Origin of the sequence: Streptomyces sp. NBC_00250 (assembly GCF_036192275.1) — a bacterium.
Taxonomy (GTDB): domain Bacteria; phylum Actinomycetota; class Actinomycetes; order Streptomycetales; family Streptomycetaceae; genus Streptomyces.
Genome location: NZ_CP108088.1, coordinates 6,813,549 through 6,869,720, shown reverse-complemented (window position 1 = coordinate 6,869,720; position 56,172 = coordinate 6,813,549). Strand labels below are relative to the sequence as shown.

At 72.1% G+C, this 56,172-nt stretch carries 52 protein-coding genes (2 of these 52 running past the window's edge); 18 read left to right on the top strand and 34 right to left on the bottom strand.

Features of this window, described 5'->3' with window-relative positions; all coding sequences use genetic code 11:
• The 13 genes from OG259_RS31080 to uvrC all read right to left on the bottom strand — a co-directional run.
• Positions 1-284, bottom strand: partial view of a PH domain-containing protein gene (locus OG259_RS31080; protein ID WP_328945266.1) — the 5' portion only. The gene continues 217 nt to the left of window position 1, outside the view; the window shows 284 of its 501 coding nt (coding positions 1-284); the start codon lies at positions 282-284; the stop codon falls past the left edge of the window.
• Positions 285-288: 4 nt separating this feature from the next.
• On the bottom strand, positions 289-1,941 hold the full coding sequence (pgi, locus tag OG259_RS31075; RefSeq protein ID WP_328947229.1) for a glucose-6-phosphate isomerase: 1,653 nt from the start codon (positions 1,939-1,941) through the stop codon (positions 289-291).
• Between the two features lie 56 nt (positions 1,942-1,997).
• Complete coding sequence (locus tag OG259_RS31070; RefSeq protein WP_328945265.1) at positions 1,998-3,212, bottom strand: MFS transporter; 1,215 nt, start codon at positions 3,210-3,212, stop codon at positions 1,998-2,000.
• 163 nt (positions 3,213-3,375) lie between these two features.
• Positions 3,376-3,711, bottom strand: coding sequence for an RNA polymerase-binding protein RbpA (locus OG259_RS31065; protein WP_071891222.1), 336 nt, complete (start codon positions 3,709-3,711; stop codon positions 3,376-3,378).
• Between the two features lie 77 nt (positions 3,712-3,788).
• On the bottom strand, positions 3,789-4,019 hold the full coding sequence (secG, locus tag OG259_RS31060; RefSeq protein ID WP_017238647.1) for a preprotein translocase subunit SecG: 231 nt from the start codon (positions 4,017-4,019) through the stop codon (positions 3,789-3,791).
• 97 nt (positions 4,020-4,116) lie between these two features.
• On the bottom strand, positions 4,117-4,896 hold the full coding sequence (gene tpiA / locus OG259_RS31055) for a triose-phosphate isomerase (RefSeq protein WP_328945264.1): 780 nt from the start codon (positions 4,894-4,896) through the stop codon (positions 4,117-4,119).
• Between the two features lie 7 nt (positions 4,897-4,903).
• Positions 4,904-6,115: a phosphoglycerate kinase gene (locus tag OG259_RS31050; RefSeq protein ID WP_328945263.1), complete on the bottom strand. Its 1,212-nt coding sequence runs from the start codon at positions 6,113-6,115 to the stop codon at positions 4,904-4,906.
• 104 nt (positions 6,116-6,219) lie between these two features.
• Positions 6,220-7,230, bottom strand: a complete 1,011-nt coding sequence (gap, locus tag OG259_RS31045) for a type I glyceraldehyde-3-phosphate dehydrogenase (protein ID WP_266890588.1) — start codon at positions 7,228-7,230, stop codon at positions 6,220-6,222.
• 218 nt (positions 7,231-7,448) lie between these two features.
• On the bottom strand, positions 7,449-10,400 hold the full coding sequence (locus OG259_RS31040) for a M14 family metallopeptidase (protein WP_328945262.1): 2,952 nt from the start codon (positions 10,398-10,400) through the stop codon (positions 7,449-7,451).
• Positions 10,401-10,552: 152 nt separating this feature from the next.
• Positions 10,553-11,542: a DNA-binding protein WhiA gene (gene whiA, locus OG259_RS31035; RefSeq protein WP_073806627.1), complete on the bottom strand. Its 990-nt coding sequence runs from the start codon at positions 11,540-11,542 to the stop codon at positions 10,553-10,555.
• Positions 11,533-12,558 carry a gluconeogenesis factor YvcK family protein gene (locus OG259_RS31030; protein WP_328945261.1) on the bottom strand — a complete coding sequence of 342 codons (1,026 nt, stop codon included), beginning with the start codon at positions 12,556-12,558 and terminating at the stop codon, positions 11,533-11,535. The genes whiA and OG259_RS31030 overlap by 10 nt, the downstream gene beginning before the upstream one ends.
• Positions 12,555-13,553 carry an RNase adapter RapZ gene (gene rapZ / locus OG259_RS31025; protein ID WP_328945260.1) on the bottom strand — a complete coding sequence of 333 codons (999 nt, stop codon included), beginning with the start codon at positions 13,551-13,553 and terminating at the stop codon, positions 12,555-12,557. The genes OG259_RS31030 and rapZ overlap by 4 nt, the downstream gene beginning before the upstream one ends.
• Positions 13,550-15,526, bottom strand: a complete 1,977-nt coding sequence (gene uvrC / locus OG259_RS31020) for an excinuclease ABC subunit UvrC (protein WP_328945259.1) — start codon at positions 15,524-15,526, stop codon at positions 13,550-13,552. The genes rapZ and uvrC overlap by 4 nt, the downstream gene beginning before the upstream one ends.
• Between uvrC and OG259_RS31015 the strand changes: the two genes are divergently transcribed.
• Entirely contained in the window at positions 15,525-16,337 is an 813-nt protein-coding gene (locus tag OG259_RS31015; RefSeq protein WP_328945258.1) for an SDR family NAD(P)-dependent oxidoreductase, read from the top strand. The two genes, uvrC and OG259_RS31015, sit on opposite strands and share 2 nt — an antisense overlap.
• A 303-nt stretch (positions 16,338-16,640) precedes the next feature.
• Here the strand turns inward: OG259_RS31015 and OG259_RS31010 are convergent, their stop codons facing one another.
• Positions 16,641-17,441, bottom strand: coding sequence for a hypothetical protein (locus OG259_RS31010; protein WP_443052150.1), 801 nt, complete (start codon positions 17,439-17,441; stop codon positions 16,641-16,643).
• Between the two features lie 5 nt (positions 17,442-17,446).
• A complete protein-coding gene (locus tag OG259_RS31005) occupies positions 17,447-18,034 on the bottom strand; it encodes a papain-like cysteine protease family protein (RefSeq protein ID WP_328945256.1) in 588 nt (195 codons plus the stop codon).
• 244 nt (positions 18,035-18,278) lie between these two features.
• On the opposite strand from OG259_RS31005, the gene OG259_RS31000 reads away from it, so the two are divergent.
• Positions 18,279-19,208: a hypothetical protein gene (locus OG259_RS31000; protein WP_328945255.1), complete on the top strand. Its 930-nt coding sequence runs from the start codon at positions 18,279-18,281 to the stop codon at positions 19,206-19,208.
• A gap of 50 nt (positions 19,209-19,258) precedes the next feature.
• On the opposite strand, the gene OG259_RS30995 is transcribed toward OG259_RS31000, so the two are convergent.
• On the bottom strand, positions 19,259-19,696 hold the full coding sequence (locus OG259_RS30995; RefSeq protein WP_328945254.1) for a Rieske (2Fe-2S) protein: 438 nt from the start codon (positions 19,694-19,696) through the stop codon (positions 19,259-19,261).
• A 141-nt stretch (positions 19,697-19,837) separates the two neighbouring features.
• On the bottom strand, positions 19,838-22,882 hold the full coding sequence (uvrA, locus tag OG259_RS30990) for an excinuclease ABC subunit UvrA (RefSeq protein WP_328945253.1): 3,045 nt from the start codon (positions 22,880-22,882) through the stop codon (positions 19,838-19,840).
• 169 nt (positions 22,883-23,051) lie between these two features.
• Here uvrA and OG259_RS30985 point away from each other — a divergent pair, with 169 nt between their 5' ends.
• The 3 genes from OG259_RS30985 (at position 23,052) to OG259_RS30975 (ending at position 25,837) form a co-directional block, all read left to right on the top strand.
• Positions 23,052-23,735, top strand: a complete 684-nt coding sequence (locus tag OG259_RS30985; protein WP_328945252.1) for a maleylpyruvate isomerase family mycothiol-dependent enzyme — start codon at positions 23,052-23,054, stop codon at positions 23,733-23,735.
• A gap of 35 nt (positions 23,736-23,770) precedes the next feature.
• Positions 23,771-24,427 carry an MBL fold metallo-hydrolase gene (locus OG259_RS30980; RefSeq protein ID WP_328945251.1) on the top strand — a complete coding sequence of 219 codons (657 nt, stop codon included), beginning with the start codon at positions 23,771-23,773 and terminating at the stop codon, positions 24,425-24,427.
• A gap of 120 nt (positions 24,428-24,547) precedes the next feature.
• Positions 24,548-25,837 (top strand): MFS transporter, encoded by a 1,290-nt coding sequence (locus tag OG259_RS30975; protein ID WP_328945250.1) that lies wholly within the window; start codon positions 24,548-24,550, stop codon positions 25,835-25,837.
• An 87-nt stretch (positions 25,838-25,924) separates the two neighbouring features.
• On the opposite strand, the gene OG259_RS30970 is transcribed toward OG259_RS30975, so the two are convergent.
• The 5 genes from OG259_RS30970 to OG259_RS30950 form a co-directional block, all read right to left on the bottom strand.
• Positions 25,925-26,968, bottom strand: a complete 1,044-nt coding sequence (locus OG259_RS30970) for a TerC family protein (RefSeq protein WP_328945249.1) — start codon at positions 26,966-26,968, stop codon at positions 25,925-25,927.
• Between the two features lie 241 nt (positions 26,969-27,209).
• Complete coding sequence (locus OG259_RS30965) at positions 27,210-29,117, bottom strand: TerD family protein (protein WP_328945248.1); 1,908 nt, start codon at positions 29,115-29,117, stop codon at positions 27,210-27,212.
• Positions 29,118-29,251: 134 nt separating this feature from the next.
• Positions 29,252-29,830 (bottom strand): TerD family protein, encoded by a 579-nt coding sequence (locus tag OG259_RS30960; RefSeq protein WP_328945247.1) that lies wholly within the window; start codon positions 29,828-29,830, stop codon positions 29,252-29,254.
• 152 nt (positions 29,831-29,982) lie between these two features.
• Positions 29,983-32,112, bottom strand: a complete 2,130-nt coding sequence (uvrB, locus tag OG259_RS30955) for an excinuclease ABC subunit UvrB (protein ID WP_328945246.1) — start codon at positions 32,110-32,112, stop codon at positions 29,983-29,985.
• Positions 32,113-32,174: 62 nt separating this feature from the next.
• Positions 32,175-33,074 carry an MHYT domain-containing protein gene (locus tag OG259_RS30950; protein ID WP_328945245.1) on the bottom strand — a complete coding sequence of 300 codons (900 nt, stop codon included), beginning with the start codon at positions 33,072-33,074 and terminating at the stop codon, positions 32,175-32,177.
• 246 nt (positions 33,075-33,320) lie between these two features.
• Between OG259_RS30950 and OG259_RS30945 the strand changes: the two genes are divergently transcribed.
• Together OG259_RS30945 and OG259_RS30940 are read left to right on the top strand one after the other, a co-directional pair.
• Positions 33,321-33,896, top strand: coding sequence for a methylated-DNA--[protein]-cysteine S-methyltransferase (locus tag OG259_RS30945; RefSeq protein ID WP_328945244.1), 576 nt, complete (start codon positions 33,321-33,323; stop codon positions 33,894-33,896).
• Between the two features lie 36 nt (positions 33,897-33,932).
• Complete coding sequence (locus OG259_RS30940) at positions 33,933-35,225, top strand: MFS transporter (RefSeq protein ID WP_443052048.1); 1,293 nt, start codon at positions 33,933-33,935, stop codon at positions 35,223-35,225.
• 18 nt (positions 35,226-35,243) lie between these two features.
• Here the strand turns inward: OG259_RS30940 and OG259_RS30935 are convergent, their stop codons facing one another.
• From OG259_RS30935 to OG259_RS30920, 4 genes are all read right to left on the bottom strand, one after another.
• On the bottom strand, positions 35,244-36,239 hold the full coding sequence (locus OG259_RS30935; RefSeq protein ID WP_328945243.1) for a hypothetical protein: 996 nt from the start codon (positions 36,237-36,239) through the stop codon (positions 35,244-35,246).
• Positions 36,240-36,242: 3 nt separating this feature from the next.
• Positions 36,243-37,550 (bottom strand): MFS transporter, encoded by a 1,308-nt coding sequence (locus tag OG259_RS30930; protein ID WP_328945242.1) that lies wholly within the window; start codon positions 37,548-37,550, stop codon positions 36,243-36,245.
• Complete coding sequence (locus OG259_RS30925) at positions 37,550-38,890, bottom strand: discoidin domain-containing protein (protein WP_266890632.1); 1,341 nt, start codon at positions 38,888-38,890, stop codon at positions 37,550-37,552. The genes OG259_RS30930 and OG259_RS30925 overlap by 1 nt, the downstream gene beginning before the upstream one ends.
• A gap of 314 nt (positions 38,891-39,204) precedes the next feature.
• Complete coding sequence (locus OG259_RS30920; protein ID WP_328945241.1) at positions 39,205-39,561, bottom strand: cupin domain-containing protein; 357 nt, start codon at positions 39,559-39,561, stop codon at positions 39,205-39,207.
• Positions 39,562-39,856: 295 nt separating this feature from the next.
• Between OG259_RS30920 and OG259_RS30915 the strand changes: the two genes are divergently transcribed.
• Positions 39,857-40,831, top strand: a complete 975-nt coding sequence (locus OG259_RS30915; RefSeq protein ID WP_328945240.1) for a pseudouridine-5'-phosphate glycosidase — start codon at positions 39,857-39,859, stop codon at positions 40,829-40,831.
• The gene (locus OG259_RS30910) at positions 40,828-41,742 is read left to right on the top strand and encodes a carbohydrate kinase family protein (protein ID WP_328945239.1); all 915 of its coding nucleotides are present in this window, start codon (positions 40,828-40,830) and stop codon (positions 41,740-41,742) included. The genes OG259_RS30915 and OG259_RS30910 overlap by 4 nt, the downstream gene beginning before the upstream one ends.
• A 24-nt stretch (positions 41,743-41,766) precedes the next feature.
• Here OG259_RS30910 and OG259_RS30905 read toward each other — a convergent pair whose 3' ends face one another.
• Positions 41,767-42,402: a uridine kinase gene (locus OG259_RS30905; protein ID WP_328947227.1), complete on the bottom strand. Its 636-nt coding sequence runs from the start codon at positions 42,400-42,402 to the stop codon at positions 41,767-41,769.
• A 116-nt stretch (positions 42,403-42,518) separates the two neighbouring features.
• On the opposite strand from OG259_RS30905, the gene OG259_RS30900 reads away from it, so the two are divergent.
• Genes OG259_RS30900 through OG259_RS30890 form a run of 3 tightly spaced genes read left to right on the top strand, consistent with a single transcriptional unit; the run spans position 42,519 to position 44,127 of the window.
• On the top strand, positions 42,519-42,935 hold the full coding sequence (locus OG259_RS30900; protein ID WP_328945238.1) for a glyoxalase: 417 nt from the start codon (positions 42,519-42,521) through the stop codon (positions 42,933-42,935).
• A gap of 56 nt (positions 42,936-42,991) precedes the next feature.
• The gene (locus OG259_RS30895; RefSeq protein WP_328945237.1) at positions 42,992-43,744 is read left to right on the top strand and encodes an SDR family NAD(P)-dependent oxidoreductase; all 753 of its coding nucleotides are present in this window, start codon (positions 42,992-42,994) and stop codon (positions 43,742-43,744) included.
• A 26-nt stretch (positions 43,745-43,770) separates the two neighbouring features.
• Positions 43,771-44,127 (top strand): MerR family transcriptional regulator, encoded by a 357-nt coding sequence (locus OG259_RS30890; RefSeq protein WP_328947226.1) that lies wholly within the window; start codon positions 43,771-43,773, stop codon positions 44,125-44,127.
• Between the two features lie 79 nt (positions 44,128-44,206).
• Here the strand turns inward: OG259_RS30890 and OG259_RS30885 are convergent, their stop codons facing one another.
• Complete coding sequence (locus tag OG259_RS30885; RefSeq protein WP_328945236.1) at positions 44,207-44,848, bottom strand: winged helix-turn-helix transcriptional regulator; 642 nt, start codon at positions 44,846-44,848, stop codon at positions 44,207-44,209.
• Positions 44,849-44,939: 91 nt separating this feature from the next.
• Here OG259_RS30885 and OG259_RS30880 point away from each other — a divergent pair, with 91 nt between their 5' ends.
• The 3 genes from OG259_RS30880 (at position 44,940) to OG259_RS30870 (ending at position 47,417) form a co-directional block, all read left to right on the top strand.
• A complete protein-coding gene (locus OG259_RS30880; protein WP_328945235.1) occupies positions 44,940-46,151 on the top strand; it encodes a pyridoxal phosphate-dependent aminotransferase in 1,212 nt (403 codons plus the stop codon).
• Between the two features lie 103 nt (positions 46,152-46,254).
• Entirely contained in the window at positions 46,255-46,713 is a 459-nt protein-coding gene (locus tag OG259_RS30875) for a hypothetical protein (protein WP_328945234.1), read from the top strand.
• Positions 46,714-46,727: 14 nt separating this feature from the next.
• Positions 46,728-47,417, top strand: coding sequence for a DUF2293 domain-containing protein (locus OG259_RS30870; protein ID WP_328945233.1), 690 nt, complete (start codon positions 46,728-46,730; stop codon positions 47,415-47,417).
• A 47-nt stretch (positions 47,418-47,464) separates the two neighbouring features.
• Here the strand turns inward: OG259_RS30870 and OG259_RS30865 are convergent, their stop codons facing one another.
• From OG259_RS30865 to OG259_RS30855, 3 genes are all read right to left on the bottom strand, one after another.
• Positions 47,465-48,280: a chaplin gene (locus OG259_RS30865; RefSeq protein ID WP_328945232.1), complete on the bottom strand. Its 816-nt coding sequence runs from the start codon at positions 48,278-48,280 to the stop codon at positions 47,465-47,467.
• 124 nt (positions 48,281-48,404) lie between these two features.
• Positions 48,405-49,667, bottom strand: a complete 1,263-nt coding sequence (locus OG259_RS30860) for an SWIM zinc finger family protein (RefSeq protein ID WP_328947225.1) — start codon at positions 49,665-49,667, stop codon at positions 48,405-48,407.
• A gap of 2 nt (positions 49,668-49,669) precedes the next feature.
• Positions 49,670-52,531 (bottom strand): DEAD/DEAH box helicase, encoded by a 2,862-nt coding sequence (locus tag OG259_RS30855; RefSeq protein ID WP_328945231.1) that lies wholly within the window; start codon positions 52,529-52,531, stop codon positions 49,670-49,672.
• 208 nt (positions 52,532-52,739) lie between these two features.
• Between OG259_RS30855 and OG259_RS30850 the strand changes: the two genes are divergently transcribed.
• Together OG259_RS30850 and OG259_RS30845 are read left to right on the top strand one after the other, a co-directional pair.
• Complete coding sequence (locus tag OG259_RS30850) at positions 52,740-53,078, top strand: hypothetical protein (protein ID WP_328945230.1); 339 nt, start codon at positions 52,740-52,742, stop codon at positions 53,076-53,078.
• A gap of 76 nt (positions 53,079-53,154) precedes the next feature.
• A complete protein-coding gene (locus OG259_RS30845) occupies positions 53,155-53,424 on the top strand; it encodes a DUF6343 family protein (RefSeq protein WP_328945229.1) in 270 nt (89 codons plus the stop codon).
• 19 nt (positions 53,425-53,443) lie between these two features.
• Here the strand turns inward: OG259_RS30845 and OG259_RS30840 are convergent, their stop codons facing one another.
• The 3 genes from OG259_RS30840 to OG259_RS30830 form a co-directional block, all read right to left on the bottom strand.
• Positions 53,444-53,812 carry a tetratricopeptide repeat protein gene (locus OG259_RS30840; RefSeq protein WP_266890655.1) on the bottom strand — a complete coding sequence of 123 codons (369 nt, stop codon included), beginning with the start codon at positions 53,810-53,812 and terminating at the stop codon, positions 53,444-53,446.
• 155 nt (positions 53,813-53,967) lie between these two features.
• Positions 53,968-54,573, bottom strand: coding sequence for a dephospho-CoA kinase (gene coaE, locus OG259_RS30835; protein WP_328945228.1), 606 nt, complete (start codon positions 54,571-54,573; stop codon positions 53,968-53,970).
• A gap of 31 nt (positions 54,574-54,604) precedes the next feature.
• Entirely contained in the window at positions 54,605-55,543 is a 939-nt protein-coding gene (locus tag OG259_RS30830) for a PAC2 family protein (RefSeq protein ID WP_328945227.1), read from the bottom strand.
• A gap of 262 nt (positions 55,544-55,805) precedes the next feature.
• Here OG259_RS30830 and OG259_RS30825 point away from each other — a divergent pair, with 262 nt between their 5' ends.
• Positions 55,806-56,172, top strand: partial view of a right-handed parallel beta-helix repeat-containing protein gene (locus OG259_RS30825; RefSeq protein ID WP_328945226.1) — the start only. It continues 581 nt past the right edge of the window; 367 of the gene's 948 nt are visible here — the first part of the coding sequence; its start codon is at positions 55,806-55,808; its stop codon lies off the right edge, out of view.

Below are 56,172 nucleotides of genomic sequence, written 5' to 3'. Positions count from 1 at the left end.
AAGGCCCCGGTGCGGACGTAGACGGCGTCCTCGGTGACCTCCCAGCGGTGCACCCGGAACCACCAGGCGGGGAAGAACGCGGTGCAGGCGAGGCCCACGGCCGCCACGGCCGCGGCCGAGACCAGCAGCCAGAACCGGGCGGGTCCGATGAAGGCGCCGAGGACGCCGAGGACCGCCACCGGTACGGCGGTGGTGGCGAGGAGCCGGCTCCGCCACCAGGCGACGGCCCGCTCGTCCACGGCGTTCCTGGGCGGCCGCAGCCGCACCGCGTTCTCCCCCGTCATGGCTCTACCGTCCGCGCAGCGTGCGGTAGGCGGTCACGAGTCCGGCGGTGGAGCTGTCGAGGTGCTCGGCGCCCTCGCCCTCCGTCAGGACGGGCTCGATCCGCTTGGCGAGGACCTTGCCGAGTTCGACGCCCCACTGGTCGAAGGAGTCGATGTTCCAGATGGCGCCCTGGACGAAGACCTTGTGCTCGTACAGCGCGATGAGCTGGCCGAGGACGGACGGGGTCAGTTCGTCGGCGAGGATCGTCGTGGTGGGGTGGTTGCCCTGGAAGGTCTTGTGCGGGACGAGCTCCTCGGGGACGCCCTCCGCCCGTACCTCCTCGGGGGTCTTGCCGAAGGCCAGCGCCTGGGTCTGGGCGAAGAAGTTGGCCATGAGCAGGTCGTGCTGGGCGACGAGACCGGGCAGCAGGTCGTCGACCGGCCGGGCGAAGCCGATGAAGTCGGCCGGGATGACCTTGGTGCCCTGGTGGATCAACTGGTAGTACGCGTGCTGACCGTTGGTGCCCGGGGTGCCCCAGACGACGGGGCCGGTCTGCCAGTCGACCCGGTTGCCCTCGCGGTCCACCGACTTTCCGTTGGACTCCATGTCGAGCTGCTGGAGGTAGGCGGTGAACTTGGAGAGGTAGTGCGAGTACGGCAGGACGGCGTGCGACTGGGCGTCGAAGAAGGCGCCGTACCAGACACCGAGGAGGCCGAGCAGCAGCGGCGCGTTCTCCTCGGGCGGGGCGGTGCGGAAGTGCTCGTCGACGAGGTGGAAGCCGTCGAGCATCTCGCGGAAGCGCTCCGGCCCGATGGCGATCATCAGGGAGAGGCCGATGGCGGAGTCGTACGAGTAGCGGCCGCCGACCCAGTCCCAGAACTCGAACATGTTCGCGGTGTCGATACCGAACTCCTCGACCTTCTCGGCGTTGGTCGAGAGGGCGACGAAGTGCTTGGCGACGGCCGTCTGGTCGGCTCGCAGGCCGGTGAGGAGCCAGTTCCGCGCGGAGGTGGCGTTGGTGATCGTCTCGATGGTGGTGAAGGTCTTCGAGGCGACGATGAACAGCGTCTCGGCCGGGTCGAGGTCGCGGACGGCCTCGTGGAGGTCGGCGCCGTCGACGTTGGAGACGAAACGGAGCGTCAGGTCCCGCTGGGTGAAGGAGCGCAGGACCTCGTAGGCCATGGCGGGGCCGAGGTCGGAGCCGCCGATGCCGATGTTGACGATGTTCTTGATCGGCTTGCCGGTGTGCCCGGTCCACTCGCCCGCGCGGACCTTGTCGGCGAACGCGCCCATCTTGTCGAGGACGGCGTGCACGCCGGGGACGACGTTCTCCCCGTCGACCTCGATCACGGCCCCGCGGGGGGCGCGGAGCGCGGTGTGGAGGACCGCCCGGTCCTCGGTGGTGTTGATCTTCTCGCCGCGGAACATGGCGTCGCGCAGCTCGGCGACGCCGGTGACGGCGGCCAGTTCGCGCAGCAGGGTCAGCGTCTCGTCGGTGACGAGGTGCTTGGAGTAGTCCAGGTAGAGGTCGCCGACGCGCAGGGCGTAGCCGGTGCCACGCTCCCGGTCCGCGGCGAACAGGTCCCGCAGATGGGTCTCGCCCAGCTGCTCACGGTGCTTGCCGAGGGCCGCCCACTCGGGCAGCCGGTTGAGCCTGGTGCGGCCTTCGTTGTTCATCTCGGACATCGCCCACTTCTTCTCGTACTGCTTGTCTGCCCCGCTGCGTCTCCAACTTAATTGATCAGAGGGGCAAGCGACGCGACGGCGAGCGCGAACAGCGCCGCCGCGAGCAGGGCCGGTGTGAGCGGTCCCCAGCCGGCGGCCGCCGCGCCGCCGAGAAGGGCCCCGAGCGGGGCACCCGCGACGGCGAGGGTGCGGAAGGCCGCGGCGATGCGGCCGAGCATGCCTTCGGGGGCGCGCTCCTGCATGAGGGTCGTCTGCTGGACGTTCCACACCGTCCCCATGAAGCCGAACACCGCCATGGCCCCGATCGACACCCCGAGGACGGGCACCGTCCCCAGCAGGACGAGGCAGCCGGTCTGGACGGTCCCGGCGAGGACCACCGCCCGTATCCTTCCGGTCCGTTCGGCGATCCGGCGGGCGAGGAACCCGCCGGCGACACCGCCCGCCGCGAAGGCGGTGATGGTGGCCGCGTATCCCGTATCGCCCGCGTGGAGGCCGTCGGTGACCAGGACGACGAGGGTGGCGATGAGAGCGCCCATGCCGATGTTGCACAGGGTGGTGGCCGTGCAGAGCCGGCGCAGGAACCGGTCCCCGCGCAGCACGGCCAGCCCCGCGGCCATCTCCGCCCGGAGGGTGGATCCGGCGGGGCGGGGCGGCCGCTCGGGCGTCCCGGTCCGCAGGGAGGCGATGAGCAGCGCGGCCAGGACGTAGGTGACGGCGTCGGCGGCGTACGGTGCGGCGGGCCCGGCGAGGAGCAGGGCGGGCACCAGGGGCGCGGCGAGGAGTCCGCCCGCGAGCTGCTGACCGGTCATCAGGCGGGCGTTGGCCCCGGCCAGGGTCTCGGTGGGCACGAGGGCGGGGAGCAGCGCGGTGGCGGCGTTGTCGAAGAGGGTCTGCAGGGTCGTCAGGGCGAAGGCGAGGACGAGCAGCAGGGCGATGCCGGCGTGTCCCAGTGCGACGGCGACGGCGAACGCGGCCACGAGCGCGCCCCGTACGAGGTCGACGGCCCACATGGCCCGCCGCTGGTCGACGCGGTCGGCGACGGCCCCGCCGAGCAGCCCGAAGAGCAGCCAGGGCAGAAAGCCGCAGGCGGTGACGGAGGCGATGAGGAGGGGGTCGTCGGTGAGCGAGGCGGCGAGCAGGGGCATCGCGGCGGTGCGCAGCGAGTCACCGAACCGGGAGACGACGGCGGCGGTCCACAGCCTCCCGAAGCCACCCCGCCAGGCGGGTACGGCTTTGCCGCCCGCTGTCGCCGTCATCGCCATGGCGCACGCCCCCGTTCGGCCTCCGGATCCGAAGATCCCTTCTCGACCGACGTTAACGGGCACCACTGACAACGGGCCGGTGTGCGTGCGGAGATGACGAAGGGGCCTTGCCCGCGAACTCGGTTCGCGGGCAAGGCCCCTTCGTCATACCGTCACACCGTGCTCAGATCTCGCCGCGCAGCTTGGCCAGCGCCTCGGCGAGGATCGCCTCGCCGTCCGCGTCGCTGCGCCGCTCACGCACATAGGCGAGGTGGGTTTTGTACGGCTCCGTGCGCGGCGGGTCCGGCGGGTTGTCCCGGTCCTGACCGGCCGGGAAGCCGCACCGTGGGCAGTCCCAGGTCTCCGGGATCGCCGCGTCGCTGGCGAAGCTCGGCTGCGTCTCGTGCCCGTTCGAGCACCAGAAGGAGATGCGGGCGCGCGGCGCCGATTCGCCCCGCTCGGCCTCGCCCATCGGCCCCGCTCCGACCCGGCTTCCCCGGATCGCGTTGCCACTTGCCACGGTCGTAACTCCCTGCGTGATGGTGCTCGAAGATGCCCCAGTCTACGTAAGGCCCAACGCGCGTCCAGTGTTCGGAGTTACCCGTCCAACTTCATCAGCAGACCAAGTACCACAATGCAGGCGAACCAGAGCAGACCGACCACGACGGTGATCCGGTCCAGGTTGCGCTCGGCGACCGAGGACCCACCGACGGAAGACTGCATTCCGCCACCGAACATGTCGGAGAGGCCGCCACCCTTCCCCTTGTGCATCAGCACGAGCAGCATCAGCAGCCCGCTGAAGACGATGAGGGCGATCGAGAACCCCATAACCACGGCTGGACCAACTTCCTCGGACTTATACGGACGGGGGCCGGGCACCTGCCCGACCCCCGCAAGGGTACGACGTAACTCCGCTACCGCATACTCACTGGTCGCGGAAGCGGGCGATCTTGACGAACTCGTCGGCGTCCAGCGCCGCGCCGCCCACCAGGGCGCCGTCGACGTCCGGCTGCGCCATGATCGCGGCGACGTTGCCCGACTTGACCGAGCCTCCGTACTGGATGCGGACCTTGTCGGCCAGCTCCTGCGAGTACAGCTCCGCGAGGCGGCCGCGGATCGCCCCGCAGACCTCCTGCGCGTCCTCGGGGGTGGCGACCTCGCCGGTGCCGATGGCCCACACCGGCTCGTACGCGATCACGATGGTCTCGGCCTGCTCGGCCGGGACGTCCTTCAGGCCGCCGTCGAGCTGGGCGAGGGTGTACTCGACCTGGTTGCCGGCCTTGCGGACGTCGAGGCCCTCGCCGACGCAGAGGATCGGGGTCACGCCGTGCTTGAAGGCGGCCTTCACCTTGGCGTTGCAGACCTCGTCGTCCTCGGCGTGGTACTGGCGGCGCTCGGAGTGGCCGACGGCCACGTAGGCGCACTTGAACTTGGCCAGCATCGAGCCCGAGATCTCACCGGTGTAGGCACCGGAGTCGTGCGCCGAGAGGTCCTGGGCGCCGTACTTGATCTTCAGCTTGTCGCCGTCGACCAGGGTCTGGACGGACCGCAGGTCGGTGAAGGGGACCAGGACCGCGACCTCACAGGCGTCGTAGTCCTTGTCGGTCAGGGCGAAGGCGAGCTTCTGGACGTGGGCGATGGCCTCCAGGTGGTTGAGGTTCATCTTCCAGTTTCCCGCCATCAGCGGGGTGCGGGTGCTGCTCATGAAAGGGTCAGTCCTCCAGTGCGGCGAGGCCGGGAAGCGTCTTGCCCTCGAGGTACTCGAGGGAGGCGCCGCCGCCGGTCGAAATGTGGCCGAATGCCTTCTCGTCGAAGCCCAGGATCCGGACGGCGGCGGCGGAGTCGCCACCACCGACGACCGTGAAGGCCGGGGAGTCGACGAGCGCCTGGGCGACGGCCTTGGTGCCCTCGGCGTAGTCGGGGTGCTCGAAGACGCCCATCGGGCCGTTCCAGAAAACGGTTCCGGCGTCGGCGAGCTTCGAGGCGTAGAGCTTACGGGTCTCCGGACCGATGTCCAGGCCCTCCTCGTCCGCCGGGATGGCGTCCGCGGCGACCGTGGTCGGGTTGGCCGGAGCCTTGGTCTTCAGGTCCGGGAACTCGGACGAGACCAGGACGTCGACGGGGAGGACGAACTCCACGCCACGCTTCTCGGCGCGCTCCAGGTACTCCAGGACCGCCGGGATCTGGTCCTCCTGGAGCAGCGAGATGCCGACCTCGTGGCCCTGGGCCTTGAGGAAGGTGTACGCCATGCCGCCGCCGATGAGGATGCGGTCGGCCTTCTCCAGGAGGTGGTCGATCACGCCGAGCTTGTCGGAGACCTTGGCGCCGCCGAGCGCGACCACGTACGGCCGCTTGACGTCGTCGGTGAGCTTCTTCAGGACGCCGACCTCGGTGGCGATGAGGTAGCCCGCGGCGTGCGGCAGGCGCGCCGGGAGGTCGAAGACCGAGGCGTGCTTGCGGTGCACGGCGCCGAAGCCGTCGCCGACGTAGACGTCGGCGAGGGCGGCGAGCCGGTCCGCGAACGCGCCGCGCTCGGCGTCGTCCTTGGAGGTCTCGCCGGCGTTGAACCGCAGGTTCTCGATGACGGCGACCCCGCCGTCATCGAGGCCCGCGACGGTGGCGGTGGCGGACTCGCCGACCGTGTCCGTCGCGAAGGCCACCTCGGCGCCGAGGAGCTCGCCGAGGCGAGCGGCGGCCGGAGCGAGCGAGAACGCCGGGTCCGGGGCGCCCTTCGGGCGGCCCAGGTGCGAGGCGACCACGACGCGGGCACCCGCGTCGGCGAGCGCCTTGACCGTGGGGACGACGGCGCGGATGCGGCCGTCGTCGGTGATGGTGGTGCCGTCGAGCGGCACGTTGAGATCGGCGCGGACGAACACCCGCTTGCCGGAGACGCCTTCGGCGAGAAGCTCGTCGATCGTCTTCATCTGTCACAGACTCCTTGGTACGCGGTGGAGCACACAAACAGGGCTCGCACAGCGCGGCGTTGCGCTGCCCGAGCCCTGCTCACATCGAAAGCCTGCCCTGAAGTTTAGAGCTGGCCGCCGACGAAGACGGTGAGGTCGACGAGACGGTTGGAGTAGCCCCACTCGTTGTCGTACCAGCCCAGGATCTTCACCGTGTTGCCTTCCTGGACCATGGTCAGGGAAGCGTCGAAGGTGCAGGAAGCCGGGTCGCCCACGATGTCCGAGGACACGATCTGGTCCTCGGTGTAGTACAGGATGCCCTTGAGGTCGCCGTCGTCGGCGGCCTTCTTGAACGCCGCGTTGACCTCGTCCTTGGTGACCTCGCGGTCGAGGGTGACGACCAGGTCGGTGGCGGAACCGGTCGGGACCGGGACGCGCATGGCGATGCCGTCCAGCTTGCCCTTGAGCTGCGGGAGGACCAGCGCGGTGGCCTTGGCGGCACCCGTCGTGGTCGGGATGATGTTCTCCGCGGCGGCGCGGGCGCGGCGCAGGTCCTTGTGCGGGAAGTCCAGGATGCGCTGGTCGTTGGTGTACGCGTGGACCGTGGTCATCAGGCCCTTGACGATGCCGAAGTTCTCGTCGAGAACCTTCGCCATCGGCGCGACACAGTTGGTGGTGCAGGACGCGTTCGAGATGACGTTGTGCTGCGCCGGGTCGTACTTGTCCTGGTTGACACCCATCACGATGGTGATGTCCTCGTCGCTGGCCGGAGCCGAGATGAGGACCTTCTTGGCGCCACCGGCGATGTGCTTCTCGGCGTCGGCCTTCTTGGTGAAGATGCCGGTCGACTCGATGACGATGTCGACGCCCAGCTCGCCCCAGGGGATGTCGGCCGGGTTGCGCTCGGAGAGCACCTTGATGGTGCGGCCGTCGACGGTGATGGTGTCGGCGGTGTGGGTCACCTCGGCCTTGAGGCGGCCCAGGATGGTGTCGTACTTCAGCAGGTGTGCGGTGGTCGCGGTGTCACCCAGGTCGTTGACAGCCACGATCTCGATGTCGGCACCCTGCTCAAGGAGCGCGCGGAAGTAGTTCCGGCCGATGCGGCCAAAGCCGTTGATGCCTACGCGGATCGTCACGAACCGATCTCCTCGTTAGGTACGCCGGTGTGCTCGACGCCGGCGAGATTTTTGTTTTTTGGGATGTCCCCGACCGCTTACGACCCTACCCCCACAGGACCCCCGCAGTGACATCCAGCTCATCCGGACGAGCCCGGAAAGTGAGGGAAAACGGCCGACGGCCCGTACCTACCAACGGGTACGGGCCGTCGTGGGACCTTTGTCCCGACTACTCTCCGTCAGCGGCGGAGCACCCCGAGGGCGCGGCCGACGAGACGTGCCCGGTCGGTCGCGCCGGGCACGTGCTCCAGGCCGTAGCCGAGGAGGACGGTGTCACGCGTGGTGACCGCGGCCTGCGAGTGGAAGAGCGCCGCGGAGCGCGTCCAGTCGCCGGTGTTGCCGGGGCTGCCGGCGGGGGCGCCCGGTACGGTCCATGCGCCGAGGGAGGTCTCGAAGCCCTCCGCCTCGGTGGTGGTCCCGGCGACGAGGCGGGTGTCGTCGACGAAGGCACCCATCTCTCCCGTACCGGGGTCGGAGATGTAGGAGACGGACAGCTCGACCTTCTTGCCGGCCCAGGCGCTCAGGTCGACGGAGGCCTGCCGCCAGCCGTTGGAGGGGCCGGTGAAGGCGTTCCAGGAGCCGGTGGTGCCGGTCGTGGCGCAGCCGTCCTCGCCGACGGTGAGGTAGTGGGCGAGGAAGGGGTGGCCGCGGACGTAGTAGCCCTCGCCGCAGTCGGCGGGGGGCTCGGTGGAGGTGCCGCCGTTGCGGTCGGGCAGGGTCGTCCAGTCGTCCTGACCGACGGTGTGGGCCTCGACGACGAGGTTGTCGTAGCCGGGCTCGGTGTCGTAGCTGACCTGGAAGTCCAGGCGCGGGGCCGCCGCGGCGGCGACGCCGCTGAGGTCGACGGTCCTGCTGAGCCGCGCCCAGGTGTTGTCGGCGTGCTTGACGGCCGCGAAGGTCGCGCCCTCGGCGGGCTCGAAGGGCATGCGGATGCCCGGGTAGTCACCGGCGGAGGCGCTGTCGGCGAACTGCGGGAAGTCCTTCGCCTTCAGGGTGTCCGAGGTGACGGTGTACGCGCCCGCGTTGTCCAGCGGGTTGTCGGCGGCTGCGCCGAGGCCCGCGCCGATGCCCTTGAAGGCGCCGGAGCCGGCGAAGGCGGGCGGGTTCTTGAGGCCCGCCCGGTGGTAGGCACCGAGGTAGTACTGGGCGAAGTCGTTGGTCTCCGCCAGGCCGACCTGGGTGAGGCCGCCGGACTTCTCGCCGGCGTTGATCAGCTTGCCGCCCTCGTTGAGGTAGGAGCGGACGGCGAGCTGAGCGGCTCCGGAGGGCCGCTCGGCGCCGGTGTACCAGACGACGGTACGGAAGTGGGAGAGCACGCCGAGTGCGTCCGGGGCGCCCTGGGTGGCGACGTCCCAGACGGCGGCCTTGCGGCCGTTGTCGGCGAGCGCCTTCACATAGGCGGCGGTGTGCTTCGCGGCGGTGGTGCCGCCCTCGTCGGCGAGGACGAGCACGTCGCCGCGGGGCCGCTCGGCCACCTCGTAGGTGAAGGGGGCGGAGGCGGTGGCCCGGCCCTCCCGGGTGCGGGCGGTGAACCAGACCTCGACGGAGTCGCCGGGCCGGGCGTCCTCGACCTCGGCGCGGTACTCGTCGAAGTAGAGGTTGTCCTCGCCGCCGTAGGTCTCGCCGCCCTTCCAGGCGTCGAGCTCCTCGCTGTGGGTGCGGCCGCCGTTGATCCGGTACTTCAGGGTCTTGCCGCGCAGGGACTTGCGCGCCGTGACCGCGATCTCCTGCTCCCCGCCACGGGCGTAGGAGGTGGTGAAGGTCTTCGGGGTGAAGTCGGGAGCCTCGATGCCGACCGGGGAGACGGGCCGGTCCGGGTGGGCGGCGGTCTCGGCGACGGCGAGCGCGAAGGGGATGTTCTTGGCGAACTCGGCCTGGATCAGCTTCTCGTCGTCCGGGAAGGTGAAGACGGAGGCGCAGTCGGCCGGGTTCCACGCGTCGTTCGGGTCGACCCGGGAGGCGGTGGCGCAGGTCGACATCTCCGGGGTGAACATCTGCATCTCGTTGACGTTGGCGGCGTGTCCGTCCGCCTCGCCGTTGGTGATGTACAGCTCCGAGGAGACCTGCGGCCGGTAGCCGGGCACGGCCGAGTTCTGCGGGGTGCCGGCGAGGGCCTTGAGGGCCACGTCGTCGGGGGTGTCGGTGGCGACCTGCCAGCCCACGCCGTACAGCAGGAGCTGGGCGGCCGAATGGTAGTTGATGCCGTACGTGAAGCCGATGCGCTTCTGGAAGGCGTCGAGGGCCCTGGTCTCGGGCTCCGACATGGGGCCCTTGCCGCGGAAGGTCTCGTCGGCCGGGTCGGGCGACGAACCCTCGTTGTCGTAGCCCCACTTGTAGGCGAAGTTGCGGTTCAGGTCGACGCCGTCGCCGGGGGCGATCCGCCCGTCTCCGTCGTTGTCGCGGAGGTTCTTGCGCCACTGCCGGTTGCCGGGGTCGGCGTGCGTGAAGTCGTAGCCGTCCGGGTTGGCGGAGAGCACGAACCACAGCTCGGTGGAGTCGACGATCCGGGTGATCCGCTCGTCCTTGCCGTACCCGTCGAGGTAGTGGTGCATCAGCCGCCGGGTCATCTCCGGGGTGATCCACTCGCGCGCGTGCTGGTTGGACATGTACAGCATGGCGGGCTTGGAGCCGTCCTTGACCCGCGGGGCGCCCTTGCTGACCTTGAGGGCGAGGATGTCCTGGCCCTTGAGGGTCTTGCCGATGGAGACGACCTTGGTGATCCCGGGGTTCGCCCGGGCGGTGTCCAGGATCTCCTGCTTGAGGCCGTTCGGGCCACTGTACGGGCGGAAGACGCCGTCCCCCGCGGCGGCCACCCGCTTCTCGGCGGAGGCGGTCAGGCTGTGCTCGGCGAGCTCGACGCCCTGGCCGCGCAGCTGCCCGGCCTGCCGGCCCGTCAGGAACAGCTCGACCGTCGCGGAGCCCTTCGCGGGCACCTGCTCGGTCAGTTCATGCGCGTCGGCACCGGCTTCGAGGAGCAGCGGAACCTGCTCCTTGGTGACCTCGGCGCGCCATACGGAGAGGGCGTCACCGCCGTCCCGGTCGTTCGGCTGCGCTCCGGCGACGGGTGCCGCCGCCACTCCCGCGATCAACAGTGATGCCGCTGCGAGGATCGATCTCGCTCTGCGTCTCATGAGCCCCCCTTGCTGTCGTCTGCCACGAAGGTGAACAGACGCCAGGCTCATGGGCACCCATGGACCTGTCAAGGGTGCCGCGCGCGCGTACGAAAAAGCTGCCGATGCCTCAGAAAGGCACCGGCAGCGTGGAGTTCGGGGTTCCGTACGGATCAGCCGACCAGGCTGTCGTCCAGCTCCTCGGTCAGATTGGACTCGGTCCCGGGAATGCCCAGGTCCTGCGCCCGCTTGTCCGCCATCGCGAGCAGTCGGCGGATCCGGCCGGCCACCGCGTCCTTGGTCAGCGGCGGGTCGGCGAGCGCGCCCAGCTCCTCCAGAGAGGCCTGCTTGTGCTCCATGCGGAGCCGTCCGGCCGCCGCGAGGTGCTCGGGCACCTCCTCGCCGAGGATCTCCAGGGCACGCTGCACCCGGGCCCCCGCGGCGACCGCGGCGCGGGCCGAGCGGCGCAGGTTGGCGTCGTCGAAGTTGGCCAGGCGGTTGGCGGTGGCGCGGACCTCGCGCCGCATCCGCCGCTCCTCCCAGGCGAGCACCGACTCGTGCGCGCCGAGCCGGGTGAGCAGGGCGCCGATCGCGTCGCCGTCACGGACGACGACCCGGTCCACCCCCCGCACCTCACGGGCCTTCGCCCCGATGGAGAGCCGGCGCGCCGCACCGACCAGGGCCAGCGCGGCCTCCGGACCCGGGCAGGTCACCTCCAGGGAGGAGGAACGACCGGGCTCCGTCAGCGAACCGTGCGCGAGGAACGCGCCCCGCCAGGCCGCCTCCGCATCGCAGGTCGCCCCGGAGACCACCTGCGGGGGGAGGCCCCGGATGGGGCGGCCCCTGCCGTCCACGAGACCCGTCTGCCGGGCCAGCTGGTCGCCTCCGGCCACCACCCGCACCACGAAACGCGAGCCGCGCCGCAGTCCGCCCGGGGCCATCACGATCAGTTCCGAGCTGTGCCCGAAGATCTCCAGGATGTCCCGCTTGAGGCGGCGCGCCGCCATCGCGGTGTCGAGCTCCGCCTCGATCACGATGCGGCCGCTCACCAGGTGCAGCCCGCCCGCGAACCGCAGGATCGACGAGACCTCTGCCTTCCTGCAGCAGGTCCGGGTGACGGGAAGCCGGGAGATCTCGTCCTTCACCGCTGCCGTCATCGCCATGGGCCGATCCTTCCATGCATCCGAAAAATACGGTCGTACGCGGCGGCCAACAGCTCCGGGTCATGCTTCGCGGAGCCGTCGGGCCCGGCCACCGGCGCCAGCTCGACCGCGGCACCGAGCCGCTTGGCGGCATCGGCGAGGGACTCGCGATCGGGCACGGCGGCCTCGTCGGCCAGCACCACGTCCAGGGCGAGTTTAGGGGCGTGTCGTCCCAAAACCTCCAAATGACGCTGCGGGGAGAAGCCCTCGGTTTCTCCGGGCTGCGGCGCGAGGTTCAGCGAGAGCACCTTCCGGGCCTTCGTCTCGGCCAGCGCGTCGAGCAGGTCGGGGACGAGAAGGTGCGGGATCACCGAGGAGAACCAGGAGCCCGGACCGAGGACCACCCAGTCCGCGTCCAGGACCGCCTCGACCGCCTCGGGCACCGCCGGCGGGTCGTTCGGCACGAGGTGCACGGACTGCACGTCGCCCGGGGTGAGCGCCACGGTCGCCTGACCGCGCACGGTGTCCACGTCGTCGGGACGCTCCGGGTCGTGGCCCCTGACCAGGGCCTGGAGCTCCAGGGGCACGGCGGACATGGGCAGCACCCGGCCCTGGGCGCCGAGCAGCCGGCCCACCAGGTCGAGGGCCTGCACGGGATCGCCGAGCTGCTCCCAGAGGGCGACGATCAGCAGATTGCCGACGGCGTGGCCGTTGATCTCGCCCTTGGACTGGAAGCGGTGCTGGATGACCCGGGCCCAGGTCTGGCCCCAGTCGTCGTCGCCGCAGAGCGCGGCGAGCGCCTTGCGCAGATCGCCCGGGGGCAGCACGCCCAGCTCCTCCCGGAGCCGGCCGCTGGAGCCCCCGTCGTCGGCGACGGTGACGACGGCGGTGAGGTCGCCGGTGATCCGGCGGAGGGCGGCGAGGGAGGCCGAGAGGCCCATCCCGCCGCCCAGCGCGACCACCTTCGGCTGGGCGCCGCGCCTGCGGAGCGTGCGCCGCACCGAGAGGGTGGAGGCACGGCGGCGGTACGGCTTCACTCGCGCCCCATGTCCCGGTGCACGACGACGGTCTCGACCCCTTCGGCGGCGATACGGGCGGCGAGCCGCTCGGCGGTGGCCACGGAGCGGTGCTTGCCGCCGGTGCAGCCCACGGCGATGGTCACGTACCGCTTGCCCTCGCGGCGGTAGCCCGCGGCGATCAGCTGGAGCAGCTCGGTGTAGCGGTCGAGGAACTCCTTGGCGCCGGGCTGGTTGTAGACGTAGTTCGACACCTCCTCGTTGAGGCCGGTGAAGGGGCGCAGCTCGGGGACCCAGTGCGGGTTCGGCAGGAAGCGCATGTCGACGACGAGGTCGGCGTCGACCGGCAGGCCGTACTTGAACCCGAAGGACATGACGGTGGCCCGCAGCTCGGGCTCCTCGTCGCCGGCGAACTGGGCGTCCATCTTGGCGCGCAGTTCGTGGACGTTGAGGCTGGAGGTGTCGATGACCAGGTCGGCGTCGCCGCGCAGCTCGCGCAGCAGGTCGCGCTCGGCGGCGATGCCGTCGGTGATCCGGCCGTCGCCCTGGAGCGGGTGGGGCCTGCGGACCGACTCGAAGCGCCGGACCAGGGCGTCGTCGGACGATTCCAGGAAGACGATCCGGCGGGTGACCTGCTTGGCGTCCAGGTCGGCGAGGGACTCCCGGAGGTTGTCGAAGAACTGCCGGCCGCGGACGTCCACGACGACGGCGATCCGGGCGACATTGCCCTGGGAGCGGGCGCCGAGCTCCACCATGGTGGGGATCAGCGCGGGCGGCAGATTGTCCACGACGAACCAGCCGAGGTCCTCCAGGCACTTCGCCGCGGTGGACCGGCCGGCTCCGGACATGCCGGAGATGATCACCAGCTCGGGAATGGCCGCCTCGGCGCCGTTGTCGCCGGGGGTCTCCTTCGTGCCCGTACTCACGTGTCCTGCTCCGTCTTCTCGGTCGTGCTCTTCGTGCGTGTGCCGCTGTTCTTGCTGCTCGTCCTGCTGGTGCTGCTCGTGCGCGGTCATGCCGTGCCGCCCCCGTCGTCTTCCATGATCTCTCCTGTCGCCGTGTTCACGGCGGGTGCGGCCGGGGCCGCCTGTGCGAGGGCCACGACGACCGCCTCCGCGGTCTTCCGGCCCATGCCGGGGACCTCGCAGATCTGCTCGATTGTCGCCTGCCGGAGCCGCTTCACCGAGCCGAAATGCTTGATCAACGCCTGTTTCCGCGTGTCACCGAGGCCGGGCACCGCGTCGAGAGGGCTGGTCCGGATGCGTTTGGCCCGCTTGGACCGCTGGTAACGGATGGCGAAGTCGTGAGCCGTGTCACGTACCCGCTGGAGGAGGTAGAGGCCCTCGCTGGAGCGGGGCAGCACCACCGGGTCGTCGTCGCCGGGCAGCCACACCTCCTCCAGACGCTTGGCGAGCCCGCAGACCGCGATGTCGGAGATCCCCAGCTCGTCGAGGGCGCGCCGGGCCGCCGCGACCTGCGGCTGCCCGCCGTCGACGACGACGAGCTGCGGCGGGTACGCGAAGCGCTTGGGCCGCCCGCTCTCCTCCGGGTCCTCCACGACGCCCTCGGGGTCCCACTCCCCCGTCTTCTCCTTCTCGGCGAGATAGCGCTTGAAGCGCCGCCCGATCACCTCGTGCATGGACCGGACGTCGTCCTGGCCCTCGAAGCCCTTGATCTGGAAGCGGCGGTACTCGCTCTTGCGGGGCAGCCCGTCCTCGAAGACCACCATCGAGGCCACCACGTCCTCGCCCTGGAGGTGCGAGATGTCGAAGCACTCGATCCGCAGCGGCGCCGAGTCCAGGTCCAGGGCCTCGGCGATCTCCTCCAGGGCCCGGGAGCGGGTGGTCAGATCGCTGGCGCGCTTCGTCTTGTGCAGCACGAGCGCCTGCTGGGCGTTGCGCGCGACGGTCTCCATCAGGTCCTTCTTGTCGCCGCGCTGCGGGATGCGCAGCGAGACGTTGGACCCGCGGCGGCCGGAGAGCCAGGCGGTGACGGCCTCGGCGTCCTCGGGCAGCGCCGGGACGAGGACCTCCTTGGGCACCGAGTCCCCGGTCTCCTCGCCGTACAGCTGCTGGAGCGCGTGCTCGACGAGTCCGGCCGTGTCGACGGCCTCGACCTTGTCGGTGACCCAGCCGCGCTGGCCGCGGACGCGTCCGCCCCGCACGTGGAAGATCTGCACGGCGGCCTCCAGCTCGTCCTCGGCGAGGGCGATCAGGTCGGCGTCGGTGGCGTCGGCGAGCACGACCGCGCTCTTCTCCATGGCCCTGCGCAGCGCCTCTATGTCGTCGCGGAGCCGCCCGGCCCTCTCGTACTCCATGTCCTCGGCCGCGAGCATCATCTGCTTCTCCAGCCGACGGATGTACGTACCCGTACGGCCGGCCATGAAGTCGCTGAACTCCTCGGCCAGTTCGCGGTGCTCCTGCGGGGTGACCCGGCCGACACAGGGCGCCGAGCACTTGCCGATGTACCCGAGGAGACAGGGCCGCCCGGCGGAGGCGGCGTTGCGGAAGACACCCGCGGAACAGGTCCGCACGGGGAAGACCCGCAGCATCAGGTCGACGGTCTCGCGGATCGCCCACGCGTGCGCGTACGGCCCGAAGTAGCGCACGCCCTTCTTCTTGTGGCCGCGCAGGACCTGGACGCGCGGGAACTCCTCGTTCATCGTCACGGCGAGATACGGGTAGCTCTTGTCGTCCCGGTACTTGACGTTGAACCGGGGGTCGTACTCCTTGATCCAGGAGTACTCCAGCTGAAGCGCCTCGACCTCGGTCGACACGACGGTCCACTCCACGGACGCCGCGCTGGTCACCATGGTGGCCGTGCGCGGGTGCAGGCTCGTGAGCGGCTGGAAGTAGTTGGCCAGCCGCTGGCGGAGGGACTTCGCCTTCCCCACGTAGATCACCCGGCGGTGCTCGTCGCGGAACTTGTAGACCCCCGGGGAGTCGGGGATCTGACCCGGCTTGGGGCGGTAGCTGGAGGGGTCTGCCATGCTCCCCACCCTACTGGCGGGCACCGACACTCCGGCCTCGCGCGCTCGTTGGCGATGCATGGCGAATCAGGTGACGGGACGGCTGGCGGACCGGGTGTGCGTGATCACGGGCGCGGCGAGCGGAATCGGGCGGGCGACGGCGGAGCGGTTCCTCCGGGAGGGGGCGCACGTGGTCGCCGCCGACCTCGACGAGGAGCGTCTGGCGACGCTGAAGGGGGTGGTCCCGGTCGTCGGCGACGTGTCGCGCGAGGAGGACGCCCGGCGGATGATCGCCACGGCGGTGGACCGCTTCGGCCGGCTGGACGTCCTGGTGGCGAACGCGGGAGTGATCCCGCTGCTCTCCGTCACGGAGGCGGAGGGCTCGGATTTCGACCGGGTGATGGCGGTGGACGGCCGGGGAATGTTCCTGACCTGCAAGTACGCGATCGAGGCGATGCTCGTCTCCGGCGGTGGGGCCATCGTGTGCACGTCGTCGATCTCGGGCGTCGCGGGCCAGGCCCGGCAGGCGGTCTACGGCCCGGCGAAGTTCGTGGCCACCGGTCTGACCAAGCACCTGGCGGTGGAGTGGGCGGAGCACGGGATCCGGGTGAACGCGGTGGCTCCGGGCACGATCAAGACGGAACGCGTGGCCGCCGCGCGCGTGGAGCCCGGCGGCCCCGAGTACCTCGCCGAGGTCGCCCGGGGCCATCCGATGGGCCGCTTCGGTACGCCGGAGGAGGTGGCGTCGGCGATCGTCTTCCTGGCGTCGGACGAGGCGTCGTTCGTCACGGGAGCGATCCTGCCGGTGGACGGCGGCTACCTGGCCCGCTGAGAGACCGAACCTTGCCCGTCACCCCACCCAGCCGTGCGGGCACCCCCACCGCCCTCCGCCTCCCCGCTGGGGCACGCCCGCCAGCCCTCCGCCTCCCCGCCCTGCGGGCACGCCCGCCGCCCCCTGTCCCCCGTGTGGGCAATCGTCCCGCAGGGCGGGACGGGTGGGCACACGGGACGGCGCGCTCGGCGGCGCCTCCGCCCCTTGTGCCTGGACCCGCACCACCAAGTGCGGCGCACACGGGGTGCGGGTCCAGGCGCCACAACGTGGGTGGCGGGGTCCGGGGCCCGGCGGGGCCGAGGGTCAGGTGGGGTTCGGGGTGCGGCGGCGGCGGATCGCCGCCGTGGATATCAGGGCCAGGGCCAGCACCGCGCCCACACCCGCCGTCGCCGACGCCACAGTGACGGCAGGCTCACCGGACGCAGGCGCAGGCACCGGTGCCTGCGCCGGTGCCGCCACCGGTGACGCCGCCCCCGGGCCGTACCCGCCCGCCGCGCCCTTCTTCGCGTAGGCCGAGCCGGGAAGCTTGTCCCCGTACGCCCGGACGACCCGGTCGCGGTAGGCACCGAGGCTCGTCCCGTTGCGCCCGACGGCCCGTACGGCGTCCTCGTCCAGCGGAAGCACCTTCGTGCCCTTCTGGACGTACCACGCGTCGATCTGCGGCTCGCGGAACACGAGGCCGTCGCCGCCCATCTCCGCGTAGCGGATCTCGTCGTCGCCGGTGGCGATGTTCACCACCTGCCAGCCGCCGGCCTGCTTCACCGTCCACAGGGAGGCCTTCTGGCCGTCCGAGGACACGGCCCGGCTGGCCCGGAACTCGACCCGGGCGACCGGGGCACCCGCCTTTCCGGCGACGAACTCCGGGGAGAGGATCCGTACCGGCACGGACCCGCCCTCGACGCGCGGTGCGGCGGCCGAACGGGCGACCGCCCCGTCCCGGGCGAAGAAGCGGGACAGGGTGTCCAGGGTCCCGGGTGCGGAGGCGGCCTGTTCGGGGGTCGGCGCGGGCGGCAGGGCCCCGGCGGCGGCCTCCGCCGGGAAGGTTCCCAGAAGAACGAGGGCGGCGGTGGTGAGGAGCCCGGCGCCCGTGGCACGTGCGTTCATCGTCGTCACGCCCCGATCCGGTAGAGCGAGTGGGTCCAGGAGAAGGAGTTGTTGTCGACGTACCAGGCGTGCGAGGCCCAGTTGTAGCGGTCGCTGGAGGGCCAGGGGTCGCCCCAGTAGACCCAGCTGTCGGCGTCGTCGTAGCCGTAGACGACGTGCATGTGACCGCCGCCGCTCGACCACTGGATGCGGGTCTCAACGGGCCGGTCGGCGTTGATCTCGGTCTGGACGGTGGAGTAGCGCAGCCAGCCGGTCACGTACGAGCCGGGGTTGATGCCGGCCCAGCTCAGTCCGGTCTGGACGTTGCCGAGGGTGGCCTGGTTGTTGGGGCAGTCATAGCCCTGCTGGCGGTTGAAGGCGGCGTTGCAGAACTGGTTCTGGCTGTAGTTCCGGCCGAACCAGGTGGCGATGGTGTTGCCGCCGGCCGCCCAGCACCAGTTGGTCTTCTGCTGGGCCTGCATGGTGATGTTCAGCCGCTTGGAGCCGAGGGCGGCGGCGTCCTCGCCGGCGGGTGCGGCGGACGCCGAGGTGGTGGGGACGAGAAAGAGGGCGGCTGCGGCGAGTGCCGCGAGGTTCAGCTTTCTTCTGCGCATCGCGTTCCTCCCAGTGCGGGGGGTGTGGGGATGTGGGGGGTGGGGGGTGGAGGAGCGCGTCCGGACGCTGGTCAGGAGCATCTTCCGTTGTCCGGATCCGGTCAACACGCTTCAATGCGGGGTGACATCGGACTGTGAACGGTGTGACCCGGGTGTGAACGGACGCCCTGGGCCCACCTGCCCGCCCACCCCACGCGGCGCCACGGTCCGCTCCCCCACCGTGAACGTTCACTGAGGAGTCCTCGTGAGCCACACCGAGGCCGATCTGGCGCAGTTGCTGCACACCGGCCCTTTCCATCTGGCGCTGCGCACCGCGCTGGCCGTGCGCGGACTGCCGCTCCAGCGGGTCCAGCACCATCTCGCGCACCGGGGCATCAAGGTCGGGGTGACGAGTCTGAGCTACTGGCAGCAGGGCGCCCGTCGGCCGCAGCGGCCGGAGTCGCTGAAGGCGGTCCGCGCCCTGGAGGAGGTGCTTCAGCTGCCGGGGAACTCGCTGCTGCGGCTGCTCTCGGGAGACACCGCCGCGCGGTCCGAGGTGGAGCGCCCGGCGGCCCGTTCGTATCGCTCGCTCGTGGAGGCGTCCGGCTCGGTCGAGGAGCTCCTCGCGGAGCTCGAGTCACCGGCGGACGGCGGGCTGCACACGGTGGGGCACCACGAGCGGGTACGGATCGGGGCGGGGCGGGAGCTGGTGGGGCGCGAGTCGCAGCAGGTGGTGCGGGCGCACCGGGACGGCGTGGACCGCTATCTGGCCATCCACCACGGCGACCCCGGCTGCGACCCGTCGGGGGTCACGGTGCGGGCGGTGGAGAACTGCCGGACCGGGCGGGTGCGGTGGCACGCGGGGACGGGGGTGCTGGTCGCGGAGCTGCTCTTCGACACGCGACTGCGGGCCGGGGACACGTATCTGTTCTCGTACGGCTTCGAGGACGGTACGGCGGGACCGAGCGGGGAGTACGTGCGCGGGTTCAGCTTCGCGGGCGGGCAGTACGCGCTGCAGGTGCGCTTCGACGAGGCGGCGCTTCCGGTGCGGTGCCGGAGGTTCGCGCAGGCCTCGACGGGTGCGCCGCGCGGGGGCCGTGCGGAGCTGACCCTGAGCGGCCGGCACCGCACGGTGCACGTCGTGGAGCAGGGCGTACGCCCGGGGATCCTGGGGATCGACTGGGACTGGACCTGACGGGGACGGACCCTGACGAGTGCCGGACCCGGCGGGCACCGGCCCCTGACTCAGGCCTTGGGTGCGGCCTCGGGTCCGGCGATCAGCCTGCCGTTCTCCACGCGGACCGGGACCTCGGGGAGCGGGACGGTGGCCGGGCCCTTGAGCGCCTTGCCGGTGGTCACGTCGAAGCGGCTGCCGTGGCAGGGGCAGTTGCCCTCGTTGTTCTCGATCTTGTCGAGGACGCAGCCGGCGTGGGTGCACTGGGCGCTGAACGCCTTGTACTGGCCCTTGGCCGGGCAGCTCACCACGACCTTCTGCTCGCGGTAGAGCTTGGCACCGCCGACCGGGATCTCGTCCGGGGCTCCGAGCGCGACCGGTGCGGTCGGGGTCGGGACGCCGGCGTGGCCGAGCTTGGATTCGGTGGAGCAGGCGGCGACTCCCAGCCCGGCGGCACCGGCGAGAGCGGCGCCCTTCAGTACGGTGCGGCGGCTGGACTGGCCGGACATGGGCGCTCCACGGTGGATCGGGGCAAGGCGTGACCGAACCGACGATACCGGCGGTGTTTCCGGCGCCGACGGCCGGGCCCGCGGGCCCGGACCTGCGGAGAGGCAGGACCCCTGGACGGGTCCTGCCTCGCCGTAGGTGCGTCAGGCCTTGCGGGCCCGCGTCGTCGCCTTCTTCGCGGCGGCCTTCGTGGCGGTCGCCTTGGTCGCGGCCGTCTTGGTGGCCGTCTTCTTCACCGGGGCGGCTGCCTTGGTGGCCGCGGCCTTCTTCGCCGGGGCCTTCTTGGCCGCCGTCTTCCGCGCGCCGCGGGCTGCCGGAACGGTTACCCCGGCGTCGCTGATCCGGTCCGCGCCGAGGATCTCGCGGAGGAACTTGCCGGTGTGGCTCGCCGGAACCGAGGCGACCTCCTCCGGCGTGCCCTCGGCGACGACCAGGCCGCCGCCGTTGCCACCCTCGGGGCCCATGTCGATGAGCCAGTCGGCGGTCTTGATGACATCGAGGTTGTGCTCGATGACGATCACCGAGTTGCCCTTGTCGACCAGACCGGAGAGCACCTTGATCAGCTTCGAGATGTCGTCGAAGTGCAGACCGGTGGTCGGCTCGTCCAGGACGTAGACCGTGCGGCCCGTCGAGCGCTTCTGGAGCTCGGAGGCGAGCTTCACGCGCTGCGCCTCACCGCCCGAGAGCGTCGGCGCGGACTGGCCGAGCCGGACGTACCCGAGGCCGACCTCGTTGAGCGTGCGCAGATGGCGCGCGATGGTCGGGACGGCCTCGAAGAAGTCCAGGGCCTCCTCGATCGGCATGTTCAGGACTTCGGCGATGGACTTGCCCTTGTAGTGGACCTCCAGGGTCTCCCGGTTGTACCGGTCGCCGTGGCAGACCTCGCACGGGACGTAGACGTCCGGGAGGAAGTTCATCTCGATCTTGATCGTGCCGTCGCCGGAGCAGTTCTCGCAGCGGCCGCCCTTGACGTTGAAGGAGAACCGGCCGGGCAGGTAGCCCCGGACCTTGGCCTCCATCGTCTCGGCGAAGAGCTTGCGGACGTGGTCGAAGACGCCGGTGTACGTCGCCGGGTTCGACCGGGGGGTGCGGCCGATCGGGGACTGGTCGACGTGCACGACCTTGTCGACGAGGTCGTCGCCGTCCACGCGCGTGTGCCGGCCGGGCACCGACTTGGCGCCGTTCAGCTCGCGCGCGAGGTGGGTGTAGAGGATGTCGTTGACCAGGGTCGACTTGCCGGAGCCGGAGACGCCGGTGACGGCGGTGAGGACGCCCAGCGGGAAGGAGACGTCGATGTCCTGCAGGTTGTTCTCGCGGGCCCCGTGGACGGTGAGCCGACGGCCGGGGTCGACCGGGCGGCGGATGTCCGGGGTGGGGATCTCCCGGCGGCCGGACAGGTACTGCCCGGTGATCGACTCCTCGTTGGCGAGGAGCTCCTTCATGGTGCCGGAGTGGACGACCCTGCCGCCGTGCTCACCGGCGCCGGGGCCGATGTCGACGACCCAGTCGGCGACCTTGATGGTGTCCTCGTCGTGCTCGACGACGATGAGCGTGTTGCCCATGTCCCGGAGCCGTACGAGGGTCTCGATGAGCCGGTGGTTGTCGCGCTGGTGCAGGCCGATGGACGGCTCGTCGAGCACGTACAGCACGCCGACCAGGCCGGAGCCGATCTGGGTGGCGAGACGGATGCGCTGGGCCTCGCCGCCGGAGAGGGTGCCCGCGGCGCGGTTGAGCGAGAGGTAGTCGAGGCCGACGTCGACGAGGAAGCGCAGCCGCTCGTTGACCTCCTTGAGGACCCGCTCGGCGATCTTCTTGTCGCGGGCGTTCAGCGTGAGGCGGGAGAGGAACTCGGCGCAGTCGCTGATCGACATCGCGGCGACCTCGGCGATGGACTTCTCCATGACCGTGACCGCGAGGACGATCGGCTTGAGGCGGGTGCCCTCACAGGTGGGGCAGGGCACCTCGCGCATGTAGCCCTCGAAGCGCTCGCGGCTGGAGTCGCTCTCGGCCTCGGTGTGGCGCCGCTTGACGAAGGAGACGGCACCTTCGAAGGCCGGGGTGGTGTACGCCCGCTCCCGTCCGTACCGGTTGCGGTAGCGGACCTCGACCTGGGTCTTGTGCCCGTACATCAGGGCCTTCTTGGCGCGCTGCGGCAGTCCCGCGTACGGCATGTCCGTGCTGAAGCCGAGGGCCTGCGACAGACCGCCGATGAGCCGGCCGAAGTACTCCTTGGTGTGGCCGTGCGACCAGGGGTGGATGGCGCCCTCGTCGAGGGACTTGTCCTCGTCGGGGACGATCAGCTCCGGGTCGACCTCCATGCGGGTGCCGATGCCGGTGCAGTCGGGGCAGGCGCCGAAGGGCGAGTTGAAGGAGAAGGAGCGCGGCTCCAGCTCCTCGAAGGACAGGTCGTCGTACGGGCAGTAGAGGTGCTCCGAGTACATCCGCTCGCGCTCGGGGTCGTCCTCGGCGAGGTCGACGAAGTCGAGCACGACCATGCCGCCGGAGAGTCCGAGCGCGGTCTCGACGGAGTCGGTGAGGCGGCGCTTGGCGCTGTCCTTCACGGTGAGGCGGTCGACGACTACCTCGATCGTGTGCTTTTCCTGCTTCTTCAGCGTCGGCGGTTCGCTCAGCTGTACGGTCACGCCGTCGACGCGGGCGCGACTGTAGCCCTTGGTCTGGAGGTCGGCGAAGAGGTCGACGAACTCGCCCTTGCGCTCGCGCACGAGCGGGGAGAGCACCTGGAAGCGGCTGCCCTCGGGGAGCTCCAGGACCTTGTCGACGATGGCCTGCGGCGACTGGCGGGAGATCGGACGCCGGCACTCGGGGCAGTGCGGCTTGCCGATGCGGGCGAAGAGCAGCCGGAGGTAGTCGTAGACCTCCGTGATGGTGCCGACCGTCGAGCGCGGGTTGCGCGAGGTCGACTTCTGGTCGATGGAGACGGCGGGCGACAGACCTTCGATGAAGTCGACGTCCGGCTTGTCCATCTGACCGAGGAACTGCCGGGCGTACGAGGAGAGCGACTCGACGTAGCGGCGCTGCCCCTCGGCGAAGATCGTGTCGAACGCGAGGGAGGACTTGCCCGATCCCGAGAGCCCGGTGAAGACGATCAGGGAGTCACGCGGGAGGTCGAGCGAGACGTTCTTGAGGTTGTGCTCACGAGCGCCACGGACGATGAGACGGTCGGCCACGCCGGTCCGCACCTTTCTTCAGAGAGCGGATGTGCCTGAAAGACCCAACACCTCAAGGATGCCGGATGCTTCCTTCGAGCTTATAGCACGCACATTCGATTTCCGGACTCGCGGAGACCTCTTCACCCGAACGAGTGGTGGCACCCCGGCTGGCACTAGGGTCGGCGCCATGATCGACCACGAACGCGACCTTGCTCACGTACGCGAAGCGACCGAGAGGCTGCTGAACGCGGCCGCTTCCCTGGACAACGCGGCGGCGGCCGAGCCGTCACGGCTTCCCGGCTGGACCCGCGGCCACGTGCTCGCCCACGTCGCCCGCAACGCCGACGCCCTGGTGAACGTCCTCCAGGGCCGACCCATGTACGCGGACGCCGCGACCCGCGACGCCGACATCGAGCGCGACTCCGGCCGCCCGCTCGACGTCCAGCTCGCCGACCTGCGCGAAACCGCCGACCGGTTCCAGGCCGCGGGCGCCGAGCCCGCCGACTGGAGTCGTACGGTCGAGCTCCGCAACGGCGTCACGGACAGCGCCTCCCGCATCCCGTTCCGGCGCTGGGTGGAGGTCGCCCTGCACCACGTCGACCTGGGCGTCGGCCATGAGCTGGAGGACCTGCCGGAGGAGTTCGTCCAGCGCGAGATCGACTTCCTGACCGAGCGCTTCAAGGGTCTGGAGAGCGTCCCCGCGACCGTCCTGCGGGCCGATGACGGGCGGGGCTGGACCACCGGCGGCACGTCCGGCGGCATCTCCGTCATGGGCCCGGCCACCGAGTTCCTCGGCTGGCTCGCCGGCCGCCGCGACGGCTCCACCCTGAAGACCGAGGGCGGCCCCCTGCCGGAGCTTCCGCCGCTGTAGCCGCCGCTGTCACTCCCCGGGGCTAGTCTGAGGCCATGACGTACAGCGGAGTGGTGAAGGTCGGCGGGGCGGCGGACGTGCACGAGCTGACGGACCTGATGATCTCGAAGGTCGCGGTCGGCCCGATGGACAACAACGCGTATCTGCTGCGCTGCCGGGCGACCGGCGAGCAGCTGCTGATCGACGCGGCCAACGACGCGGACACCCTCCTCACGCTGATCGGTGACGACGGCATCAAGGCCGTCGTCACCACCCACCGGCACGGCGACCACTGGCAGGCGCTCGCCGACGTGGTCGGGGCGACCGGCGCCCGGACGTACGCGGGCGCGTACGACGCGGAGGGCATCCCGGTCGCGACCGACGTGACCGTCGAGGACGGCGACACGATCCGGGTGGGCCGGGTCGAGCTGACCGCCCGGCACCTGGTCGGCCACACCCCTGGCTCGATCGCCCTCGTCTACGACGACCCGCACGGCCATCCGCACGTCTTCACCGGCGACTGCCTCTTCCCCGGCGGGGTGGGCAACACCTGGAAGGACCCGAAGGCCTTCGCGAGCCTGATCCACGACGTGGAGACCAAGCTCTTCGAGGTCCTGCCGGACGAGTCCTGGATCTATCCGGGCCACGGCAGGGACACCACGCTCGGTGACGAGCGCCCGCACCTCGCGGAGTGGCGCGAGCGCGGCTGGTGACGCCCGGCGCGCGGCCCCGGAGCTGCGCACCTCCGTACGCCCCCGTAACCGGGACGACGGAGGGGTAGTTGGCGCGACATGCGCCAAAGTCACCCTCCGTCGCCTCCCGGGGCCCCGTCGATGGGACGGCTCGCCGCCGCCTCCCTCGTCGGCACCGCCATCGAGTTCTTCGACTTCTTCGTCTACGGGACCGCCGCCGCCCTCGTCCTGGGGCCGCTCTTCTTCCCGACCTTCTCCCCGCTCGCCGGGACCCTGGCCGCTTTCGGCACCTTCGCCATCGGCTTCGTGTCGCGGCCGCTCGGCTCGGTCCTCTTCGGCCATGTCGGCGACCGGTACGGACGGCGCCCGGTCCTCTTCGCCTCGCTGCTCCTGACCGGCTGCGCCACGGTCGCGGTGGGCTGTGTCCCCACGTACGAGACGATCGGCATCGCCGCACCCGTACTGCTGCTCGTGCTCCGCTTCCTCCAGGGCCTGGGCCTCGGCGGCGAGTGGGGCGGGGCCGTCCTGCTCACCGCCGAGCACGCCCCGGAGAACCGCCGCGCGCTCTGGTCGAGCTTCCCGCAGATCGGCCCGTCGATCGGCTTCCTCCTGGCGAACGGGGTGATGCTGGCCCTCTCGGCCGGCCTGAGCGACGCCGAGTTCCGCTCCTGGGGCTGGCGGGTGCCGTTCTGGGCGGCCGGTCTGCTCGCGGCGGTCGGGCTGCTGCTGCGCTCCTCGCTCGCGGAGACCCCGCAGTTCGAGAAGCTGTCCGCGGCCGGGCAGACCGCGGGCGCTCCGCTGGCCGAGGTCGCCCGCGACCACTGGCGGCTCGTGCTGCTGACGGCCGGGGCGCTCGCGGTCGGGTACGCGACCTTCTACGCGGTCTCCACCTGGGCCCTGGCCTACGGCACCGAGCGGCTCGGGGTGAGCAGCACGGTGATGCTGACCTGTGTCATGGCGGCGGTCGCGATCAAGGGTGCGGTCACGCCGTTCGTCGCGGTGCTGTCCGACCGCTGGGGCCGCAGGCCGCTGTGTCTGGCGGGGTGCGCGGCCTCGGCGCTGTGGATGTTCCCGATGGTGGCGCTGCTGCACACGGCGCGCCCGTTCCTGATGTTCCTGGGCTTCCTGGGGGCGCTGCTCGCCTTCATCACCATGTTCGCGGTGGTGGCCGCGTATCTCCCGGAGCTGTACGAGCCCCGCGTCCGCTGCACCGGGGCCGCCGTCGGCTACAACCTCGCCGGTGTCCTGGGCGGCGCCCTCACCCCGCTGGTCGCCACCGCCCTCTCCGACGGCGGTTCGGGTCCGCCATGGGGCGTCGCGGCCTATCTGACCGTGGTCGCCCTGGTCAGCCTCGGCTGCTTCGCCCTGCTCCCGGAGACCCGGCCGGTCAAGGCCGGGCAGCCGGCGGAACTCGAACCCGCCTCGGCCTGAGAGACGGTGACACGGCGACGGCCGGCCGGGGAGTCCCCGGCCGGCCGTCGCCATAGCTTGTGCCATCTCCATGGCGTGTCAGGCGTGTCAGGCGCCGATGCTGTCCTTCTTGGCGTCGTCGACGTCGGTCGCGCCCTCGGCGCCGGTCACACTCTCGGCCTCGGTCACGCCGGCGGCCGCGTCCCGCGCCGCCTGCCTCTTGGAGGCGATCAGGCTGGTGATCGTGGTGACGACCAGGACACCGCCGATGACGGCGAGAGAGAACGGGATGGAGATCTCCGGGACGTGCACCCCGGACTCGTGCAGGGCGTGCAGCACGAGCTTGACGCCGATGAAGCCGAGGATCACCGACAGGCCGTAGCTGAGGTGGACCAGCTTCTTGAGCAGGCCGCCGATCAGGAAGTACAGCTGTCGCAGACCCATGAGGGCGAAGGCGTTGGCGGTGAAGACGATGTACGGGTCCTGGGTGAGGCCGAAGATCGCCGGGATGGAGTCGAGGGCGAAGAGGATGTCGGTGGTGCCGATGGCAAGCATGACGACCATCAGCGGGGTCATGATCCGCTTGCCGTTGCTCCGGATGAACAGCTTGGTGCCGTGGTACCGGTCGGCGACGCCGAACTTCTTCTCGACGCTCTTGAGGAGACGGTTCTCCTCCCAGTCGTCCTCGTCCTCGTCGGCGCGCGCCTCCTGGATGAGCTTCCAGGCGGTGTAGATCAGGAACGCGCCGAAGATGTAGAAGACCCAGGAGAAGTTCGCGATGACCGCGGCGCCCGCGGCGATGAAGATCGTGCGGAGCACCAGGGCGATCACCACGCCCACGAGCAGCACGCGCTGCTGGAGGTGGGAGGGGACCGCGAACTTCGCCATGATCAGGACGAAGACGAAGAGGTTGTCGACACTGAGCGACTTCTCGGTGATGTAGCCGGCGAAGAACTCGCCGGACGCCTGGGCGTTGCCGAAGAACAGCAGGCCGAGTCCGAAGAGTCCGGCCAGGACGATCCAGACGATCGTCCAGATTCCGGCTTCCTTGACCGACACGTCATGGGGCTTGCGCCCGATGAAGAAGTCGGCACCGATCAGGGCACCCAGACCGAGAATGGTCAGTACCCAAAGGGTCATTGAAACGTCCACTGCGCCTCCGGCGTCGTACGGCTACTGATCAGCGTCGTCGCTGCCGGAGGTCTCTTCCACCCGGGCGACGGACGATCGCCGCCGGGCCGACGCCCCGGGATCGGATCACTGGGGATCCGTCCGTATTGACGGGTACGTCGCGCATGGGGAGTACTCCCCTCCGCACCGGAAAGACTACCCGAAAGACCAAGAGAAGGTAAAGGAGAGGGTAAAGAGCTCCCAAGAGTGCAGGTCAGGGACGTCAGGGCCGCTTTCCATGACGAGCGGCCGCCACCTGCGCGAGGACCTGCCGGAGCACCCCGCTGCCGGGCGGGAGCATCGGCGGCTCGTAGGACCAGGCATGGCCGACCCATGGATCGGCGAGGTGGTCGTCAGGGACGGGCGTGAGCCGCAGCAGCGACCGCCACAGCGGGTCGAGCAGCGGTCCGTACGCGGACGCGTCCTCCCGGTCCGCCACCATCAGCAGATGGACGCCGACCGACGGGCCCTCGTCGGCGAGGTACCGGAGCCGGGTGACCGCCCGGTCGTCGAAACCGTGCGGGAAGTCGTGCACGAGCAGCAGCTGCCGGGCCGCGTCCAGACCGGGCGGCAGGGCGTCGGCGGCCCCGGCCCTGGCCGCCATCTGCAGCAGGTCGACCCGCTCGGTGAGCTGCTCCAGCACCGCCGAGACCCCGGCCGCGCCCCGGGCCGGCGGGGCCGCGAGGACGCCCGTCTCCACGAGCGGCGCGAGCGCGGCGTCGCCCGCACCGGCCGGGTCGACGACATGGACGGTGAACTCGCCCGCCGGGTGCGCCGCGAGCAGCCGGGCCGTGTGCGCGACCGCACAGTCCAGGGCCAGCCGTCGCAGTTCGATCTCGTCGAGGAGACCGGCGGCCTCGGAGCGGCCTCGGCCGCTGTCCACCCAGAGCCCGCGCTCCAGCGGCAGCCGGACGAGCATGGGGATCCGCAGATCGGCCCCCTCGGGGAGGTGGAGGTCACCGAGCCGGACCGCCATCGGATCCTCGACCGGGACGCGGTAGCCGTGCCAGACGGGGTTGTCCCAGCGGGCGTAGGCGGCGGGCAGGGCGGGCTCGACGACCTCGGACTCGGCCGCGAGCTGGGCGAGGTCCCGGTCGAGGACCTCCTGGGCCCGCTCCACCAGCTCGTCGTGCCGGGCGCGGGCGGCGGCGCGCGCGGCGTCGTTGGCTCCGTCGGCGCGGGCGCGGTAGTCGGAGAGGGTCTCGTCGAGCTCCCGGTCGAGCCGGGACTCGGCGAAGTCGCAGGCGCTGCGGTAGGCCGCGGCGGTACGGGCCAGGTCCTCGAACATGCCCCACACCTGGTTGTACAGGCGCTCCTCCATGGACCAGCCCGACGCGTCCCCGGCGACCGGGGTGGGCGGACCCTGCGGGGGCTGGGACGGGTACTGGGGCGGGGCTTCGGGAGCGGGCGCGGCAGGCCGGCGGCGGGGGTGGGAGTAGTCGACGGGGCCGCCGACGGCCGGTCCGGTCCCCTGGGCGGGAGTGGGCACCGGGGTGGTCGGGGCCGGGTCCTGGGCGGTCACCGGCGCCGTGTGGCGTACGCGCTCCGCCTCGGGGACGTGCTGCGCCTGGGCGGTGGGCTCCGGCGCGACCGTCTCCAGGATGGACGCGGCCAGGTCGGCGGGGCGTTCCAGGCCCTGGTCGCCGAGGAGGGCGGCGAGCCCGCCCTCGTACCCCTGGCCCATGGCGCGGACCTTCCAGGTGCCCTGGCGCCGGTAGAGCTCCAGGGCGACGACGGCGGACTCGCTGTCGAGCCCGGTGATCGTGAAGGTGGCGATCTCGGCGCCGTCCGGGCCCGCCACAGCTACGAAGGGGGCGGCGACCGTTCCGAAGCGGGCGGCTCCGCCGGCGCGCGGCCCGGGCAGTGCGAGGAGGACCGAGACGCGGTGGACGGCGCCGGGGACGGCGTCCAGGTCGACGGTGAGGCGGTGGTCGGCGGCCGCCCGCGCGGGGACGTCGACGCCGGGCAGTGAGGGTGCGCCGGGGTGGGCGATCCACTCCACGCCCGGAACTCTGCCCTGTTCGTCGCCGAGGGTGGCTCCGGCGAGAACAGGGTGACCGGCCGACACCCGGATCTCCAGTCGGGTGTCGGGCAGGGGGTGGTTCTGCCCCCGGACCAGCTCGGCCGTCATCGACTCTGTCCCCTCAGCGTTTCCCGGCGCGGATCAAGCGGTGTGCGGGTGAAGCGGATCGTGCGGATCATGCGGGACAGCTCCCGGTGGCCTGCTGCCTCCGGGAGCTGTGGGTGCGTGCTGCGCGGGCCTGCCTACAGGTGCGGCAGGATCGCGGGCATCAGGTCCTGGAAGGTGCGGCCGTTGGCCGGGTTGCCCAGGGCGGTCATCTGCCAGCCGGAGCCGACCCGGTGCACCTTCGCCATGATCTGCGCGGTGTAGTTGCCGCCGCCGTCGAGGGTGTAGCGCGCGAGCTCCTGGCCGTTCGTCTCGTCGACGATCCGGCAGAAGGCGTTCTGCACCTCCTGGAACGTCTGGCCGGTGAAGGAGTTCACCGTGAAGACGATCTGGTCGATGTGGACCGGGACCCGCTGGAGGTCGACGAGGATCGCCTCGTCGTCCCCGCCCTGGCCGGCGCCGCCGACGAGGTTGTCGCCGGTGTGCTTGACCGAGCCGTCATCGCTGACCAGGTGACGGAAGAAGACCACGTCGACCGGCTGCTTGTCCGCGAAGAGGACGGCCGAGGCGTCCAGGTCGATCTCCTGCGTGCGCTTGCCGAAGAGACCGCGGCGCGGTGCCGCCTGCCAGCCGAGCCCCATCCGCACCTGGGTGAGGCTGCCCCCGCCCTGCTTCTCCAGGCTGATGGCCTGACCTTTGGTCATATTGACCGACACGCGTTTTCCCCTCTCGTTGGCGTTCCCCGCGCCCGCTGTTCCGGTGCGTGCGGTTGTCGAGCACCCTACGCAGCGCGACGGACACCGCGGAGGTGCGGTCCGGTTTTGTGTCGGTCTTGCAACACACCGGACCGCGCGCCGGACCTGTCCGGTCAGGCGAGTCCCGCCTCCTTCATCTGGCGCAACTCCTTCTTCAGCTCTCCCACTTCGTCGCGGAGCCGGGCGGCCACCTCGAACTGCAGCTCGGCGGCGGCGGCGCGCATCCGGTCGGTCATCTCCTCGATGATCGCGGCCAGTTCGGTGGCGGGCCGGTCGCCGAGTTCGACAGTCGAGCCGGCCTTGCCCTTGCCCTTGACGCCGTGCGCGGCGAGGGAGGGGACGGGGGCCTTGGCGCCCTTGCCCTCCTTGCCCTGGCGGTAGCCGCTGCCGAGGAGCTCCTCGGTGTCGATCTCCTCGCGCGCGATGGTCGCGACGATGTCGTTGATCTTCTTCCGGAGCGGCTGCGGGTCGATGCCGTTCTCGGTGTTGTACGCGATCTGCTTCTCGCGGCGACGGTTGGTCTCGTCGATGGCCTGCTCCATCGCCGGGGTGATCCGGTCCGCGTACATGTGGACCTGGCCCGAGACGTTTCGCGCGGCTCGGCCGATCGTCTGGATCAGGGACGTCCCGGAGCGCAGGAAGCCCTGCTTGTCGGCGTCGAGGATGGCGACGAGGGACACCTCGGGGAGGTCGAGGCCCTCGCGGAGGAGGTTGATGCCGACGAGGACGTCGTACTCACCGGCGCGCAGCTCGCGCAGCAGCTCGATGCGGCGCAGGGTGTCGACGTCGCTGTGCAGATAGCGCACCTGGATGCCGAGCTCCAGGAAGTAGTCGGTGAGGTCCTCGGCCATCTTCTTGGTGAGGGTGGTGACGAGGACCCGCTCGTCGCGCTCGGTGCGCAGCCGGATCTCGTGGACCAGGTCGTCGATCTGGCCCTCGGTGGGCTTCACGACGACCTCGGGGTCGACGAGTCCGGTGGGGCGGATGATCTGCTCGACGAAGCCGTCGCCGCGCGAGAGTTCGTACGTGCCGGGGGTCGCGGAGAGGTAGACGGTCTGGCCGATGCGCTCCTGGAACTCCTCCCACTTCAGCGGGCGGTTGTCGAGGGCGGACGGCAGCCGGAAGCCGTGGTCGACCAGGGTCCGCTTGCGGGAGGCGTCGCCCTCGTACATGGCGCCGATCTGTGGCACGGTGACGTGCGACTCGTCGATGACGAGGAGGAAGTCCTCGGGGAAGTAGTCGATGAGGGTGTTGGGCGCGGAGCCGGGGTCGCGGCCGTCGAAGTGCATCGAGTAGTTCTCGATGCCGGAGCAGGACCCGATCTGGCGCATCATCTCCAGGTCGTACGTGGTCCGCATGCGCAGGCGCTGGGACTCCAGGTGCTTGCCCTGCTTGTCGAGCTCGGCGAGGCGGCCCTCCAGCTCCCGCTCGATGTCGTTGACCGCGCGCTCCATGCGCTCGGGGCCGGCGACGTAGTGGCTGGCGGGGAACACGTACAGCTCGCGGTCCTCGCTGATGACCTCGCCGGTGAGCGGGTGGAGGGTGGAGAGGGCCTCGATCTCGTCGCCGAACATCTCGATGCGGACGGCGAGCTCCTCGTACACCGGGAAGATCTCGATGGTGTCGCCGCGGACGCGGAAGGTACCGCGGGTGAACGCCAGGTCGTTGCGCGTGTACTGGATGTCGACGAAGCGGCGCAGCAGCTGGTCGCGGTCGAGCTCCTCGCCGACCTTGAGCGGGACCATCCGGTCCACGTACTCCTGGGGCGTGCCGAGGCCGTAGATGCAGGAGACGGAGGCGACGACGATGACGTCCCTGCGGGTGAGCAGGGAGTTCGTGGCGGAGTGGCGGAGCCGCTCGACCTCCTCGTTGATGGAGGAGTCCTTCTCGATGTACGTGTCCGACTGCGGCACGTACGCCTCGGGCTGGTAGTAGTCGTAGTACGAGACGAAGTACTCCACCGCGTTGTTCGGCAGGAGCTCCCGGAACTCGTTCGCCAGCTGGGCGGCCAGGGTCTTGTTCGGCGCCATCACCAGGGTGGGGCGCTGGAGCTTCTCGATCATCCACGCGGTGGTGGCCGACTTTCCGGTGCCGGTGGCACCGAGGAGCACGACGTCCTTCTCGCCCGCGCGGATACGCCGCTCCAGGTCGGCGATGGCTGTCGGCTGGTCGCCGTTGGGCTTGTACTCACTGACGACCTCGAAGGGCGCCACCGAACGTTCGATCTTGGAAACGGGCCGCATGCAACCACCGTACGACCCGGCACTGACAGTCGGGCGGCGATCGGCTCACCGGCCGCCCGTGGTCACCAGTCCTGGGAGCGGTGGCCGCCCCTGGGAACACCTCTGCGGGCCCCGCGTCCGGCGGGCCGGGCCGTCCAGTTGGCGGGCTCTCCGTAGGACGGTACGTGGCGCGGGGCGGGCACGCCGGGGCGGTGCGGGGTGCGGGCGGCGGGCCCCTTCCAGTCCGGGTCGCCCATCACGAGGAGCGGGTCGAACATGACGACGACGGCGGCGAGGATCAGGAAGACCGCCGGGCCGATCAGCATCGGCAGGAGCAGTGATGTGGCGGTGTCGCCGGTGCCGGCGACGGGCTCGGTGCCGTGCAGATGGACGCTGACCGCCGACATGGCGGTGTAGTGCATACCACTGACGGCGACGCCCATCACCAGGCTCGCACCGAGGCTGGCCAGAAATCCATGTACGGAGACGGCCGCCCAGAGGGCCGTCGTGGCGGCCACGACGGCGATGACCACGGACAGCGCGACGGTGAGCGTGTCGTACTCGATGCGTCCCTGGAGGCGCATCCCGGCCATGCCCAGGTAGTGCATGGTCGCCACGCCGAGGCCGGTGATGGTGCCGCCGGTGACCAGGGTGAGGGCGGTCGCCCCCCGGTATCCCACGATGAAGATGCCGATGCCGACCATGAGGACGGCGACGCCCAGGCTGGCGAAGGTGATGGGCAGGTCGTAGTTGATGGGCGCCTGCCGGACCGAGAAGCCCATCATCGCGATGAAGTGCATGGTCCAGATGCCGGTGCCTATCGAGGTGGCGCCGAGGGCGAGCCAGCCCGCCTTGAAGCTCTCGCGGTGGCGGAGCGATCTCGTGGTGCAGCGCAGGCCGAGGGCGCCACCGAGGCACGCCATGAGAAAGGCCGCCACCGGAGTGACGAGCCCGTAGCTGAATCCGTCGACCGTGCCCTGCATGAGCGTGTGTCCTCCAGCCCTGGTGCCACGTCGTCCGAAAACAGTCGGTACCGCTGGGTAGTACTACCGGGGCGAGATTATGGCGCGCCGCGGGCCTCGCGACCACGTGACCGGGGAATTTCCACTCGTGAGACCGGAGCGAGACCGGCCCTTGATCTTGGCCGCCGTTCCGGTGCCTTCCGTGATCGGGCAGGCGGGAAGCCGTTTCCGGGCGGGCTGTCGGTGGCGGGTCGTACCGTGGGCGGCATGGACATCGAAGCGGGGCCGACGGGGGCGACGGGCGGCGGGCGGGCCGTCCCGGTGGAGTGGACGGTCGTGGAGAGCGGCATCGGGCCGCTCTTTCTCGCCGCGACCGAGCGGGGGCTCGTGCGGGTCGAGTTCCATGCCGACGCGGCGCGGCGGGCCCGGATGCTCGACCGGCTGGCGGCGCAGCTCGGCGCGGAGCCGGTGGAGCGTGCCTCGGGTCTGCTCGCGGGCGCGATAGGCCGTCTCGACCGGTACTTCGCGGGCGAGCCGGGCGATGTCGACCTGCCTCTGGACTGGAGTCTGACGGCCGGCTTCAACCGGCAGGTGCTGCGCGAGCTGGCGAGCGGTGTGCCGTACGGCACCACCGTCGGGTACGGGGAGCTGGCCAGGCGCGTGGGGCAGCCGGGGGCGGCGCAGGCGGTCGGGGCGGCGATGGGTTCCAATCCGCTGCCGGTGGTGGTGCCGTGCCACCGTGTGGTGGAGAGCGACGGCGGTCTCGGCGGCTTCGGGGGCGGTCTGGAGACCAAGCGGCAGCTGTTGGCCCTTGAGGGCGTGCTGCCCGCGCCGCTGTTCTGATTCCCATCAGGTGAGACGGCTGGCACACTCACGTAAGTGACCCGCACCCCCGGCGCCCCTGACGCCACCCTGCCCGAGCACATATCCGCCCCCGTCACCGACGCCGAGCTTCCGGCGCTGCGCCGCCGCGTTCAGGCCGTGCTCATCGCCACCCAGATCCTCGGCGGCCTCGGCATCGCCACCGGCGTCGCGCTCGCCGCCGTCCTGGCCAGGGACGTCAGCGGTTCGGAGGCCCTGTCCGGTCTGGCCTCGACGGCGACCGTGGCCGGTCCGGCGCTGCTCGCCATGCCGCTGGCCGCCCTGATGGCCTCGCGGGGGCGCCGGGCCGGACTCGTCCTCGCGTATCTCATCGGCGCGGTCGGCGCCGGGGTCGCGGTGCTCGGGGCGGTCGCCGACAGCTTCCCGCTGCTGCTCATCGGGCTCGTCGGCTTCGGCGCCGGGTCCTCGGCCAATCTGGCGGCCCGCTTCGCCGCCGCCGACCTCGCCGAACCGGACCGCAGGGCACGGGCCATCTCCACGGTGGTGTGGGCGACCACGATCGGCGCCGTGCTCGGCCCGAACATCGCCGCGCCGGCCGGGAAGAGCGTCGCGGGCCTGGGGATACCGGCCACCGCGGGCCCCTTCGTCTGGGCCGCCGGAGTCTTCGTGATCGCGGCGGCCGTGGTGGCCCTGCTGCTGCGCCCCGACCCGCTCCTCACCGCCCGCGCGCTGACCGACACCGGGACGGGCGAGGCGGCGGAGGAGCGCTCGCTGCGGGCCGGGATGCGGGCCGTACGGGAGTCTCCGAAGGCCCGCCTCGCCCTGGTCACCGTCGCCGGGTCGCACACCGCGATGGTGTCGATCATGTCGATGACCCCGGTGGCGCTCACCCACCACGGTGCGGACATCCAGCTGATCGGGCTCGTGATCAGCGGGCACATCGCCGGCATGTACGCCTTCTCCCCCGTGATGGGCTGGCTGTCCGACCGGTTGGGCAGGCTGTCGGTGATCGGGCTCGCGGTCGGGCTGATCGGCGTGGCGGCGCTCGTCGCGGGCACGGCGGGGCCCAGCCACGGCCGGACCGCCCTCGGTCTCTTCGTCCTCGGACTCGGCTGGTCGGCGGGTCTGGTGTCCGGCTCGGCGCTGCTCACGGATTCGGTGCCGCAGGCCGCGCGGGCGGCCGTCCAGGGGCTCTCCGACTTCGTCATGAACACCGCCGCCGGTCTCGGCGGCCTCGGGGCGGGTCTGGTCGTGGCGCAGGCGGGCTACGGTCCGCTGAACGCGATCGCCGCCTGTCTGCTCCTGCCCATGGCGGCGCTCGCGATCCGCGGCTCGCTCCGGAAGGCGTGACGTCCTTCGGTACGCCGGTCAGTGCGGCACCGCCGGGGAGGAGGCTCCCTGCGCCAGTCGGCGTGGGGTGCCCGTGCCGTCGGCCGGTACCGACCAGACCGCTCCCCCGTATCCGTACGCGAGGGTCTTCCCGTCCGTCCACAGGGCCTGGTCGTCGATGCCGCGCCGCTCGGCGACCGCGTGTTCGCGCCCGGTGCTCAGCTCGTACACGTACAGCCGCCAGGGATCGCTCGGGCCGTCGGAGACCCGCTTCTTGAAGGCGAGCCGGGTCCCGTCCGGGGAGAGCGACGGGCATTCGACGTTCTCCCGCAGGGCCTTGGCCGACCAGTTCCGCATGTCGCCCTCGACGAGATGGGTCCGGCCGTCGGTGGAGACGGTGGCGTAGAAGCGGTTGTCGTCGGCGGCGAAGCTCACGCCCCAGTAGTTGACGTCGGGGGCGTGGTAGCGGCGGCCGCCGAGGGTGAGCGGGATCTGCTCGATGTTCTTCACCAGATAGCCGGTGCGCAGATCGAGGATCGAGGTGCGGGTGGAGAAGGACGAGCGCGCGTAGGAGTCACCGGTCGCGAACATCGTCCAGGCGAGCATGTTCCCCGAGGCCGAGACCCGGGCCCGGCTGGGGATGCCCGGCAGGCCGATCCTGCGCACCTCGCGCAGCCGCCGGTCGAGCACGAGGACGTACGAGCGGGCCGGGACGCCCGGCCTGCGCTGGAGGCAGAGGGCGGTGGGGCCTGCGGCGTGGAAGCGGTCGCAGGAGGGGCCGCCCACCACCCGGCCGCCGGGCGCGGACGGGTCCACGCGCGCGACGCGGCCGCTGGCGGCGTCCCGGGCGAAGAGCGCGTCGGCGCCGCCGTCGAGGGTGAAGCCGGGGTCGGCGGTCCCGGTGGCCGCGGCCTCGCGGCCCGAGGCCGCCCGCAGCGTGTAGGCGGTGGCGCCGCCGCCGAGCAGGAGCAGCGCGAGTACGAGGATCCACACGCGCGTACGGGTGGACGGGCGGGCGCCGGTCAGGGCGGGCATGGGTCAGTCGGTCCTCTCGGAGGGCTCGGGGGCGACGCTCTCGGAAGGCTTCGGAGCGCCCTGTGCCGAGGGGGTGGCGGGCAGCAGGCGTGCGGCGCAGCAGAGGGCGGCCGTGAGGGCGAGCAGCGCCCCGACGAGCGCGGTCTCCGGCCCGCTCGCGGTCCAGACGGCGCCGAACGCGACGGCGGCTCCGAGCCGGGCGAGGGCCTGCGCGGTCTGGACGACGGCGAGGCCGCTCGCCTGCCGGCCCTCGGTCAGGAAGGGGCCGGCCAGGGCCATCAGGACGCCGTCGGTGGCGGCGTAGAAGACACCGAGCAGGAGGAGGACGCCGAGGAGGACCACCGGGTCGGGCAGCGGGGCCAGGAGCAGTCCGTAGGCGAGGAGCAGGGCCCCGTGCCCGTACAGGAGGGGTCCTCGCCGCCCGGTCCGGTCGGCGAGGCGTCCGACGGGGACGGCGAGCAGCAGATAGACGGCGGCCGCGCCGAGCGGCAGGAACGGGAACCAGGTCGGGTCGAACGCGAGCCGACGCTGGAGCAGCAGGTACAGGAAGGAGTCGCCGACGGTGGCGGCGCCGAGGAGTCCGGCGCAGAGCACGATCCGCCGGTACGCGGGCGAGCGCAGTCCGGCGAGGAGCCCGCCACGCGCGCGTGGCGCCGCCGGGGCGGTGCGTGTCTTCCCGTCCTCCCGTGCCCGCCCGGGGACGAGGAGCATCCACAGCAGGACGCCGAAGGCCCCGACGCAGAAACTGACGGCGAAGACGGCGTCGTACGCGTCGGCCGTCGCCCACAGGAGCGCGAAGGCGGCCAAGGGACCGAGGAGGGCGCCGGTGGTGTCCATGGCCCGGTGTGTGCCGAAGGCGCGGCCCAGGTCCTCGGGCGGGCTGTGCAGGGTGATGAGGGCGTCGCGCGGGGCGGTGCGGACGCCCTTGCCCAGCCGGTCGGCGGCGAGGGCGGTCGCGATCCAGCCGGTCGCGCCGCCCGCGAGGAGGAGGCCGAGCCGGGAGCAGGCGGAGAGGGCGTAGCCGAGTCCGCCGACCTGTTTGTGGCGGCCGCCGCGGTCGGCGGTGGCGCCGCCGAGGAGCCGTACGAGCGCGGTGGCGCCGGTCGAGAGGCCGTCGAGGAGCCCGAACTGGAGCGGGGAGAGGCCGAGTCCGAGGACCAGGTAGAGCGGCAGGACGGCGGTCACCATCTCCGAGGAGACGTCGGTGACCAGGCTGACCGCGCCGAGGGCGAGGACGGTGCCGGGGACGCGCCGCCGGACCCCCGAGGGGGCGGGCGGCGCGTCGCGGCGACCGGTGGTCGCGAGGTACATCAGTGGCAGGTGTAGGTCGGGCCGGAGTCCTTCACCTGGTTGTCGGTGCCGACGTACTGCCAGGTGTAGGTGGTGTCGGTGAGGTCCAGCTTCAGGACGCCGTACGGACCGCTGATCCGCTTCTGGCTGTTCGGCTGGACCGTCTCGATGTCGTAGGGCTCGGCGCCGCCCATGCCGCCCACGATCTCGACGATGCCGTCGGCGGTGGCACGCCCGTTGGGGTCCTGCGGGGCGAAGCGCTCGTAGTGGTGGTCGTGCCCGTTGAGCACCAGGTCGGCCTTGGCGTTGTAGAGGATCTGCCAGACCGGCTTGGAGACCGGGTCGTTGCCGTGGCCGCCGGAGGAGTACAGCGGGTGGTGGAAGTAGGCGGCGACGCAGCCCTTGGTGTTCCGTGCGAGGTCGTCCTTGAGCCACTGGATCTGCGCGGCGTCGTCGAATGAGTTGGAGTCGAGGGCGACGAAGTGCCAGTTGCCCTGGTCGTAGCTGTAGTAGGACTTGCCCTGCGGGTAGGCGATCGAGCCGAAGTACGACTTGTAGCCGGCGAGCGGGCCGGCCGGGTCATAGGTCTCGTGGTTGCCGGGCACGGGGCGGGTCTTGGCCTTGAAGGCGCCCCAGGACTTGTCGTAGTAGTTCTTGAAGTCGGAGAGCAGGGCGTCGTCGTACTGGTTGTCGCCCATCGTCAGATAGAAGGACGGCGCGATCCGCTGGGCCAGCGCGGCCGTCTTGGGGTGGGCGCAGGAGCTGCTGGAGGCCGTGCACTGGGCGGCGATGTCACCGGCCGCGACGACGGTGAAGGAGCCGGTGGGCGGCTCCGTGGTGCCGGTGGTGCCGTAGACCTCCACCGAGAAGAGCGAGTAGCCGTACGAGGTGCCGCGGGCGGTCCCGTACACGCGGAGGTAGCGGCCCTGGCCGGTGAGTCCGGTCCAGTCGTCCGTGGCGCCGTTCCCCGCGGTCTCGTTGGCGAGGCGGGTCCAGGTGGTGCCGTCGGTGGAGATCTCGACGCGGTAGGCCTTGGCGTAGGCGGCCTCCCAGACGAGCTTGACGCGGGAGACGGTGGCCGAGGGGCCGAGGTCGACGCGGATCCACTGGGGATCGACGCCTTCGGCGCTGGCCCAGCGGGTGGTGGAGACGCCGTCGAAGGCCTTCTCCGGGCCGAAGGTGTCGTCCTCGACGGAGGAGGACGTGGCCGGTCGGCCCTGCGAGATCAGGACGTCGGCGGCGGCTCCGGCCCGGTCCGGAAGGGCGAGGAGGAGCCCGCCGACGAGCAGCAGCACGGCGGCGAGGACGAAGGGGAGAGGGGTGGTGGTGCGGCGTGGTGGGGCTGAGGCGTTCAGGCGCATACCTGGGCTCCCTGGCCTGTGGGGTCGGCGAGAGCTGGACACCGGTGCGGCGCACCACGGACCGGCCGCGCGGCGCGGGCCGGGGCGCCCGTGCCGTGGGGTACGGACACGGGCGACCGGCCGGGTGGCGATTCGGGGCGCCACACGGCGGGGTGGTGCTCGGCGGCCGGGTCAGAGCTCTCACTGAGCGCGTCACGCCCCTTGGGGTGGGGCGCCGCGCCGAGCCGCTGCCGGGATGCTAGCCGATAGGAAGGTTTCCTACCAGACCCTCAACTCGTGGCCGTCCCCTGTGACTTCAGGGGGCTTAAGGGACTTCAGAGGCTGATGTGGTACGCCTTGCGCAGGGTCTCGTGCACGGTCCAGGTCGTCTTGTCGCCCTCGCGCAGCACGCAGGCGTCGCCGGGCCCGATCTCCAGGGTGGCCCCGCCCTCGACGGCGACGGTCGCCCGGCCGGAGACCACCACGAACAGCTCGTCGGCCTCGGTGTCGGTGACGACGCCGGGCGTGATCTGCCAGATGCCGCGCAGCTGCTTGCCGTCGGCCGACTCCCACAGCACCTTGCCCGTCACCTCGGGCGTGCCGGAGACGATCTGGGCGGGGTCGAGCGGCTCCACCTCAAGCTCCGCGTCGGGGATGTGCACGGCGAAGGAGGGCTGGTCATGTGTCGTCATGGGCGGTGACTGTAGCGGGGGTCCAGGGCCGCCCCGAGGCCGGGACCGGCTGGACGGAACCCCTCCGCTTCGCCTCCCACCAGGCGCGATGCCCGGATCCCGGCACGACGACGAAATCCGCACCACCCCTTCGGCGCAGCGCCGGACGGGTGGCGCGCCGGGCGCGGACGACCGCGCCGGGCACCCCGTGACGGATTCCGAAGGCGCCTTCCACGGATTCCGCGGAAGCCCCCACCGTGTGGCTGGAGCTCGCCGGCGAGGTTTGCGGGGCACGTGGTCGCGCCAGGAATGGGACATGTCCACACAGGTGTCCGAAGAGGTACGCGAAGCGCTCCACGAGGGGCGTCCCGTCGTCGCGCTGGAGTCGACGATCATCGCCCACGGTCTGCCGCGCCCGCGCAACCTGGCCGTGGCCCTGGAACTGGAGGAGCTGGTACGGGCCGGCGGCGCCGTCCCCGCCACGATCGCCGTGGTCGACGGCACGGCCAGGGTCGGCCTTGACCGGGCGGCCCTGACCCGGATCGCCGAGGACCCGGCCGTGCGGAAGCTGGGGCACCGTGACCTGGCCCCCGCCCTGGCGACCGGGGCGACCGGGGCGACGACCGTCTCGGCGACGGCCTGGCTCGCGGACGCGGCCGGCCTACGGGTGTTCGCGACCGGCGGCCTCGGCGGCGTGCACCGCGCCTGGACCGAGACGCAGGACGAGTCCGCCGACCTTCGGCTGCTCGCCCGGGTCGGGATCACCGTCGTGTGCGCCGGGGTCAAGTCGATCCTCGACGTGCCCGCGACCCTTCAGCGCCTGGAGACGCTGGGGGTGACGGTCGTGGGGTACGGCACGGAGCACTTCCCCGGCTTCTACCTCACCTCCTCGGGCGAGCCCGTCGACTGGACGCTGCGGACCCCGGAGGAGGTGGCCGGGGTGATACGGGCGCAGGACCGGCTCGGCGGGCCACGGGCCGCGCTGATCGTGGCCAACCCGGTGCCGTCGACGGAGCAGTTGGATCCCGCCCTGCACGACCGGGTCCTCGCCGGTGGTCTGGCGGCGGCGAAGGAGAAGGGGATCACGGGCCAGGCGGTCACGCCGTTCCTCCTCGAACATCTGACGGTGCACACGGAAGGGGCGTCCCTGGAGGCCAACCTGGCGGCGGTACGGGGCAATGTGCGGCTCGCGGCGAGGATCGCGGGGGCGTACGGCGCGGGGACGTCCGGCGCGGGGACGTCCGGCACGGGGACGTCCGGCGCGGGGACGTCCGGCGCGGGCGGCCGGTGAGCCGGGCGGCGGGTGCGCTGCTCGTCGTCGGCGACGTGGTCACGGATGTCGTCGCCCGGCACCGGACCCCGCTGACCCCCGCCACGGACACGGCGGCGGAGATCCGGACCCTCCCGGGCGGTGCGGGGGCCAACGCGGCCTGCTGGGCGGCGCGTTCCGGCTGCGACGAGGTGCGGCTCCTCGGCCGGGTGGGTACGGACGCGGTCGGCTGGCACGAGCGGGCGCTGCGGCGCGCGGGCGTGCGCCCCCTGCTCGTCCCGGACGCGGAGGCGGCGACGGCCACCGTGATCGCACTCGTGGACTCCTCGGCGGAGCGCACCTTCCTGACCGACAGCGGCGCCGCCCTGCGCCTCTCCCCCGGCGACTGGTCGGCCGGCCTGCTCGACGGCGTGGCCCGGCTGCATCTCTCCGGGTATCTGTTCTTCGCCGCGCCGAGCCGCGAGACGGCCCGGCTGGCGCTGCGGGACGCACGGGAGGCGGGGGTCCCGGTGAGCGTGGACCCGGCCTCGGCGGGGTTCCTGGCGGAGCTGGGAGTGGACGGATTCCTGGCGGCGGCGGACGGCGCCGAGGTTCTGCTGCCCAACGCCGACGAGGCCCGGTCGCTCACCGGCTGCGCCGAACCGGAGGTGGCGGCGGCCGGGTTGAGCCGCCGTTTCCCGCTGGTCGTGGTCACCCTCGGGGCCGCGGGCGCCCTGGTCGCCGAGGACGGCGCGGTCACCGCGCGGGTGACGGCGCCTCCGGTGCGGCCGGTGGACTCGACCGGCGCGGGCGACGCCTTCACCGGGGCCTTCCTGGCGGCCCTGCTCGCGGGCGCGGACCCGGCGAAGGCGGCCGAGGCGGGCTGCCGGGCGGGCGCGGAGGCGGTCACGGTGGTGGGCGGCAGACCTCCGGAGGGGCTGACGGGCGACTGACGGGGGCGGGCCGCGAGCCCTCCCCTAGGAGACGTCCCCCGTCCAGGCCGGGTGGCGCGGGTCGTCGGCGCGCACGACGATGTTGGCGGTCCCGCCGGGGTCGACCTCCGTCTCGTACCGGGCGAAGGCGGGCAGCGTCCAGGCCTCCTCGGTGCGCCGGGCGAGGGCGGCGGCCGAGAGCCGCAGGTGCACGGTGAGGTCGAAGGGGAACCAGTGGCCGAGCAGGAAGGGCCCGTGCAGCACGAGCACCCCGCCGGGCGGCAGCGTCACGTAAGGGCTGCGGGTCGCGCGGTCCTTCACCGGGTCCCACAGATCGGGCAGCACGCGCCCGGTTCCACCGGGCTCCAGCGGTCCGAAGACCTCCCGCCACAGCGCCCCGGTGTCGGTCCACCCGCTGTAGTACGAGTCAGGGTCCTGCTTCCCGTACTCGTACCGCAGCGACGCGGGCCGCAGGAAGCCGCCGGTCCCCGCGACGAGGACGGAGCGCCCGCGTGTCCGCAGTGCCTCGGCAAGCAGTTCGGCGAATTCGCCGCCGGGCGCGGCGGGCGGCCCGTCGACGGCGACCTTGAGCCGGCCGCTCCCCTCGGCCGGAGCGGCCCCGTCGAGCCGTCGGGCGAGCGCCTCCGCCAGCCGTTCCCAGGTGATCGCCTCGTATCGCATCCCGCTCATCCTGCCCGCTGCTCCCCCTGACGTGCACCGGCCGACACCCCCGGCATTACTGTGATCGGCGCCGGGCGACGACCGCACGGCCCCGCGGAGGAGAGGATCCGTCGCCCATGAGTCGGCGTCAGCAGCCACTGCCCTACGAGACCACGGGGGCGGCCTCGCCCTTCGGCCTCGGGCTGCACCATGTGCAGCTCGCCCTGCCGCCGGGCGACGAGGAGGTGTGCCGTCGATTCTATGTGGACGTGCTGGGCATGACCGAGATCCAGAAGCCTCCGGTGCTCGCGGCCCGCGGCGGGCTGTGGGTGCGCTCGGACGCGTTGGAGATCCACCTGGGGGTCGAGGAGGACTTCCGCCCGTCCCGCAAGGGGCACCCGGGCATCCTCGTCGCCGACATCGACGGCCTGGCCGGTCGTCTGACCGCCCGGGGCGTCGAGGTGACGTGGGACGACAACTTCCCGGGACATCGGCGCTTCTACACCACCGACTGCCACGCGAACCGGCTCGAGTTCCTCTCCCCCGAGCACTGACGCCGCACACCACGGCTTGACCTTGTCACTGGCGTCACTGTTCGACCATCAGCGCCATGGACACCACCACACCCACCAGGGTCGTCGTCATCACCGGTGCGGGCACCGGCATCGGCCGGGCCGCCGCCCGCTCCTTCGCACGGCAGGGGGCGACGGTCCTCGCCGTCGGCCGCAGGGCCGAGCCGCTGCGGGAGACCGCCGAAGGACATCCCGGGATCCACCCGTTCGTCGCGGACATCACGGCGGACGGCGCGGCCGAGGAGATCGTGCGCGCCGCCGTGACCGGCCACGGCCGCCTCGACGTGCTCGTCAACAACGCCGGGATCTCCCTCGGCGGCCCGCTCGGCACCCTCGACCGTTCCGTGATCGCCCCGCTCCTGGAGACCAACCTCGTCGCTCCGGTCCTCCTCACCCAGGCCGCCCTCCCCGCGCTCCGGACGTCGCGTGGCGTCGTGGTGAACGTGACGACGACGATCGGCCAGCGCGGCTGGCCGGCCAACTCCGTCTATCCCGCGACCAAGAGCGCCCTGGAGACCCTGACCCGCTGCTGGGCGGTGGAGCTCGCGCCCGACGGCGTCCGGGTGGTGGCGGTCGCCCCCGGCCCGATCGAGACCCCGATCGCGGACCACATGGGCCTCTCCCCCGAGCAGCTGACGGCCTTGCGGGCCTGGCAGCTCGCGCACGTTCCGCTGGGCCGGATCGGCCGTCCCGAGGAGGTCGCCTGGGCGATCACCTCGCTCGCGGCGCCCGACGCCTCGTTCCTGACCGGTACGGTCCTGCCCGTCGACGGGGGTGCGCTGGTCGCGTGATACGACTGAGCGAGGAGGTGGCGTCCTTGCGCATCGGTGAACTGGCCCGACGGACCGGGGTGTCGCCGCGCGCCCTGCGCCACTACGAGACGGCGGGGCTGATCGCGTCGGAACGCGCGGCCAACGGATACCGGGTGTACGGCGAGGACGCCGTGACGCGGGTGTCGAACATCCGGTACCTCCTGGACGCCGGCCTCACCCTGGACGACGTGTCCGCGTTCCGGTCCTGCCTGGACGGCGACGTGCCCTCGGCCCCACCGTCCGCCCGCGGCCTGGAGATCGCCCGCGAGCGGCTGGCCGTGCTCGACGCGCGGATCGCGGCGCAGACCGAGGCCCGGGACCGGCTGGCGCGAAGCCTGGGCATGGTGTCGGACCGGGGCTGACACCCGGGACGGGCCGATGCCCGGGACAGGCCGATGCCCGGGACGGGCCGATGCCCGGGATGGCCGGTTCCGGAGCCGGCTACGACTGGGCGGCCCGCACGGGCCGTTCCAGCACCGCGCGCCCCGACTCGACCGCCTCGGCGAGCGTCGACTCCCCGCCCGCGAGGGCCCGGCAGGTCGCCGTGTCGGTCCTCAGCCGGACGTCCGCCACCTCCGCCGTACCGGCGCCGTACACCCCGTCCCCGTACGACACGGCTCCGTCACCCCCGACTCGTACGTGGAACTCGCCCTCGTCCAGGGTCACCTGGACGACCCCCTCGCCCAGTTCGGCGAGTGCCCCGAGGAGCGGGATCGCGTACCAGTGCGCGCGGACGGCGTCGGTGGGCCGCGGCTCGCCCAGGTCGGACGCCCCCCAGGCGGCGAGGGTGCGCAGCACGGGCAGCAGCTCGCGTCCGCGCGGGGTGAGCTCGTACACGAACGCCGAGGTGGGCGGGGGCAGTCGGCGGCGGGTGACCAGCTCGGCGCTCTCCATGTCCTTGAGGCGGCCGGCGAGCATGTCGGTGCTGACGCCCGGGAGGTCGGCGTGGAGGTCGGTGTAGCGGCGCGGCCCGGCGAGGAGTTCGCGGACGACGAGCAGGGTCCAGCGGTCGCCGACGAGGTCGAGGGCGCGCGCGGCGGCGCAGTGCTGGTCGTAGCTGCGGCGGCGTGGCTGACGTGGCATGCGACGCAGTCTAGACATGTTGTTGGACTTTCCAAGCTCGAACTTGGTAAAACCAAGCAACACTGATTCCGGGGACTTGGGGAGGTCGGACATGGAGTTCCGGCAGTCGAGCAAGCTGAGCGAGGTCTGTTACGAGATCCGGGGCCCGGTCATCGAGCACGCCAACGCGCTGGAGGAGGCGGGCCACAGCGTCCTGCGCCTCAACACCGGCAATCCGGCGCTCTTCGGCTTCGAGGCGCCCGAGGAGATCGTCCAGGACATGATCCGGATGCTCCCCAAGGCCCATGGATACACCGACTCGCGCGGCATCCTCTCCGCCCGGCGCGCGGTCGCCCAGCGCTACCAGTCCATGGGCGTGCCGGAGGTGGACGTCGACGACGTCTTCCTCGGCAACGGCGTGTCCGAGCTGATCTCGATGGCCGTCCAGGCCCTCCTGGAGGACGGCGACGAGATCCTCGTACCCGCCCCGGACTACCCGCTGTGGACGGCGGTGACCACACTCGCGGGCGGCAAGCCCGTGCACTACCTGTGCGACGAGTCCGCCGACTGGTACCCGGACCTCGACGACATGGCGTCGAGGATCACCGACCGCACCAAGGCCATCGTCGTCATCAACCCCAACAACCCCACCGGCGCGGTCTATCCGAAGGAGATCGTCGAGGGCATCCTCGATCTCGCCCGCCGTCACCACCTGATGGTCTTCGCCGACGAGATCTACGACCAGATCGTCTACGACGAGGCCGTCCACTACCCGGCCGCCTCCCTCGCCCCCGACGTGGTCGTCCTCACCTTCGGCGGGCTCTCCAAGACGTACCGGGTGGCGGGTTTCCGCTCCGGCTGGCTGGTCGTCAGCGGCCCGAAACAGCACGCCAGGAACTATCTGGAGGGCCTCACCATGCTGGCCTCCATGCGGCTCTGCCCCAACGCCCCCGCCCAGTACGCCATCCAGGCCGCGCTCGGCGGCCGGCAGTCGATCCACGAGCTGACCGCCCCCGGGGGCCGGCTGCGCGAACAGCGCGACCGGGCCTGGGAGAAGCTCAACGAGATCCCGGGCGTCTCCTGTGTGAAGCCGAAGGGGGCGCTGTACGCCTTCCCTCGCCTCGACCCCGCCGTGCACAAGATCCACGACGACGAGAAGTTCGTCCTCGACCTGCTCCTGCGGGAGAAGATCCAGGTCGTCCAGGGCACCGGATTCAACTGGCCCCGCCCGGACCACTTCCGCATCCTGACCCTGCCGTACGCCGACGACCTCGACGCCGCGATCAGCCGCATCGGCCGCTTCCTCAGCGGCTACCGGCAGTGAGCAGGCGACCGTGACGTGACACCCCCTCGACTGTCATGATCTGAGAGCCTGAAGATCCTTCGGGCCGATGGACAGGACGGCGGACGGGAGGGGGCGCCCGGTCATGGATGTGGCGCTGATAGCGGTGGCGGGAACCCTGTTGGGTGTCATCGCGACGCACTGGTTCCAGGGGCGGGCCACCGAGCGCACCGCCTCGCTGGCCCGGACCGAGCAGCTCCGCCAGGAGCGGATCTCGACCTACAGTGCCTACGCGGGCGCGGTCGTCGACTACCGGCACAGCCAGAACGACCGCTGGTTCCGGACGCACGAGGAGCCGGGGTCGGAGGAGGCCGAGGAGTCCCGCCACGCCTCCTACCGGCAGCGCACCGCCGCCCGCCAAGCCCTCTTCCGCGTGCAGTTGGTCTGCGACGACCCGCACGTCCGCCGACTGGCCGAGGCCGCGTTCGAGCAGACCCACTGCATGCACGATGCGGAGGGAGAGGCCGAGCGCGCCCGCCGCTCGGCGGAGGCGAAGGAAGCGCTCGCCGTGTTCATCGCCGCCGCCGCGCCCGGCGTCCGCTGAACGGGGGCGCGGACATGGATCTCGTCGCGCCCGTGGTCGTCGAGCCGCTCAAGCGCCGCCGCTGCTCGGAGTGCCGGCAGGGCCCCCTCGAACGGATGATCGTCGAGTTCAACTCCCCGGTCTGTCTGGACTGCGCCGACCTCGGGCATCTCGTCTTCCTGCGCCGGGGCGACACGGCGCTCACCCGCCGGGCCCGCGAGGGAAGCGCGCTCTGGGCGGTGGTCGTACGCCACAACAGGCGCCGCACCCGCTACGAGCGTCAGGGCCTGCTCGTCGAGGAGGCGGCACTCGCCGAGGCGGAGCTGTCCTGCCTGGCGGACGCGGAGGCGCGGGCCAGGCGCCGGGCGAGGGACGCGGTACGGCGCGCGGCGCTCGACGTGGAGATCACCGAGGTCCTCCGGTCGGAGGTCCTGCGGCTCTTTCCGTCCATCCCGGCGGACCGGGCCACGGAGATCGCCGTCCACGCCTCCGCGAAGGGCAGTGGACGGGTGGGGCGCACGGCGGCCGGCCGCTCGCTCGACCGAGGCGCCGTCACGGCGGCCGTGCGCGCCTCCGTGCGCCATGTCGACACGCCGTACGACACCTTGCTGATGCAGGGGGTTCCTCGGCACCAGGCCCGGACGAGGGTTGCTCCCGCCATCGAGGCGGTGCTCCGGGCCTGGCGTCGCGGTGGCGAGAGCGCCCTCGGCCGGGGACGCGGCTGACAGCTCGGGTGTCAGTGCGCGTCGGCCGGACCGCGTGGTCGGGACCCTCAGGCCTGGTCTCCGGCGCGGCGCGCGCGACGGTACAGCAGGGCTCCGCCGAGCAGCAGCGCGGCGCTCGCGGCGGACGTGTAACCGACGCTGTCCGAACCGGTGGCGGCCAGCGCGACCGTGCTCGTCCCACCCTGCGGCTTGGGCGCCGGGGCGGCCGGCTTCTCCGTCTCGGTCTCGGTCTGCGGGACCGGCACGTTCCGGACGGGGGTCTGCGGGCGGGGCGTCGGCGTCTCGATCGGCTGCTCGGGCTTCGAGGGGCCGTTGACCGAGGTGTTGCCGAAGACCGGGTTGAGGATGCCGACCACGTTGACCGAGTTCCCGCTGACGTTCACCGGGAGGTCGATGGGCAGCTGGAGGCCGTTCCCGGAGAGGACGCCGGGAGATCCCGCGACGTGGGTCTCGGCCGTGGACCCGCCGCCGTTGGACGAGCCGCCGTCGGAGGAGCCGCCGCCGTGCTGACCGCCGCCGTGGTGACCGCCGGCCTGCTCCCCGCCGCGCGGGGTGCCCGGCTCGTCCTTGTGGGACCCGCCGCCGTCCTCCGAGCCGTAGCCGTCGGGCTCCTTCTCGGCGGAGTGGTTGGAACAGCGGTTGCCGAAGGCCGGGTTGAGCAGGCCGACGACGCTGACCGTGTTGCCGCAGACGTTGACCGGCACGTGCACCGGCAGCTGAACCGTGTTGCCGGAGCCGACGCCCGGCGAGCCGACCGCGGCGCCCTGTGCGCCGGAGTCGGCGTGCGCGGCGCCCGCCGACAGGGCGAGCGCCCCACCCGTGACCAACAGTGTGGCCAGACCACTTCGGCGAATCTGCCTCATGGCTTCCTGCCTTCCGGAGGTGTGCGGGCAAGTGCCCGTACCGGAATCAACGCGACAAACGCACGTGCCGGATCCGGCCGTTGACGGGTTTCACTCCATCGAGTGGGCCCCGTTCGAGTGTCGGTCAGCGCCCCAGAAGGTCGGTGAGGGCTCCCACCGGGTCGTGGTCGGGGGTGCCGCGCGGCCACCAGTCCTCGCGTCCGGCGTCCGACTCGTAGCCGTACCAGAGGCCGTCACGGCCGAGGCGGAGCTGCAGGGACTCGGTGGAGAGGCGGTTGCGCCAGGGACGGAAGGCGGGGAAATCGGCGGCGAGCAGCGCGGGCCGGGCACGGTCGAACGGACCCGCGGGCGGATCCCACGGCTCTTCGAGTACGGCGAGACCGGCGGCGCCGCCCTGACGCCAGGCGGCGACGGCCCTGGCGAGGTCCGTGGGGGTCCGGTCGAGCGCGTACGCCAGGTCGCGGTAGAGGGCCCGGGTCGTGGCCGTGAGCCCGGAGCCGGGGTGTGCGGCGGCCAGCCGGACGGCGTCCTGCCACGGGCTGAGCGCGGCGACCGGGTCGTGCCCGGTGGCGAGGAACGCGTGGGCGCGGGCGGCGGCTTCGGAGGCGAGGAGGTCGAGGGCGAGCGGGTCGGGGGCGTCGGGGTCGGGCGGGAAGACGGCGGGGCGACCGGGGCGGTCCGGAAGCGGCAGCGGAGGAGGCAGCGGCAGCCCCGCCCGCTCCGTCGCGGCGAACACGGCACGGGCGGGGACGGTGGGCATCGGGGGTGCGGCGGCGGTCGTCTCGGCGGCGGACAGGGCCGCGTTGCGCCGGGTGAGCTCGGCGAGCAGCTCCTGCTCCCCGCGACCGCGCATCAGGAAGAGGACGAACGGGTCCTCGTCGAGGAGTCGGGCGGCCTGGTAGCAGAGGGCGGCGGCGTGCTTGCAGGGGTAACCGTCGTCCGGGCAGGAGCAGTCGGGGACGAGGTCGCCCGGCGCGGGCAGCAGACCGGTGACCGCCCCCAGGGCGTGCGGCACGTCCTTGTCGAGCAGGGCGGCGATGTGGTCGGGGCGGGCCGTGGCCTCGTCGAGGAACCGCTCCCAGCCGTCGTCCCCGAGGGTCCGCATCCTGATCTCGGTGCGGTACGGGCGGGGCCGGCTGCCGTGGACATAGGCGACGACCCGGCCGGGAGTGACGGTGATCGCGTCGACATGCCCGCGTCCCGCGTACGCCCTGCCGCGGGCGAGACGGGCCACGTCCAGGGCCGTGTCCTCCAGTGCCTCCACCCAGGCGTTCCCCCACCAGGTGGCGGCGAACCGACCGTCGGGAGCCTCGCGGGGTGCGACCTGCGGGAAGCTGCGGCGGCGGTCGTCGTGGCGGGGGGCTGCGCCGCGGGCGCCCCGTGGCATGGTCACGAGGGCCTCCTCAGGGACACCAGGTCGGCGAGCTCCCGGTCGGTCAGTTCGGTGAGGGCCGCCTCGCCCGAGCCGAGGACGGCGTCGGCCAGGGCCCGCTTCGCGCGGAGCATCTCGCCGATGCGGTCCTCGACGGTGCCCTCGGCGACGAGCCGGTGGACCTGCACCGGCTGGGTCTGCCCGATGCGGTAGGCCCGGTCGGTGGCCTGCTCCTCGACGGCGGGGTTCCACCAGCGGTCGAAGTGGACGACATGGCCGGCCCGGGTGAGGTTGAGGCCGGTGCCCGCGGCCTTGAGGGAGAGCAGGAAGACGGGGACCTCGCCGGCCTGGAAGCGGTCGACCATCCGCTCCCGCTCGGCCACCGGGGTGCCGCCGTGGAGGAGTTGGGCCTGGATGCCGCGGGCGGCCAGATGGTCGGCGAGGAGCCGCGCCATCGTCACGTACTGGGTGAAGACGAGCACGGAGCCGTCCTCGGCGAGGATCGTGTCGAGGAGCTCGTCGAGCAGGGTGAGCTTCCCCGAGCGGCCGGCGAGGCGGGAGGTTCCGCTGCCGCGCGGTGCCGCTTCCTTCAGGTACTGCGCGGGGTGGTTGCAGATCTGCTTGAGGGAGGTGAGCAGCTTCATGACGAGGCCCCGGCGGGCGATGCCCTCGGCCTCCTCGATCTGCGCCATGGTCTCGCGGACCACCGCCTCGTAGAGCGAGGCCTGCTCCCGGGTGAGGGAGACGGGATGGTCGGACTCCGTCTTCGGCGGCAGCTCGGGGACGATGCCGGGGTCGGACTTGCGGCGGCGCAGCAGGAAGGGCCGTACGAGCCGGGCGAGCCGCTCGACGGCCTCCTCGTGCTCGATCTCCTCGTGGTTCTCGACGGCGCGGGCGTGCCGGGAGCGGAAGGCCTTGAGCGGGCCGAGGAGGCCGGGGGTGGTCCAGTCGAGGAGCGCCCACAGCTCGGAGAGGTTGTTCTCCACGGGGGTGCCGGTCAGGGCGACCCGGGCGGGCGAGGGGATCTCGCGGAGCGCCTTCGCGGTCGCGGAGAACGGGTTCTTGACGTGCTGGGCCTCGTCGGCGACGACCATCCCCCACTCCCGCTCGGCCAGTCGGGCGGCGCTCGTCCGCAGGGTGCCGTAGGTGGTGAGGACGAACCCGCCGTCGGCGCCGTCGAGGTCACGGTCGGCGCCGTGGAAACGCCGGACGGGCACGTCGGGGGCGAACTTCTCCACCTCCCGCTGCCAGTTGCCGAGCAGGGAGGCCGGGCAGACGACGAGGGTGGGGGCGCGGCGGGCGCGGCGCAGGTGGAGGGCGATGAGGGTGACCGTCTTGCCGAGGCCCATGTCGTCGGCGAGGCAGCCGCCGAGACCCAGCGAGGTCATCAGGTCCAGCCAGGCGAGGCCGCGCAGCTGGTAGTCGCGGAGGGTGGCGGTGAGGCCGGGCGGGGCCTGCACGTCCTCGGGTCCGGCCAGGAGCCGGTCGCGGAGCGCGGCGAGCGCTCCGACGGGGACGGCGGGCACGGTCTCGCCGTCCACCTCGGCGGTGCCGGTGAGGGCGACGGCCAGGGCGTCGACCGGTTCGAGCAGGCCGAGTTCCCGCTTGCGCGCCTTGCGGACGAGGTCGGGGTCGACGACGACCCACTGGTCGCGGAGGCGCACGATCGGCCGGTGGGCCTCGGCCAGGTGGTCCATCTCCCGCTCGGTGAGCGGATCGCCGTCGAGGGCCAGCTGCCAGTTGAACCGCAGGAGTTCCTCGCTGTCGAAGAACGCGGTGCCGTCGGTCGCCGAGCCGGGCGCGGCCTGGGCGGCCCGGACGACGGCGGAGGCGCTGAGCGAGCGGGCCAGCTCACGCGGCCAGTGGACGGCGACCCCGGCGTCGGCGAGCCGGGCGGCGGCGGGGCCGAGCAGCTCGTACAGCTCGTCCTCGGTGACGGCGAGGACGTCGGGCACGTCCCGCTCCAGGAGCCGGGCGAGCGGGGGCCAGACGCGGGCCGCCCGGCGCAGGGCGAGGACGGCGTCGATCCGGGCGCGGGGCCCGAAGTGCTCGCCGTCGCCCGCCCACAGGGCCGTGGCGTCGATGACGAGGGTGGGGTCGGCGAGGCTGTGGACCTGGAGGAGCGCCGCGGCCGCGTGGCGCTCGCCCGGGGGCGTCTCGGCGGTGTCGGTGCCATGGGCGCTGTCCGTCGTGTCGAACAGTTCGTACGGCGAGAAGTCCAGGCGGAGCGAGACCCGGACGCCCGCGTCCATCCCGGCCGCCGCCTCGGCGGCCCAGGCACGCGCATGGGGCAGGTGCTGGGGGGCGCGGGCCGCGAACGGCGCCCCGACCGCGTGGGCGGCGGCCGGGGTGCGGGGCAGGGTGTCGGCGACGGCGTCGAGGAAGGCGCGCACGAGGGCCTCGGGGTCGGGCAGTCGCAGCGGGCCGCTCCCGGGGACGGGCACGGCGTGCGCCTCGTACGGCAGGGCGGCGGCGACGGCCCGCAGATGGGCGATGTCCTCGGCGTCCAGCGGACCGGCCCGCCAGGCGTCCAGGTCGTCGGCGGTCAGACCCGGCAGCATGCGGCCGCGGGCCACCAGGTGCAGGGCGTGCAGGGCGGCGGCGCCCCAGCCGGCGGTGGCGGGGTGGGCGGCCGGGTGGCGGCGGGCCGCGACGAGGTGGGGCAGGGCGGCGTCGACCGGGAGGGTCAGGGCGGGGACGGCCCGGCCTCGGGCACCGCTGCCGTGCCGTCGGGCGACGGTCAGCTCGACGCGCTCCGCACCGCTCTCGGCCGGGTCCGGCAGCGCGTCGCCGTCGGGGGCCCAGAAGGCGACGCGGCCCTCACGGGGCAGGGCGGCCGGCAGGAAGACGGCGGCGCTGCTCGTCCAGGTGTGTGCCACGGCTCCGCGCTCCTTCCCTCCGGTGACGAACGGCGACCGGTTCTCCGACCTTACGGCGGGGGTCTGACAACGGCCGACAGGCGGGTTCGCCCGGGCGGCCCAGCAACGGATGACACGGGCGCCCGGGGGCGCGAGGGTGGGCCTGAACCGGGTGCACCCGAGGTGCCACCGGAACACCGACCCGGACCCCGACAGAAGAGGAACCGACATGTCCGTTCGCCGGCGTCTCACGACCGCCACCGGGGCCGTGCTGCTCACCTTCGCCGTCGCCGGCTGTTCGAGCCTGGGCCGCACCATGGTCGGCACGCTCTCCTACGAGACGGACCGTGAGGTCGTGGTGACCGTGACGAGCCCCTCGGTGAACGGCTGCCACCGCCTCCTCGCCCCGAGCGGGGTGCACCGGGTCGAGAACAACACCCTGGTCGACATCAGGCTGTACTCGACGCCCGACTGCCAGGGGAAGCACAACATCTACCTCCCCATGAACACCAGCTACAGGGTCGCTCCGGGCGCCCTGCCGTGGCGCAGCTACAGCGTCATCCACTGACCGGTTCCCTTCACCCCACCGCGGGGTCCATCCTGGAAGAGGCCCTTCGGGGCACCGACGGGAGAGGGTGACCGTCATGCGTTCCGGGAACGAACCGGTGACCGCGCGCAGTCCCCTGCGCATGCGGTTCTGGCTGGGCATGTGGGGACTGCTCTGGGCCGCCTTCGGCACGACCGTCTTCTCGCTGGTGGGCCGCCCCGGCTGGGCGGCGGCCTGCGGGGTGCTGTTCCTGGTGGTCGTGTGCGACCTGGCGATGGTGGTGCACCACATACGTCAGGGCCCGCACTGGCAGCCGGGCCGGAACATCCCGCCGTACGAACCCGACCACGGCGGCACGGGACGCTGAGCGCCCCGCCGCACCGGCCCTACTGCTCGGTGTCGAAGCCCGCGGCCTGGAGGTACTCCGGCTTCGGGTCGAGCGCCGCGGCGAGACGGAAGTGCCGGGTGGCCTGGGCGGTCAGACCCGAACGCTCGAAGGTACGGGCAAGGGCGAAGTGCGCGAACGCGTTGTCCGGCTCGCGCTCCAGGACCAGCTCGAACTCCAGCTGCGCCGGACGCAGCTGCGCGGCGGCGAAGAACGCCCGGGCCCGCAGCAGGCGCGCGGCGGTGTTCTCGGGGTGCGCGGCGATCACGGAGTCCAGCAGCTTCACGGCGCCACGGGGATCCCGGGCGGCCAGCAGGTGCTCGGCGGCGCGGAAGTCGATGACGTGCGTTTCCGGGTTTCTGTCGGCCACCATGGAATCCTTCCCCTCGATCCGATGGTTGAACACCGGACCCGGCACCCTCATTCCGCCGGGCGCCCACGCGGACGGGCCCCGGCCATGATCCGCCGGACACCCTCCGGGTCGTGCCAGGCGTCGCGGGCCGGGCGGGACTCTCCGGACACGGGCTAGGCCCCGTCCGCCGCCCTGCGCGCCAGTTCGTCCCAGACCTTGCGTACCTGGGGTTCGAGCGCGTCGAGCGGTCCGTCGTTGTCGATCACGAGGTCCGCGACGGCAAGGCGCTGCGCGCGCGTGGCCTGGGCGGCCATCCGGGCCCGCGCCTCGGACTCGACCATGCCGCGGAACCGTACGAGGCGGTCGAGCTGGGTCTCCGGGGACGCGTCCACGACCACGACCAGGTCGTACAGCGGTGCGAGCCCGTTCTCGGCGAGCAGGGGTACGTCGTGGACGACGACGTCTCCCGTACCCGCCCGGCTCTCCAGTTCCGCCGACCGGGCCCCGACCAGGGGGTGGACGATGGCGTTGAGGGTGGCGAGGCGGTCGGCGTCGGCGAACACGATGGAGCCGAGCTTCGGCCGGTCGAGCGCCCCCTCCCCGGTCAGGACGCCCTCCCCGAAGGCCTCGACGACGGCCGCGAGCCCCGGTGTCCCGGGCTCGACGACCTCGCGGGCGATCCGGTCCGCGTCGATCAGCACGGCCCCGTACGAGACGAGCAGCCGTGACACTTCGCTCTTGCCGGCGCCGATCCCGCCGGTCAGGCCCACCTTCAGCATGAGCGGCAGCTTAGGGCCTGCCCCGGACGGGTCAGGCGTCGCCCTCCCGCTCGGCGAGGAAGCGCTCGAACTCGCGGCCCAGCTCGTCCGCCGACGGCAGGTCGACGGGCTCGGCGACCAGGCTGCCACGGGTCTCGGCACCGGCCGCCGCGTCGTACTGGTGCTCAAGGCCCTGCACGAGCGCGACCAGCTCCTCGTCGCCCTCGCCGATCTGGCGGTCGATCTCGGTCTGGGTGCGCCGGGCCTCGGTCCGCAGGGAGTGCGCGACACCGGGGAGGACGAGGCCGGTGGCGGCGGTGACGGCCTCCAGGGCGGTCAGCGCCGCGTCCGGGTACGAGGAGCGGGCGACGTAGTGCGGGACGTGCGCGGCGACACCGAGGGTGTCGTGGCCGGACTCGGTGAGCCGGTACTCGACGAGGGCCTCGGCGCTGCCGGGAACCTGGGCCTCGTCGAAGGGGCTGCGGTGGCCGGGCATGAGGTCGGTGCGGCTGCCGTGCGGGGTGAGGCCGACGGGCCGGGTGTGCGGCACGCCCATGGGGATGCCGTGGAAGTTGACGGAGAGACGCACGCCGAGTCGCTCGATGATCTGCCGGACGGCGGCGGCGAAGCGCTCCCACTCCACGTCGGGCTCCGGGCCCGAGAGGACGAGGAAGGGGGCGCCGGTGGCGTCCTGGACGAGGCGGACCTCGATGGACGGCGTCTCGTACGCGGTCCAGCGGTCGCGCCGGAAGGTCAGCAGCGGGCGGCGGGCACGGTAGTCCACCAGCCGGTCGTGGTCGAAGCGGGCCACGAGCTGGTGGGGCAGGGTGTCGAGCAGGCCCTCGATGATCTGCTCACCGGTCTCCCCCGCGTCGATGTAGCCGTCGAAGTGGTACAGCATGACCAGCCCGGCCGACTCCTGCGCCAGTGCCAGGTCGACGACAGCCAGGCCCTTGGTGTCCCATTCGTACAAATCCTGGGGATCAAGCACGATTACCGCTCCTCCTCGTGTTCTCTCTGAAAACGTCTCGGGCGGCACCGCCATTCCCGTGCCGCACGATCTTCCGGCGGCCGATCTCCCGGCGGGAGCGGGTCGGCCTCCCGGCGGGGCGCGGGGCGAACTCCGGTCACTGGTCCAGACCTTGACAGGGTCATCACCTCTCCCTACCGTCTCGGGACAGCATCGCGTTCAGCATCTCGACCAACGTGCACATACAGGAACACTCCCTCGTCCCCGCACGGAAGGCACCCCCATGCGCACCCGAACGCTGCTCCTCCCCCTGCTCCCCGCGCTCCTCGCCGTTCCCCTCGTCGCCCCGCCCGCCTCGGCGGCGACCATCGAGGTCTCGACCGCCGCCCAGCTGAAGACCGCGCTGACCAACGCCCGGCCGGGCGACACGATCCACCTCGCGGACGGCACGTACACCGGGAACTTCAAGGCCACGACCCCGGGCACCTCCTCGGCCCGAATCACCCTGACCGGCTCCTCCCGCGCGGTGCTGACCGCCGGCGGCGGATACGGACTGCACCTCAACGGCGCCTCGTACTGGACGGTCAAGGGCGTCACCGTGACGGGCGGCCAGAAGGGGATCATGGCCGACACCGCGGACGGCGTGGTGA

Excerpts from the sequence above, each read along its gene's own strand:
- OG259_RS30985 (WP_328945252.1), top strand. The coding sequence starts at position 23,052 with ATGATCGACCACGAACGCGACCTTGCTCACGTACGCGAAGCGACCGAG.
- OG259_RS30870 (WP_328945233.1), top strand. The coding sequence starts at position 46,728 with ATGGATCTCGTCGCGCCCGTGGTCGTCGAGCCGCTCAAGCGCCGCCGC.
- OG259_RS30930 (WP_328945242.1), bottom strand. The coding sequence starts at position 37,550 with ATGTACCTCGCGACCACCGGTCGCCGCGACGCGCCGCCCGCCCCCTCG.
- OG259_RS30965 (WP_328945248.1), bottom strand. The coding sequence starts at position 29,117 with ATGACGGCCGAGCTGGTCCGGGGGCAGAACCACCCCCTGCCCGACACC.
- OG259_RS30980 (WP_328945251.1), top strand. The coding sequence starts at position 23,771 with ATGACGTACAGCGGAGTGGTGAAGGTCGGCGGGGCGGCGGACGTGCAC.
- OG259_RS30995 (WP_328945254.1), bottom strand. The coding sequence starts at position 19,696 with ATGTCCGGCCAGTCCAGCCGCCGCACCGTACTGAAGGGCGCCGCTCTC.
- OG259_RS30895 (WP_328945237.1), top strand. The coding sequence starts at position 42,992 with ATGGACACCACCACACCCACCAGGGTCGTCGTCATCACCGGTGCGGGC.
- OG259_RS31050 (WP_328945263.1), bottom strand. The coding sequence starts at position 6,115 with ATGAAGACGATCGACGAGCTTCTCGCCGAAGGCGTCTCCGGCAAGCGG.
- OG259_RS31070 (WP_328945265.1), bottom strand. The coding sequence starts at position 3,212 with ATGGCGATGACGGCGACAGCGGGCGGCAAAGCCGTACCCGCCTGGCGG.
- OG259_RS31005 (WP_328945256.1), bottom strand. The coding sequence starts at position 18,034 with ATGCGCAGAAGAAAGCTGAACCTCGCGGCACTCGCCGCAGCCGCCCTC.
- OG259_RS30905 (WP_328947227.1), bottom strand. The coding sequence starts at position 42,402 with ATGCGATACGAGGCGATCACCTGGGAACGGCTGGCGGAGGCGCTCGCC.
- OG259_RS30920 (WP_328945241.1), bottom strand. The coding sequence starts at position 39,561 with ATGACGACACATGACCAGCCCTCCTTCGCCGTGCACATCCCCGACGCG.
- OG259_RS31015 (WP_328945258.1), top strand. The coding sequence starts at position 15,525 with ATGCTCCCCACCCTACTGGCGGGCACCGACACTCCGGCCTCGCGCGCT.
- OG259_RS30935 (WP_328945243.1), bottom strand. The coding sequence starts at position 36,239 with ATGCCCGCCCTGACCGGCGCCCGCCCGTCCACCCGTACGCGCGTGTGG.
- OG259_RS30860 (WP_328947225.1), bottom strand. The coding sequence starts at position 49,667 with ATGCCACGGGGCGCCCGCGGCGCAGCCCCCCGCCACGACGACCGCCGC.
- OG259_RS30900 (WP_328945238.1), top strand. The coding sequence starts at position 42,519 with ATGAGTCGGCGTCAGCAGCCACTGCCCTACGAGACCACGGGGGCGGCC.
- rapZ (WP_328945260.1), bottom strand. The coding sequence starts at position 13,553 with ATGACCGCGCACGAGCAGCACCAGCAGGACGAGCAGCAAGAACAGCGG.
- OG259_RS31010 (WP_443052150.1), bottom strand. The coding sequence starts at position 17,441 with ATGAACGCACGTGCCACGGGCGCCGGGCTCCTCACCACCGCCGCCCTC.
- OG259_RS30845 (WP_328945229.1), top strand. The coding sequence starts at position 53,155 with ATGCGTTCCGGGAACGAACCGGTGACCGCGCGCAGTCCCCTGCGCATG.
- uvrB (WP_328945246.1), bottom strand. The coding sequence starts at position 32,112 with ATGCGGCCCGTTTCCAAGATCGAACGTTCGGTGGCGCCCTTCGAGGTC.
- OG259_RS31040 (WP_328945262.1), bottom strand. The coding sequence starts at position 10,400 with ATGAGACGCAGAGCGAGATCGATCCTCGCAGCGGCATCACTGTTGATC.
- OG259_RS30925 (WP_266890632.1), bottom strand. The coding sequence starts at position 38,890 with ATGCGCCTGAACGCCTCAGCCCCACCACGCCGCACCACCACCCCTCTC.
- pgi (WP_328947229.1), bottom strand. The coding sequence starts at position 1,941 with ATGAACAACGAAGGCCGCACCAGGCTCAACCGGCTGCCCGAGTGGGCG.
- coaE (WP_328945228.1), bottom strand. The coding sequence starts at position 54,573 with ATGCTGAAGGTGGGCCTGACCGGCGGGATCGGCGCCGGCAAGAGCGAA.
- secG (WP_017238647.1), bottom strand. The coding sequence starts at position 4,019 with ATGGGGTTCTCGATCGCCCTCATCGTCTTCAGCGGGCTGCTGATGCTG.
- OG259_RS30875 (WP_328945234.1), top strand. The coding sequence starts at position 46,255 with ATGGATGTGGCGCTGATAGCGGTGGCGGGAACCCTGTTGGGTGTCATC.
- OG259_RS30885 (WP_328945236.1), bottom strand. The coding sequence starts at position 44,848 with ATGCCACGTCAGCCACGCCGCCGCAGCTACGACCAGCACTGCGCCGCC.
- tpiA (WP_328945264.1), bottom strand. The coding sequence starts at position 4,896 with ATGAGCAGCACCCGCACCCCGCTGATGGCGGGAAACTGGAAGATGAAC.
- OG259_RS30945 (WP_328945244.1), top strand. The coding sequence starts at position 33,321 with ATGGACATCGAAGCGGGGCCGACGGGGGCGACGGGCGGCGGGCGGGCC.
- whiA (WP_073806627.1), bottom strand. The coding sequence starts at position 11,542 with ATGGCGATGACGGCAGCGGTGAAGGACGAGATCTCCCGGCTTCCCGTC.
- OG259_RS30915 (WP_328945240.1), top strand. The coding sequence starts at position 39,857 with ATGTCCACACAGGTGTCCGAAGAGGTACGCGAAGCGCTCCACGAGGGG.
- uvrC (WP_328945259.1), bottom strand. The coding sequence starts at position 15,526 with ATGGCAGACCCCTCCAGCTACCGCCCCAAGCCGGGTCAGATCCCCGAC.
- OG259_RS30865 (WP_328945232.1), bottom strand. The coding sequence starts at position 48,280 with ATGAGGCAGATTCGCCGAAGTGGTCTGGCCACACTGTTGGTCACGGGT.
- OG259_RS30975 (WP_328945250.1), top strand. The coding sequence starts at position 24,548 with ATGGGACGGCTCGCCGCCGCCTCCCTCGTCGGCACCGCCATCGAGTTC.
- OG259_RS30880 (WP_328945235.1), top strand. The coding sequence starts at position 44,940 with ATGGAGTTCCGGCAGTCGAGCAAGCTGAGCGAGGTCTGTTACGAGATC.
- OG259_RS30850 (WP_328945230.1), top strand. The coding sequence starts at position 52,740 with ATGTCCGTTCGCCGGCGTCTCACGACCGCCACCGGGGCCGTGCTGCTC.
- OG259_RS30950 (WP_328945245.1), bottom strand. The coding sequence starts at position 33,074 with ATGCAGGGCACGGTCGACGGATTCAGCTACGGGCTCGTCACTCCGGTG.